Source organism: Nocardia brasiliensis IFM 10847 (assembly GCF_000710915.1).
GTDB classification, from domain to species: domain Bacteria; phylum Actinomycetota; class Actinomycetes; order Mycobacteriales; family Mycobacteriaceae; genus Nocardia; species Nocardia brasiliensis_A.
Genome location: NZ_BAUA01000024.1, coordinates 1 through 56064 on the forward strand (window position 1 = coordinate 1; position 56064 = coordinate 56064).

The 56064-nt window shown below is 68.4% G+C and carries 57 protein-coding genes, 2 pseudogenes and 1 riboswitch (1 of these 60 only partly in view); of the genes and pseudogenes, 39 read left to right on the forward strand and 20 right to left on the reverse strand.

Annotation, left to right across the window (positions count from 1 at the left end; translation table 11 throughout):
* Together NBRGI_RS04595 and NBRGI_RS46150 are read right to left on the reverse strand one after the other, a co-directional pair.
* Positions 1–1340 (reverse strand): short-chain fatty acyl-CoA regulator family protein (locus NBRGI_RS04595; RefSeq protein ID WP_036557517.1); only part of this gene is annotated, 1340 nt, incomplete at its 3' end.
* Between the two features lie 118 nt (positions 1341–1458).
* Positions 1459–1635, reverse strand: a complete 177-nt coding sequence (locus NBRGI_RS46150; RefSeq protein ID WP_014987116.1) for a DUF1737 domain-containing protein — start codon at positions 1633–1635, stop codon at positions 1459–1461.
* A 160-nt stretch (positions 1636–1795) separates the two neighbouring features.
* Between NBRGI_RS46150 and NBRGI_RS04605 the strand changes: the two genes are divergently transcribed.
* Positions 1796–2167: a nuclear transport factor 2 family protein gene (locus NBRGI_RS04605; protein ID WP_029892999.1), complete on the forward strand. Its 372-nt coding sequence runs from the start codon at positions 1796–1798 to the stop codon at positions 2165–2167.
* Positions 2168–2245: 78 nt separating this feature from the next.
* On the opposite strand, the gene metE is transcribed toward NBRGI_RS04605, so the two are convergent.
* A complete protein-coding gene (gene metE, locus NBRGI_RS04610; protein ID WP_081877931.1) occupies positions 2246–4516 on the reverse strand; it encodes a 5-methyltetrahydropteroyltriglutamate--homocysteine S-methyltransferase in 2271 nt (756 codons plus the stop codon).
* Positions 4517–4680: 164 nt separating this feature from the next.
* Positions 4681–4856, reverse strand: a riboswitch (cobalamin riboswitch).
* A gap of 324 nt (positions 4857–5180) precedes the next feature.
* On the opposite strand from metE, the gene NBRGI_RS04620 reads away from it, so the two are divergent.
* The 3 genes from NBRGI_RS04620 (at position 5181) to coaD (ending at position 9681) form a co-directional block, all read left to right on the forward strand.
* Positions 5181–8585: a pyruvate carboxylase gene (locus NBRGI_RS04620; RefSeq protein ID WP_029893001.1), complete on the forward strand. Its 3405-nt coding sequence runs from the start codon at positions 5181–5183 to the stop codon at positions 8583–8585.
* Positions 8582–9133, forward strand: coding sequence for a 16S rRNA (guanine(966)-N(2))-methyltransferase RsmD (gene rsmD / locus NBRGI_RS04625; protein ID WP_029893002.1), 552 nt, complete (start codon positions 8582–8584; stop codon positions 9131–9133). The genes NBRGI_RS04620 and rsmD overlap by 4 nt, the downstream gene beginning before the upstream one ends.
* A 62-nt stretch (positions 9134–9195) precedes the next feature.
* The gene (gene coaD, locus NBRGI_RS04630) at positions 9196–9681 is read left to right on the forward strand and encodes a pantetheine-phosphate adenylyltransferase (protein WP_029893003.1); all 486 of its coding nucleotides are present in this window, start codon (positions 9196–9198) and stop codon (positions 9679–9681) included.
* A gap of 63 nt (positions 9682–9744) precedes the next feature.
* On the opposite strand, the gene NBRGI_RS04635 is transcribed toward coaD, so the two are convergent.
* Positions 9745–10263, reverse strand: a complete 519-nt coding sequence (locus NBRGI_RS04635; protein ID WP_029893004.1) for a GtrA family protein — start codon at positions 10261–10263, stop codon at positions 9745–9747.
* A gap of 364 nt (positions 10264–10627) precedes the next feature.
* On the opposite strand from NBRGI_RS04635, the gene NBRGI_RS04640 reads away from it, so the two are divergent.
* The 8 genes from NBRGI_RS04640 to NBRGI_RS04675 all read left to right on the forward strand — a co-directional run bounded on the left by NBRGI_RS04640 (position 10628) and on the right by NBRGI_RS04675 (position 16256).
* Positions 10628–11374, forward strand: a complete 747-nt coding sequence (locus NBRGI_RS04640; RefSeq protein WP_029893005.1) for a DivIVA domain-containing protein — start codon at positions 10628–10630, stop codon at positions 11372–11374.
* 190 nt (positions 11375–11564) lie between these two features.
* The gene (locus NBRGI_RS04645; RefSeq protein WP_029893006.1) at positions 11565–12233 is read left to right on the forward strand and encodes a YceD family protein; all 669 of its coding nucleotides are present in this window, start codon (positions 11565–11567) and stop codon (positions 12231–12233) included.
* A 2-nt stretch (positions 12234–12235) separates the two neighbouring features.
* Complete coding sequence (gene rpmF, locus NBRGI_RS04650) at positions 12236–12418, forward strand: 50S ribosomal protein L32 (protein ID WP_014987105.1); 183 nt, start codon at positions 12236–12238, stop codon at positions 12416–12418.
* 22 nt (positions 12419–12440) lie between these two features.
* Positions 12441–13154 carry a ribonuclease III gene (gene rnc / locus NBRGI_RS04655; protein ID WP_014987104.1) on the forward strand — a complete coding sequence of 238 codons (714 nt, stop codon included), beginning with the start codon at positions 12441–12443 and terminating at the stop codon, positions 13152–13154.
* 2 nt (positions 13155–13156) lie between these two features.
* A complete protein-coding gene (mutM, locus tag NBRGI_RS04660) occupies positions 13157–14017 on the forward strand; it encodes a bifunctional DNA-formamidopyrimidine glycosylase/DNA-(apurinic or apyrimidinic site) lyase (RefSeq protein ID WP_029893007.1) in 861 nt (286 codons plus the stop codon).
* 60 nt (positions 14018–14077) lie between these two features.
* Complete coding sequence (locus tag NBRGI_RS04665) at positions 14078–14659, forward strand: dihydrofolate reductase family protein (protein WP_014987102.1); 582 nt, start codon at positions 14078–14080, stop codon at positions 14657–14659.
* Between the two features lie 5 nt (positions 14660–14664).
* Complete coding sequence (locus tag NBRGI_RS04670) at positions 14665–15726, forward strand: PHP domain-containing protein (protein ID WP_051727502.1); 1062 nt, start codon at positions 14665–14667, stop codon at positions 15724–15726.
* 98 nt (positions 15727–15824) lie between these two features.
* Positions 15825–16256 (forward strand): carboxymuconolactone decarboxylase family protein, encoded by a 432-nt coding sequence (locus NBRGI_RS04675; protein ID WP_029893009.1) that lies wholly within the window; start codon positions 15825–15827, stop codon positions 16254–16256.
* Between the two features lie 41 nt (positions 16257–16297).
* Here the strand turns inward: NBRGI_RS04675 and NBRGI_RS04680 are convergent, their stop codons facing one another.
* Entirely contained in the window at positions 16298–16585 is a 288-nt protein-coding gene (locus NBRGI_RS04680; protein ID WP_063726232.1) for a hypothetical protein, read from the reverse strand.
* A 74-nt stretch (positions 16586–16659) separates the two neighbouring features.
* Between NBRGI_RS04680 and NBRGI_RS04685 the strand changes: the two genes are divergently transcribed.
* Positions 16660–17748, forward strand: coding sequence for a winged helix DNA-binding domain-containing protein (locus NBRGI_RS04685; RefSeq protein ID WP_036557487.1), 1089 nt, complete (start codon positions 16660–16662; stop codon positions 17746–17748).
* A 26-nt stretch (positions 17749–17774) separates the two neighbouring features.
* Here NBRGI_RS04685 and NBRGI_RS04690 read toward each other — a convergent pair whose 3' ends face one another.
* Complete coding sequence (locus tag NBRGI_RS04690) at positions 17775–18002, reverse strand: hypothetical protein (RefSeq protein WP_029893012.1); 228 nt, start codon at positions 18000–18002, stop codon at positions 17775–17777.
* A gap of 181 nt (positions 18003–18183) precedes the next feature.
* On the opposite strand from NBRGI_RS04690, the gene NBRGI_RS04695 reads away from it, so the two are divergent.
* Complete coding sequence (locus NBRGI_RS04695) at positions 18184–19251, forward strand: NAD-dependent epimerase/dehydratase family protein (protein ID WP_029893013.1); 1068 nt, start codon at positions 18184–18186, stop codon at positions 19249–19251.
* 4 nt (positions 19252–19255) lie between these two features.
* On the opposite strand, the gene NBRGI_RS04700 is transcribed toward NBRGI_RS04695, so the two are convergent.
* Genes NBRGI_RS04700 through NBRGI_RS04710 form a run of 3 tightly spaced genes read right to left on the reverse strand, consistent with a single transcriptional unit; the run spans position 19256 to position 22320 of the window.
* Complete coding sequence (locus tag NBRGI_RS04700; protein ID WP_029893014.1) at positions 19256–20281, reverse strand: sensor histidine kinase; 1026 nt, start codon at positions 20279–20281, stop codon at positions 19256–19258.
* A complete protein-coding gene (locus NBRGI_RS04705; RefSeq protein WP_029893015.1) occupies positions 20274–20972 on the reverse strand; it encodes a response regulator transcription factor in 699 nt (232 codons plus the stop codon). The genes NBRGI_RS04700 and NBRGI_RS04705 overlap by 8 nt, the downstream gene beginning before the upstream one ends.
* Before the next feature lie 4 nt (positions 20973–20976).
* Positions 20977–22320: a hypothetical protein gene (locus NBRGI_RS04710; RefSeq protein ID WP_148310695.1), complete on the reverse strand. Its 1344-nt coding sequence runs from the start codon at positions 22318–22320 to the stop codon at positions 20977–20979.
* A gap of 124 nt (positions 22321–22444) precedes the next feature.
* On the opposite strand from NBRGI_RS04710, the gene NBRGI_RS04715 reads away from it, so the two are divergent.
* Genes NBRGI_RS04715 through NBRGI_RS04745 form a run of 7 tightly spaced genes read left to right on the forward strand, consistent with a single transcriptional unit; the run spans position 22445 to position 27291 of the window.
* On the forward strand, positions 22445–23116 hold the full coding sequence (locus NBRGI_RS04715; RefSeq protein WP_036557490.1) for a glycosyltransferase family 2 protein: 672 nt from the start codon (positions 22445–22447) through the stop codon (positions 23114–23116).
* The gene (locus NBRGI_RS04720) at positions 23113–23793 is read left to right on the forward strand and encodes a TIGR04282 family arsenosugar biosynthesis glycosyltransferase (RefSeq protein ID WP_029893018.1); all 681 of its coding nucleotides are present in this window, start codon (positions 23113–23115) and stop codon (positions 23791–23793) included. Before NBRGI_RS04715 ends, NBRGI_RS04720 begins: the two co-directional genes overlap by 4 nt.
* Positions 23790–24488, forward strand: a complete 699-nt coding sequence (locus tag NBRGI_RS04725; RefSeq protein WP_029893019.1) for a class I SAM-dependent methyltransferase — start codon at positions 23790–23792, stop codon at positions 24486–24488. Before NBRGI_RS04720 ends, NBRGI_RS04725 begins: the two co-directional genes overlap by 4 nt.
* 43 nt (positions 24489–24531) lie before the next feature.
* Positions 24532–25710: a molybdopterin-dependent oxidoreductase gene (locus tag NBRGI_RS04730; RefSeq protein WP_029893020.1), complete on the forward strand. Its 1179-nt coding sequence runs from the start codon at positions 24532–24534 to the stop codon at positions 25708–25710.
* The gene (locus NBRGI_RS04735; RefSeq protein WP_235210852.1) at positions 25707–26147 is read left to right on the forward strand and encodes a hypothetical protein; all 441 of its coding nucleotides are present in this window, start codon (positions 25707–25709) and stop codon (positions 26145–26147) included. Before NBRGI_RS04730 ends, NBRGI_RS04735 begins: the two co-directional genes overlap by 4 nt.
* A complete protein-coding gene (locus NBRGI_RS04740; protein WP_029893022.1) occupies positions 26144–26848 on the forward strand; it encodes a flavodoxin family protein in 705 nt (234 codons plus the stop codon). The genes NBRGI_RS04735 and NBRGI_RS04740 overlap by 4 nt, the downstream gene beginning before the upstream one ends.
* Positions 26849–26898: 50 nt before the next feature.
* Positions 26899–27291, forward strand: coding sequence for a VOC family protein (locus NBRGI_RS04745; RefSeq protein ID WP_235210853.1), 393 nt, complete (start codon positions 26899–26901; stop codon positions 27289–27291).
* Between the two features lie 88 nt (positions 27292–27379).
* Here the strand turns inward: NBRGI_RS04745 and NBRGI_RS04750 are convergent, their stop codons facing one another.
* From NBRGI_RS04750 to NBRGI_RS48940, 5 genes and pseudogenes are all read right to left on the reverse strand, one after another.
* Positions 27380–28270: a potassium-transporting ATPase subunit C gene (locus NBRGI_RS04750; protein WP_029893024.1), complete on the reverse strand. Its 891-nt coding sequence runs from the start codon at positions 28268–28270 to the stop codon at positions 27380–27382.
* Position 28271: 1 nt separating this feature from the next.
* Positions 28272–30331 (reverse strand): annotated as a pseudogene (kdpB, locus tag NBRGI_RS43400) (potassium-transporting ATPase subunit KdpB).
* Between the two features lie 155 nt (positions 30332–30486).
* A complete protein-coding gene (gene kdpA, locus NBRGI_RS04760) occupies positions 30487–32160 on the reverse strand; it encodes a potassium-transporting ATPase subunit KdpA (protein WP_029893025.1) in 1674 nt (557 codons plus the stop codon).
* Complete coding sequence (locus NBRGI_RS49830) at positions 32161–32247, reverse strand: potassium-transporting ATPase subunit F (protein WP_226887541.1); 87 nt, start codon at positions 32245–32247, stop codon at positions 32161–32163.
* A complete protein-coding gene (locus NBRGI_RS48940) occupies positions 32244–32381 on the reverse strand; it encodes a hypothetical protein (protein WP_226887555.1) in 138 nt (45 codons plus the stop codon). Before NBRGI_RS48940 ends, NBRGI_RS49830 begins: the two co-directional genes overlap by 4 nt.
* Positions 32382–32626: 245 nt before the next feature.
* Here NBRGI_RS48940 and NBRGI_RS47985 point away from each other — a divergent pair, with 245 nt between their 5' ends.
* From NBRGI_RS47985 to NBRGI_RS04810, 9 genes are all read left to right on the forward strand, one after another.
* Positions 32627–32782: a hypothetical protein gene (locus NBRGI_RS47985; protein WP_158439777.1), complete on the forward strand. Its 156-nt coding sequence runs from the start codon at positions 32627–32629 to the stop codon at positions 32780–32782.
* Positions 32783–32854: 72 nt separating this feature from the next.
* Positions 32855–35401: a sensor histidine kinase gene (locus NBRGI_RS04775; protein WP_051727503.1), complete on the forward strand. Its 2547-nt coding sequence runs from the start codon at positions 32855–32857 to the stop codon at positions 35399–35401.
* A gap of 35 nt (positions 35402–35436) precedes the next feature.
* On the forward strand, positions 35437–36144 hold the full coding sequence (locus tag NBRGI_RS04780) for a response regulator (protein WP_029893027.1): 708 nt from the start codon (positions 35437–35439) through the stop codon (positions 36142–36144).
* A 164-nt stretch (positions 36145–36308) separates the two neighbouring features.
* Positions 36309–36761 (forward strand): OsmC family protein, encoded by a 453-nt coding sequence (locus NBRGI_RS04785; protein WP_014987079.1) that lies wholly within the window; start codon positions 36309–36311, stop codon positions 36759–36761.
* Positions 36761–37048: an acylphosphatase gene (locus tag NBRGI_RS04790; RefSeq protein WP_029893028.1), complete on the forward strand. Its 288-nt coding sequence runs from the start codon at positions 36761–36763 to the stop codon at positions 37046–37048. The genes NBRGI_RS04785 and NBRGI_RS04790 overlap by 1 nt, the downstream gene beginning before the upstream one ends.
* A 31-nt stretch (positions 37049–37079) precedes the next feature.
* Positions 37080–37868, forward strand: a complete 789-nt coding sequence (locus NBRGI_RS43405) for a hypothetical protein (RefSeq protein ID WP_029893029.1) — start codon at positions 37080–37082, stop codon at positions 37866–37868.
* Positions 37868–39034, forward strand: a complete 1167-nt coding sequence (locus NBRGI_RS04800) for a glutathionylspermidine synthase family protein (RefSeq protein WP_029893030.1) — start codon at positions 37868–37870, stop codon at positions 39032–39034. Before NBRGI_RS43405 ends, NBRGI_RS04800 begins: the two co-directional genes overlap by 1 nt.
* Before the next feature lie 40 nt (positions 39035–39074).
* Positions 39075–39530 carry a DUF350 domain-containing protein gene (locus NBRGI_RS04805; protein ID WP_014987075.1) on the forward strand — a complete coding sequence of 152 codons (456 nt, stop codon included), beginning with the start codon at positions 39075–39077 and terminating at the stop codon, positions 39528–39530.
* Positions 39531–39682: 152 nt separating this feature from the next.
* Positions 39683–39880 (forward strand): hypothetical protein, encoded by a 198-nt coding sequence (locus NBRGI_RS04810; protein ID WP_200882122.1) that lies wholly within the window; start codon positions 39683–39685, stop codon positions 39878–39880.
* Here the strand turns inward: NBRGI_RS04810 and NBRGI_RS04815 are convergent.
* Both NBRGI_RS04815 and NBRGI_RS04820 read right to left on the reverse strand, forming a co-directional pair.
* Positions 39822–41078 carry a Cmx/CmrA family chloramphenicol efflux MFS transporter gene (locus NBRGI_RS04815; protein WP_370627689.1) on the reverse strand — a complete coding sequence of 419 codons (1257 nt, stop codon included), beginning with the start codon at positions 41076–41078 and terminating at the stop codon, positions 39822–39824. The genes NBRGI_RS04810 and NBRGI_RS04815 overlap by 59 nt on opposite strands.
* Before the next feature lie 207 nt (positions 41079–41285).
* On the reverse strand, positions 41286–41612 hold the full coding sequence (locus tag NBRGI_RS04820) for a DUF6247 family protein (protein ID WP_029893033.1): 327 nt from the start codon (positions 41610–41612) through the stop codon (positions 41286–41288).
* Here NBRGI_RS04820 and NBRGI_RS04825 point away from each other — a divergent pair.
* Both NBRGI_RS04825 and NBRGI_RS48625 read left to right on the forward strand, forming a co-directional pair.
* Positions 41611–41961, forward strand: coding sequence for a type II toxin-antitoxin system RelE/ParE family toxin (locus NBRGI_RS04825; protein ID WP_029893034.1), 351 nt, complete (start codon positions 41611–41613; stop codon positions 41959–41961). The two genes, NBRGI_RS04820 and NBRGI_RS04825, sit on opposite strands and share 2 nt — an antisense overlap.
* A gap of 123 nt (positions 41962–42084) precedes the next feature.
* Positions 42085–42279, forward strand: a pseudogene (locus NBRGI_RS48625) (helix-turn-helix domain-containing protein); the annotation flags it as partial.
* A gap of 4 nt (positions 42280–42283) precedes the next feature.
* Here the strand turns inward: NBRGI_RS48625 and NBRGI_RS04835 are convergent.
* Together NBRGI_RS04835 and NBRGI_RS04840 are read right to left on the reverse strand one after the other, a co-directional pair.
* A complete protein-coding gene (locus tag NBRGI_RS04835) occupies positions 42284–42901 on the reverse strand; it encodes an MBL fold metallo-hydrolase (protein ID WP_029893035.1) in 618 nt (205 codons plus the stop codon).
* Positions 42898–43983: an S-(hydroxymethyl)mycothiol dehydrogenase gene (locus NBRGI_RS04840; protein ID WP_029893036.1), complete on the reverse strand. Its 1086-nt coding sequence runs from the start codon at positions 43981–43983 to the stop codon at positions 42898–42900. Before NBRGI_RS04840 ends, NBRGI_RS04835 begins: the two co-directional genes overlap by 4 nt.
* Positions 43984–44163: 180 nt before the next feature.
* On the opposite strand from NBRGI_RS04840, the gene NBRGI_RS04845 reads away from it, so the two are divergent.
* The 5 genes from NBRGI_RS04845 to NBRGI_RS44955 all read left to right on the forward strand — a co-directional run bounded on the left by NBRGI_RS04845 (position 44164) and on the right by NBRGI_RS44955 (position 53095).
* The gene (locus NBRGI_RS04845) at positions 44164–44583 is read left to right on the forward strand and encodes a DUF1707 SHOCT-like domain-containing protein (RefSeq protein WP_029893037.1); all 420 of its coding nucleotides are present in this window, start codon (positions 44164–44166) and stop codon (positions 44581–44583) included.
* A 1397-nt stretch (positions 44584–45980) separates the two neighbouring features.
* On the forward strand, positions 45981–46823 hold the full coding sequence (locus tag NBRGI_RS04850) for a hypothetical protein (RefSeq protein ID WP_029893038.1): 843 nt from the start codon (positions 45981–45983) through the stop codon (positions 46821–46823).
* A 333-nt stretch (positions 46824–47156) separates the two neighbouring features.
* Positions 47157–50771 carry a chromosome segregation protein SMC gene (gene smc / locus NBRGI_RS04855; RefSeq protein WP_029893039.1) on the forward strand — a complete coding sequence of 1205 codons (3615 nt, stop codon included), beginning with the start codon at positions 47157–47159 and terminating at the stop codon, positions 50769–50771.
* A 135-nt stretch (positions 50772–50906) separates the two neighbouring features.
* Entirely contained in the window at positions 50907–52424 is a 1518-nt protein-coding gene (locus NBRGI_RS04860; protein WP_051727504.1) for a hypothetical protein, read from the forward strand.
* 2 nt (positions 52425–52426) lie between these two features.
* Entirely contained in the window at positions 52427–53095 is a 669-nt protein-coding gene (locus tag NBRGI_RS44955; protein ID WP_081877930.1) for a pentapeptide repeat-containing protein, read from the forward strand.
* A gap of 122 nt (positions 53096–53217) precedes the next feature.
* Here NBRGI_RS44955 and NBRGI_RS43415 read toward each other — a convergent pair whose 3' ends face one another.
* Positions 53218–54132 carry an NmrA family NAD(P)-binding protein gene (locus NBRGI_RS43415; RefSeq protein WP_029893042.1) on the reverse strand — a complete coding sequence of 305 codons (915 nt, stop codon included), beginning with the start codon at positions 54130–54132 and terminating at the stop codon, positions 53218–53220.
* Between the two features lie 105 nt (positions 54133–54237).
* Between NBRGI_RS43415 and NBRGI_RS04875 the strand changes: the two genes are divergently transcribed.
* Positions 54238–54993, forward strand: a complete 756-nt coding sequence (locus NBRGI_RS04875; protein ID WP_029893043.1) for a TetR/AcrR family transcriptional regulator — start codon at positions 54238–54240, stop codon at positions 54991–54993.
* Positions 54994–55088: 95 nt separating this feature from the next.
* Here the strand turns inward: NBRGI_RS04875 and NBRGI_RS04880 are convergent, their stop codons facing one another.
* Positions 55089–55478, reverse strand: coding sequence for a DUF2237 family protein (locus NBRGI_RS04880; protein WP_014987060.1), 390 nt, complete (start codon positions 55476–55478; stop codon positions 55089–55091).
* A gap of 111 nt (positions 55479–55589) precedes the next feature.
* On the opposite strand from NBRGI_RS04880, the gene ftsY reads away from it, so the two are divergent.
* A protein-coding gene (gene ftsY / locus NBRGI_RS04885) for a signal recognition particle-docking protein FtsY (RefSeq protein ID WP_436839319.1) crosses the window boundary here: on the forward strand, positions 55590–56064 show its 5' end (the start). It continues 1073 nt past the right edge of the window; 475 of the gene's 1548 nt are visible here — the first part of the coding sequence; its start codon is at positions 55590–55592; its stop codon lies beyond the right edge, outside the window.

Consider the following 56064-nt stretch of genomic DNA (forward strand, 5'->3'; position numbering starts at 1 on the left):
CGCTGGGCGCAGGCGGGGCGTTCGCACACCTTGCAGCCCGCGCCGATCGGCACGGCTGTCGCCGGGTCGTCGAGTTGTAGTCCGGCGGAATACACCAGGCGGTCGGCGTATTCGATGTCGCAGCCCAGCCCGATCGCGAAATTCTTTGTCGCGGTACCGAATCCCTGTGGCGCGGTCATCGCGGTGCGCGCGATCCACAGATAGCGCCTGCCGTCCGGCATCTCGGCGATCTGGGTCAGGATGCGGCCCGGATAGGCGAACGCCTCGTGCACCACCCACAGCGGACAGCTGCCGCCGACCCGGGAGAAGTGAAAGGCGGTGGCGGACTGCCGTTTCGAGATGTTGCCCGCCCGGTCGGTGCGGACGAAGAAGAACGGCACGCCTCGCTGGCCCTGCCGTTGCAGGGTGCTGAGCCGGTGGCAGATGGTCTCGAAGCCGACCTCGAAACGCAGGCCGAGCAGGTCGATGTCGTAGTGCAGCTCCTCGGCCGAGCGCAGGAAGCGGCCGTAGGGCAGCACCAGCGCGCCCGCGAAGTAGTTGGCCAGTCCGATGCGGGCGAGCGTGCGGGATTCGCCGGTGAGCGAAGGGGTTTCGGCGAGCACGCCGTCGAGTTCGGTGCCGTACAGCAGCAGGGCGAGGGTGGTCGCGATCTGAAAGGCGCGCTGGCCGGGCCGCAGGCGCCGAGCCAGCGTCAGCGTGCGGGTCTCGGGATCGTAGTGGCGTTTCGGGATGGTGGGATCGGCACCGTCGCCGCGGACCAGCACCGTGACCCCGGCGCGTTCCTCCGCGACCCTGGCGAGCTGGCGATCGAGCGAGCCGATGGTGAGCCCGGACTGTTCGAAGAGCTGCTCGGCGGCGATGTCCAGCTGCGGGATGTGGTTGTGGTGGTCGTAGAAGAAGTCCCGCACGTCCTCGTAGGGCATGGGCACGCCGGGCGTGCCGGCGGGAGTGTCCACCCGGGCGGAGAGCAGGTCCAGCTGGTCGGTGGCGGCGCGCAGCCTCCGGTGCATCGCGACGACGATGCGCGCGACGTCGGGCTGTCTGGTCGCCAGCTCCTCCACCTCGGTGAGCGGCGCGGTGTGTCCGCCCGCGGCATCGATCAGCACCTCGTGCAGATCCGACACGAGCCGGGCGTCGGAGTCCGCCGCGAAGAACTGCACGTCCAGGTCGAAGGTGGAGTTGAGTTTCAGCAGCACCGGGATGGTGAGCGGGCGCTGGTCGCGTTCGAGCTGGTTGAGATAGCTGGGGGACAGATCCAGCGATTTCGCGAGCGCCGCCTGGGTGAGCCGGCGCTCCTCGCGCAACCGCCGCAGCCGCGCACCCGCGTACATCTTCCGCACGTGCAAGATGGTAGCCCGACACCTTCGCAAACATCGCATATCCACGCTTGTTCGTTGTGAAAATATGTCGCTGCGAGGTGTTTTGTCCGAGATTCCAGCTGCGTAGCGTGCGAAGAGGCTACTGGTCGCTCCCCCAGATCAGGGCCTGGGCCGCGATCACGTCGGTGCCGTTGAAGGTCACCGCGGGTGAGCCGTGCAGTTGATAGCCCTGATCGAGCAGGGCGCTGATCCGTTCGCAGAACGTCGCGTCGTCGACGCCGGTGATCAATCGATAGCGCAGGGGTTGATCGGTCATCCGGTCAGCCTATGTGGTGCCACGGACAGGTCGATATCCGTGTGCGACACCGAGACTGAGGTCCGGCCAGTGGGCGCGGGGGTTCCGAACCGAGCACTTGCTTGGTTGAATCGGAAGGTGCACGACGCGTGCCGTCCTCGAACGAAAGTGAGCAAAGCCGATGCCGAGCCCCGATGAACTCGTCCGTGCCATGTGCCGTAGCTGGTCGGACCCCGATCCGGACCGCATCGCGTCCTTCTTCGCCGAAGACGCCGTCTACCACAACATTCCGATGGAGCCGGTGGTCGGCCGGGCCGCGATCCGCGACTTCCTCGCCGGATTCCTGGCCACCTTCCAGGGCGTCGATTTCGACATCCACCACCAGGTCGCGGCAGGCAACCTGGTCATGAACGAGCGCACCGACACCCTGCGCACCGCCGACCGTGCGATTCCCCTCCCGGTGACCGGCGTCTTCGAGGTGGCCGACGGCGCGATCACCGCTTGGCGCGACTACTTCGACATGGGTGCCATCAACAAGGCTTTCGACCTCTGACCGGCGATCGGCCCAGGCGCAGCGCCTACTCCCGAACGGGGAGGAGGCGCTGCGCTTTTCAGTGCGTGATCGCGGTGCTCAGCGCACAGCGGCCGCGGCGGCGACCATGTTGCGCAATGACGCTGCCACCTCGGCTCGGCCGCGGGTCTTCAGGCCGCAGTCCGGGTTGACCCAGAGCCGTTCGGCGGGAACGGCTTTCAGCGCGGCCCGCAACGAGGTGGTGATCTCCTCGACACTGGGCACCCGCGGCGAGTGGATGTCGTAGACACCCGGGCCCACCCCGAGATCGAAGCCGGCCGCATTGAGATCGTCGAGCACCTCCATCCGGGAGCGCGCCGCCTCGATCGAGGTCACGTCGGCGTCCAGTCCGGCGATCGCGTCGATCACCTCGCCGAACTCCGAATAGCACAGGTGCGTGTGCACCTGGGTGGCGTCGGAGACTCCCGAGGTCGCGAGCCGGAACGACTGGACCGACCAGTCGAGGTAGGCCTGCTGATCCGTTTCGCGCAACGGAAGCAGTTCGCGCAGTGCGGGTTCGTCGACCTGGATGATCCGGATGCCCGCACTCTGCAGGTCCACCGTCTCGTCCCGGATGGCCAGCGCCACCTGACGCGCCGAATCCCCGAGCGGCTGGTCGTCACGGACGAACGACCAGGCCAGGATGGTCACCGGACCCGTGAGCATGCCCTTGACCGGCTTGTCGGTGAGCGATTGCGCGTAGCCGATCCAGTCGACGGTCATCGGCGTGCGGCGCGCCACATCGCCGAACAGGATCGGCGGCCGCACGCAGCGGGTGCCGTAGGACTGCACCCAGCCCAGCTCGGTGGCCGCGAAGCCGTCGAGCTGTTCGGCGAAGTACTGCACCATGTCGTTGCGCTCCGGCTCGCCGTGCACCAGCACGTCCAAGCCCAGCTGTTCTTGCAGCGCAATGACATCCGCGACTTCGGCCCGCATCCGGCGGACATACTCGTCCTGGTCGATCTCGCCCTTGCGCAGCTCGGCCCGGGCCACCCGGATCGCCGAAGTCTGCGGGTAGGAGCCGATCGTGGTCGTCGGCAGCGGCGGCAACTGCAGCCGATCCTGTTGCAGCACACGGCGTTCTTCGGCAGGCGCGCGGGTGACTGCGTCCGGGCCGAGCGCGGCCAGCCTGGCCCGGACCTGTGCGTCGTTCAACCGCGGATCGGCGTGCCGCGAGGCCAGTGCCGCGCGGGTGTCGGCCAGTTCGGCGCTGATCGCCTCCGGGCCCCGGGTCAGACCGGTCGCGAGCAGCCGCACCTCGGCGACCTTCTCGGCGCCGAACGCCAGCCACGACCGCAGCGCGTCGTCCAGACCGGTCTCGACGGCCAGGGTGTAGGGCACGTGCAGCAGCGAACTCGACGTCGAAACCGCCACCGATCCAGCAGAACCCAGCAGGGTGCCCAGGGTGGCCAGCGCCTTGTCGAGGTCCGTGCGCCACACATTGCGTCCGTCGACCACGCCGGCGACCAGCAGCTTGCTCGCGAGCGCGGGTACCGCCGCGACGTCGGAAACATCGGTGCCGGAGGTGAAGTCGAGCGCGATGCCCTCGACGTCGGTGCTCGCGAGCGCGGTCAGCGCGGCGTCGGGGTGCCCGAAGTAGGTCGCCACCAGGATCGCGGGACGCTCCGCGGTGGCGCTGAGTTCGGCGTAAGCGCTACGCACCAGCTCGATTTCGGCCGCGGTGAGATCGGTGACCAGGATCGGCTCGTCGAGTTGCACCCAGCCGAGGCCGGCCGCGGCGAGGCGTGCGAGCAGGTCGCGATAGAGCGGCACCAGCTCGTCGAGCCGGTCCAGCGCCGCGCCGCCGGTGGCCTTGGCCAGCTTCAGGAAGGTGACCGGACCGATCACCACCGGCCTGGCCGCGACACCCAGGTCCAGTGCTTCGCGAACTTCTTCCAGCAGCTTCTCCGGGTGCAGCGAGAACACGGTGTCCGCGCCGATTTCCGGCACCAGGTAGTGGTAGTTGGTGTCGAACCACTTGGTCATCTCCAGCGGCTCGACGGTCTCGTTGCCGCGCGCGGCCGCGAAGTACCGATCCAGCGGGTCGGCGATGTCGGCGACCCGCGGCGGCAGCGCGCCGAGCAGTACGGCCGTGTCGAGCACCTGGTCGTAATACGAGAAGGTGCCTACGGGAATCGAATCCAAGCCTGCCGCTTGGAGTTCGGCGAGCTGGGCGTGCCGCAGCTCGCGCGCGACGGCGTGCAGCTGATCGGCGTCGATCTTGCCAGCCCAGTAGGATTCGGTGGCCCGCTTGAGTTCACGTCGCGGTCCCACCCGTGGTAGCCCGAGAACCGTTGCGGTGAACGGTGTCTGATGTACAACAGTCACGATGTCTCTCCAGTGCTGAGTCGTGGACCATCGCCATACGGGCGGCGCGGCCACCGGCTGACGGGCCGGCGAACCACGAAGGGAGCCCGACACTTCAGCACTGGTGCAACCGCACGCCCAAATCCACGAGGCGGTGGTCGCCGGATACGGCGTACCCGGCACGGCTGGCAGGTCTTCGGACTCACAGGCACCGGCCGTTGCCGGTCGACCTACTGACCGTCGCTTCCCGGGTTGGGGTACCCAGTGCTTGTGACGGCATTCGTTCCTGTTTACCGCTGCGGGACAGTCCCGGATTCCCACCGGGTTCCCTCTCGCCCGGCCGCCCGTTCCCGGGTGGCCGAACTCGGCTCCGTGCGCGTCGGCGGGGCTCCATCTCGCGCGCATCGGTGAACCAGCTGCACGTACCAGCATAGGCGCGGCGTTGGCCGCGGTGGGCGCGGGCGCGTTTGCGGCGGTGCGCGGCGGCCTACCGGAGATCCGGCATCGCGCGGTGTCGCCGCAGATCGTGCCGGTGCCGTTCCCCCTGCGCCGGGGATAGCTCGGCGCGGGCCGGTCTGTGACGGCCCGGTGAACGCAACTTCGCAGCGTTGCCAGGTGCCGTTGTGAAGATCCCTGCGAAGGCCGCATCAGTGTCTGTGAGATGCGCGCAGCCGGGTACCTTAGGCCAATGTTCACGAAAGTCTTGGTCGCCAACCGCGGCGAGATCGCCATCAGGGCCTTCCGTGCGGCCTACGAGCTCGGCGTGGGGACGGTAGCCGTCTTCCCGTACGAGGACCGCAACTCGGTCCATCGTATGAAGGCGGCCGAGTCCTACCAGATCGGTGAGCAAGGGCACCCGGTGCGGGCCTATCTGTCGATCGACGCGATCATCGACGCGGCGAAGTCGGCGGGCGCCGACGCGGTGTACCCCGGCTACGGCTTCCTGTCCGAGAACCCGGACCTCGCGGCGGCCTGCGCCCGCGAGGGCATCACCTTCATCGGCCCCTCCGCCGAGGTGCTCGAGCTCGCGGGCAACAAGGCGCGCGCCATCGCCGCCGCCAAGGCCGCGGGCTTGCCGGTGCTGCGTTCCAGCGCGCCGAGTGCGGACGTGGACGAACTGCTCGCGGCCGCGCAGGAGCTGGAGTACCCGATCTTCGTCAAGGCGGTCGCCGGTGGCGGCGGGCGCGGCATGCGCCGGGTCGGTGAGCCCGCGCAGCTGCGCGAGTCGATCGAGGCCGCCTCGCGCGAGGCGGAATCGGCCTTCGGCGACCCGACGGTGTTCCTCGAGCAGGCGGTGGTGAACCCTCGCCACATCGAGGTGCAGATCCTGGCCGACCAGCACGGCAACGTGATGCACCTGTTCGAGCGCGACTGTTCGGTGCAGCGCAGGCACCAGAAGGTGATCGAGCTCGCGCCGGCCCCGAACCTGGATCCCGCACTGCGCGACCGCATCTGCGCCGACGCGGTGGCTTTCGCCAAGGAGATCGGTTACAGCTGCGCGGGCACCGTCGAGTTCCTGCTCGACGAGCGGGGCAACCACGTCTTCATCGAGATGAACCCGCGCATCCAGGTCGAGCACACGGTGACCGAGGAGATCACCGACGTCGACCTGGTGCAGTCGCAGCTGCGCATCGCGGCGGGCGAGACACTCGCCGATCTGGGGCTGAGCCAGGACAAGGTCACCATCCGCGGCGCGGCGCTGCAGTGCCGGATCACCACCGAGGACCCGGCCAACGGCTTCCGCCCGGACACCGGGCGCATCACCGCGTACCGCACGCCGGGCGGCGCGGGCATCCGGCTCGACGGCGGCGCCAACCTCGGCGCGGAGATCGGCGCCTACTTCGACTCGATGCTGGTGAAGCTCACCTGCCGCGGCCGCGACTTCCCGGCCGCGGTCGCGCGGGCCGGGCGGGCGCTGGCCGAGTTCCGAATCCGCGGCGTCACCACCAACATTCCGTTCCTGCAGGCGGTGCTCGACGATCCGGACTTCAAGGCGGGCCGGGTCACCACCTCGTTCATCGATGAGCGGCCGCAACTGCTGACGCTGCGCGGCTCGGCCGACCGCGGCACCAAGATTCTCAACTATCTGGCCGACATCACCGTGAACAAGCCGCACGGTGAACGGCCGACGACGGTCTACCCGCACGACAAGCTGCCCGCCATCGACCTGTCCGTGCCCCCGCCGGACGGCTCGCGGCAGCGGCTGTTGCGTTTGGGTCCTGAGGGTTTCGCGCGGGATCTGCGCGCGCAGGCGGCCGTCGGCGTCACCGACACGACCTTCCGGGACGCGCATCAGTCGCTGCTCGCCACCCGGGTGCGCACCAACGGTCTGCTCGGCGTCGCCGGGCATGTCGCGCGGTTGACCCCGGAGCTGCTGTCCATCGAGGCGTGGGGTGGCGCGACTTACGATGTGGCGCTGCGGTTTCTGTACGAGGACCCGTGGGAGCGCCTGGCCCTGCTGCGCGAAGCGGTGCCCAATATCTGCCTGCAGATGCTGCTGCGCGGGCGCAACACGGTCGGCTACACGCCCTACCCGGAGCAGGTGACGCGCTCGTTCGTCGCCGAGGCGACCGCGACCGGCATCGACATCTTCCGCATCTTCGACGCGCTCAACAATGTCGACCAGATGCGCCCGGCGATCGACGCGGTGCGCGAAACCGGCACGGCCATCGCCGAAGTCGCGCTGAGCTACACCGGTGATCTGTCCAACCCGGACGAAACCCTGTACACCCTGGACTATTACCTGAAACTGGCCGAGCAGATCGTGGACGCGGGCGCGCACGTGCTCGCGATCAAGGACATGGCCGGACTGCTGCGCGCCCCCGCCGCGGCGACTCTGGTCAAGGCCCTGCGGAGCAACTTCGATCTGCCGGTGCACGTGCACACCCACGACACCCCCGGCGGTCAGCTGGCCACCTACCTCGCCGCCTGGCAGGCCGGCGCCGACGCGGTCGACGGCGCCAGCGCCGCGATGGCCGGAACCACCAGTCAGCCCGCACTTTCCGCGATCGTCGCGGCCGCGGCGCACAGCGAACGCGACACCGGGCTGAACCTGCAGAACGTGTGCGATCTCGAGCCGTACTGGGAGGCGCTGCGAAAGGTGTACGCGCCGTTCGAATCCGGGCTGCCGGCCCCGACCGGCCGGGTGTACACCCACGAGATCCCCGGGGGTCAGCTGTCGAACCTGCGCCAGCAGGCCATCGCGCTCGGCCTCGGTGACCGGTTCGAAGAGGTGGAAGCCAAATACGCGGCGGCCGACCGGCTGCTGGGCCGTTTGGTGAAGGTGACGCCGTCTTCGAAGGTGGTCGGCGACCTGGCCCTGTCCCTGGTCGGCACCGGCGTGGACATCGAAGATTTCGCCGCCGACCCCGGTCGCTTCGACATCCCCGATTCCGTGATCGGTTTCCTGCGTGGCGAACTCGGCACCCCGGCGGGGGGCTGGCCGGAACCGTTCCGTAGCCGCGCGCTGGAAGGCCGCGGCCCGGCCAAGCCCGAGACCCCGCTCACCGCGGCGGACGAGGCGGGCCTGGCGGGCAGCTCCGAGGAGCGCCGGGCCACCCTCAACCGGCTGCTGTTCCCCGCGCCCACCGCCGAATTCCTCGCGCACCGGGAGAAGTACGGCGACACCATGGGCCTGTCGGCGAACCAGTTCTTCTACGGTCTGCGCCACGGTGAGGAACACCGCGTGCAGTTGGAGAAGGGCGTCACGCTGCTGATCGGCCTCGAAGCCATCTCCGAACCCGACGAGCGCGGCATGCGCACGGTCATGTGCATCCTCAACGGGCAGCTGCGGCCGGTCGCGGTCCGGGACCGGTCCATCGCCAGCGAGATCCCGGCCGCGGAGAAGGCGGACAAGGCCAACGCGAGCCATATCGCTGCCCCGTTCGCCGGTGTCGTGACATTGGCTGTGTCCGAAGGCGATTCGATCGCGGCCGGCGACACCATCGGCACCATCGAGGCGATGAAGATGGAGGCGGCGATCACCGCGCCGCGCGCGGGCACCGTCGGCCGGGTCGCGATCGGTCAGGTGCAGCAGGTCGAGGGCGGCGATCTGTTGATCGAGCTGGCGTTGCGCGAGACCGCGTCCGAATGACGCGAATCGTCGCCGGAACGGCGGGTGGGCGGCGCCTGCGGGTGCCGCCCACCGGTACCCGCCCGACCTCAGACCGGGTGCGCGAGGCGCTGTTCAGCGCGCTCGACGCCCGGATCGACTTCGACGGCGCCCGAGTGCTCGACCTCTACGCGGGCTCGGGCGCGCTCGGGTTGGAGGCGCTCTCGCGCGGCGCCGCGCACGCGCTGCTGGTCGAATCCGATCGCAAGGCCGCGGCGATCGTGCGCGGCAACATCGCCGACCTCGGATTGCCCGGGGCGGAGCTGCGTCTCGGTACGGTCTCGTCGGTGCTGGCGCTGGGCGGTGCGGGCGAATTCGACCTGGTGCTCTCCGATCCGCCGTACGCGGTCGAGACCGACGCGGTGCTCGCGGATCTGCGCGCGCTGACCCGCGGCTGGCTGCGCCCGGACGCCTTGGTGGTGGTGGAGCGATCCATCCGGTCACCGGAGATCGTCTGGCCCGCAGGGTATTCCGCGCTGAAGCCGCGCAAATACGGGGAAACGCGGATCGAGCTGGCGACGTTCGAATAGTCCCGGTGTGGCCTGGCGCACCCACTGTGGTGTGGGGCCGGTCGACACGATAGCGTCTGACCATGGCTGGAGCATTGTGCCCCGGGTCCTTCGACCCCGTGACCAACGGACACATCGACGTCTTCACCCGGGCCGCGGCCCAGTTCGACGAGGTCGTTGTCACCGTCATGATCAACAAGAACAAGCAGGGCATGTTCAGCGTCGACGAGCGCATGGAGATGCTGCGCGAGTCCACCGCGCACCTGCCCAACGTCCGGGTGGAGTCCTGGTACGGGCTGCTGGTCGATTTCGCCAAGGAGCAGAACGTCACCGCGATCGTGAAGGGTCTGCGCGACGCGACCGACTTCGGTTACGAGCTGCAAATGGCGCAGATGAACAAGAAACTCTCCGGCGTAGAAACCTTCTTCATAGCCACCAACCCCACCTTCGGCTACCTCTCCAGCTCCCTCGTCAAAGAAGTAGCCGCCTTCGGCGGCGACGTAGTAGACATGCTCCCCCCTTCAGTCCACAAACGCCTCCTGGCCCGCCTCGCCGAACGCAAAAGCTGAGCGAATCAGCCCCGGTGCCGATGTGGTTGGCGCCGGGGCTGATTCGTGGGCTGCGGTGGTGGTTCAGAAGACCAGGCCGCGCAGGGCCAGGAAGCGCATGCCGCCTACGGCGGCGGTGATGGCGAGGATGGCGGTGGCCTCGGCCGGGCCGCCGATGCTGGGGGCCCAGACGTCGAGTGCGGCCAGGCCCGCGGTGGTGATGGCCAGGCCGACCAGCGCCAAGCCGCCACCTTCCCACTGGGCGGTGAACCAGCCGACGCGGCCGCGGGCGTGGAAGGTGAGCTGGCGATGCAGTTCGTTGGCGATGACGGTGCTGACGATCGAGCCGACCACGTTGGCGATCAGCGGGCCGATGCCGTGCATCGCGAAGAACAGCAGGACGTAGGCGATGTTGCTGGAGCCGCCGACCAGTGCGAAGCGGATGAGCTGGGCGAACGCGCGATCGCCGCGCAGGTAGGTGATCAGCTGCTCGAATCGCGCCGCGACGGGTGCTGCGGGTAGCACCGGGTACGGGCCGACCCACGGCAGGAACAAGCTGGTCGCGCTTGCTCCCGTCGGTCGCTCCAGATCCAGAACTGTCATGGTCTTTCCGATCGAACACGAGCCTTCGAGTGGGACAACAGCGACGGTGATCGCTTCCTTCCCGCCGGGCTCTCGGCAGGTTTCGAACAAAACCTGTCGACAACGGGCGGACCGGTGTGGCCCTTGCTCTCTGGCTTCCTCAATCCCGCAGGTCCCGGTGGGGGCTGCGCGCTAAGCCGAAGACCTTGTCGATCTTCCTATCGAAGGTACCACGAAGTGGAGGCTTATCCTCCACTTGATTTATGTGGCGTGCGAGACACTGGCACGACACACCGGAGGGTGACTCGGCACAAGCCGTGACGAGGGGCACACTGGGGCTCGGCGGAGAGTTCGCCGTGAGTCGTAGGAGAGTGGGGTAGTCAGCATGTACCGCGTATTCGAAGCACTCGACGAGCTGGTCGCCATCGTCGAGGAGGCGCGTGGCATCCCGCCGACCCGCAGCTGCATCGTGCCGCGCGGCGACGTGCTCGAACTGCTCGACGACGTGCGCGACGCGTTGCCGGGCGAGCTGGACGACGCCCAGGATGTGCTCGACATCCGAGACAAGATCGTGTCCGACGCGCGCTCGGCCGCCGAAGTGACGGTGACCAGCGCCAACGAGCAGGCCGCGCACACCATCGGCTCGGCCCGGGAAGAAGCCGACCGCATCCTCGCCGACGCGAAGGCGCACGCCGACCGCATGGTGGCCGAGGCCAGTGCGCACGCCGATCATCTGGTCAACACCGCGCAGGCCGAGGCCGATCGCGTGATCGCCGACGGCAACGCCGAATTCGAGGCCGTCACCAACCGGGCCCGGGTGGAGTCCGAGCGAATGATCGAGGCGGGCAAGGCTTCCTACGATCGCTCGGTGGCCGACGGCGAAGCCGAGCGGGACCGGCTCGTCTCGCAGACCGAGGTGGTGCGGGCCGCGCACGCCGAATCCGCGCGGGTGATCGACGCGGCGCATGCCGACGCCGACGCGATGCGCGAGGAATGCGACCACTACGTCGACTCGAAACTCGCCGACTTCGAGGAAACCCTCTCCAATACTCTGCGCACGGTCGGTCGCGGCCGCCATCAGCTGCGCTCCGGCGCGGGCGCCCCCGACTACGCGGGGGAGTATCGCCGCTAGCGCAGGCAGTGCCGGAGACGAACTTCTGCCGCGCACGTCTTGTTGCCCCGCGCGCATGTCGTTCGAACGACACGCGCGCGGGATGCGGAAGAGTGCGCGCGGCAGTCGACCCGCGCCGATTTGGGCGGACGCCACTGCTTGCGTATCGTGGAGTGGTTGCTCATTCCCCCGATTGTGAAGTGAGTTCGTGATGCCCGCCGGTTCCGGTTCTGCCTCGCGTCCGCGCTCGGCCTCGCGCCGGGAGCCGGACGCGGCTTTCGTGCTGGACGTGCGCAGCCTCGGCCGCCGGCCGGGGACCATGCGTGAACTGCAGCGCACCTTCGATACCACGGCGCGGATCGGCCTCGACCTGATCGGCGTCCCGGTGGGCGCGCAGGTGGAGCTCGATCTGCAGTTGCAGGCGGTGTCCGAAGGTGTGCTGGTGACCGGAACGGTGCGCGCGCCCATCGAGGGTGAGTGCTCGCGCTGCCTCGAACCGTTCACCGATCACATCGATCTGCACCTCACCGAGCTGTTCGCCTACCCGGACAGCACCACCGAGCAGACCACCGACGACGACGAGGTCTATCGCATGGTGGACGACACCATCGACCTCGAACCGGTGATCATCGACGCGATCGGGCTGGAACTGCCGCTGCAGCCGCTGTGCACCCCGGACTGCGCCGGACTGTGCGCGGAATGCGGCGTACGGATGGCGATTGCGGGTTCTGCGCACTCGCATGAGATACTTGACCCTCGCTGGGCCGGGCTGGCGAAGTTCGCCCCCGAATCGCCCGGTAACGGCAGCCCCGAACCGGGTGCGGCCACAGCAACAGACCACTCAGCCGATATGGCAAGCAATAGGACAGAGGAGAAGTAGTCGTGGCCGTTCCCAAGCGCCGGATGTCCCGTTCCAACACCAGGTCGCGGCGCAGCCAGTGGAAGGCCACCGCGCCGACCCTGATCACCTGCCCCAACCGCGCCTGCGGTGAGAAGACCCTGCCGCACATCGCGTGCCCGTCCTGCGGCACCTACAAGGGTCGCCAGGTCACCGCTGCTGTCTGACAGTTCGACCTGTCGTATCGACGTGACTGATGAACCAGACTCGTCCGGTGCACACGCGAGCCTGCTCGCGGCGCTCGGCGTCGAGGTGCAGCCGGAGTTGCTGCGCCTGGCGCTGACGCACCGGTCCTACGCATACGAGAACGGCGGGCTGCCGACCAACGAGCGCCTGGAGTTCCTCGGGGATTCCGTCCTCGGACTGAGCATCACCGAGCGGCTGTATCACGAGCACCCGGACAAGTCCGAGGGTGAGCTGGCGAAGCTGCGCGCGAGCGTGGTGAACATGCACGCGCTCGCCGAGGTGGCCCGTCAGCTCGGCGCGGGCGGTCTCGGCGCGCACCTGCTGCTCGGCAAGGGCGAAGAGCTCACCGGCGGCCGGGACAAGCCGAGCATCCTCGCCGACGGGATGGAGTCGCTGCTCGGTGCGGTGCACCTGGAGCACGGCATCGACGTCGCGCGCGCGGTGGTGTTGCGGCTGTTCGCCGATCTGCTCGAGCGCGGCCCCCGGATGGGCGCCGGGCTCGACTGGAAGACGAGCCTGCAGGAGCTCACCGCGGAGCGCGGCCTCGGCGTGCCCAGCTACGAGATCACCTCGACCGGTCCCGATCACGACAAGGAATTCACCGCGACCACGATGATCGGCGGCCAGGCCTACGGCCAGGGCGTCGGCCGATCGAAGAAGGAAGCCGAGCAGAAGGCCGCGGGCACCGCCTACCAGGCGCTGACCGCCGAAGCCTGACCGTGCCCGAACTTCCCGAGGTCGAGGTCGTCCGGCGCGGAATCGCCGAACACGTGGTCGGCCGGGTCATCGACTCGGTCGCGATCACCCATCCCCGCTCGGTGCGCCGTCATCTCGAAGGCGCTGCCGATCTCGTCGCACGGCTGGCCGGACTGAAGGTCCAGTCCGCCGAGCGGCGGGGCAAATTCCTCTGGCTCACCTTCGACGAGCCGGACACGTCCCTGGTCGTGCACCTGGGGATGAGCGGGCAGATGCTGGTGCAGCCCGCCGACGCGCCGCTGGAGAAGCACGCGCACATTCGGGCCACCTTGCACGACGGCACCCAATTGCGTTTCGTCGATCAGCGCACCTTCGGCGGTTGGGCGCTCGCACCGCTGGTCGAGGTGGACGGCACCCTGGTGCCGGAACCGGTCGCGCACATCGCCCGCGACCCGCTGGATCCGCGCTTCGACGCCGAGTCCGTGGTGCGCGCGATCCGTGCCAAACAGACCGAGATCAAACGCGTGCTGCTCGATCAGAGCGTGATCTCCGGTATCGGCAACATCTACGCCGACGAATCCCTGTGGCGCGCAAAGCTGCACGGCACGCGCCTGGCCTCCGGCCTGTCCCGCCCCGTGCTGCGCGGCCTGCTCGCCGATGTCGGCGCGGTGATGGGGGAGGCGCTCGCCGCGGGCGGCACCTCGTTCGACGCGCTGTATGTGAACGTCAACGGCCAGTCCGGCTATTTCGAGCGTTCCCTCGCCGTGTACGGCCGCGAGGACGAGCCGTGCCGCCGCTGCGGGGCCGCGATCCAGCGGGAGAAGTTCATGAATCGTTCCTCCTATTCTTGCCCGCGGTGCCAGGCGAAGCCTCGCCCTCGTTAGGGAGTCCGAGCTACCTTTCTTGTAGGCGGTCCGGGTGTCGGGGCCGTGGAGGAAGGACATATGCGCAAGCTCACGTACTACGTAGCGTCGACCATCGACGGATTCATCGCCACCGATGACGGGTCGGTCGATTTCTTCCCGGTCGGCGGCGACCACGGCCCTGCGATCACCGCGCAGTACCCCGAGACGCTGCCGACCAAGGTGCGCGAGTCGCTCGGCATCGATAAGCGCAACCGCTATTTCGACACCGTGCTGATGGGTCGCAAGACGCACGATTTCGGTGTGCGTACGGGTACATCGAGCCCGTATTCGCATCTGAAGCAGTACGTGGTGTCCACGACGCTGCCGGAGGATCCCGATCCGGATGTCGAGTTGATCGCCGCGGATCCGCTGGCGAAGGTGCGCGAGCTCAAGCGCGAACCCGGACTGGGCATCTGGTTGTGCGGCGGCGGTGAACTCGCCCAGGTGTTGCTGCCGGAGATCGATCAGATCTTCCTCAAGCTGTATCCGGTACTGCTCGGGCACGGCCGGTCGCTGTTCGGCACCGGCCCACGACTGCCCGACGCGGCCAGGTTCCGGGTGATCACCAGCCGTGTCTTCGAGGACGGAGTGGCGTTCATGAAGTACAGCAGGATTCGTTAACCGCGGTGGCGGAAGACGATTCGAGCGCGACCGGCCCGGCGGCGACGCCGGGCCCGGTCGAGGTGCTGCGCGAAATCGGCTTCTGGCTGGAACGCGCGCGAGCCGAGACCTATCGGGTGAAGGCCTACCGCAAGGCCGCCGATATCGTCGCCGGACTGTCGGCGGCCGAACGCGCGGCACACCAGGCAGCGCACAGCTGGCGGGAGATCCCCGGGATCGGCCCGAAAACCGCCGCGGTGATCGAGCAGGCGTCGGCCGGCGTGCTGCCGCAGTACCTGATCGATCAGCGCAACGCCGCGAAGCCGATCGGCGCGCCCGGTAAGGCACTGCGCACCCGCCTGCGCGGCGATCTGCACACCCACTCGGATTGGTCCGACGGCGGCAGCCCGATCGCGGAGATGATGGGCGTCGCCGCCGCGCTCGGGCACGAATACTGTGCGCTGACCGACCATTCGCCCCGGCTGACCGTGGCGAACGGCTTGTCCGCGAGCCGGTTGCGCAAGCAGTTGGATGTCGTCGCCGAACTGAACGAGCGGATGGCGCCGTTCCGCATCCTGACCGGCATCGAGGTGGACATCCTCGACGACGGCACGCTGGATCAGCAGGCCGATCTGCTCGCCGAACTCGATATCGTGGTGGCCAGTGTGCATTCGCATCTGCGCGCGGACAGCGCGACGATGACCAAGCGGATGGTCTACGCGGTCGCCAACCCCAATGTGGACGTGCTCGGGCACTGCACGGGCAGGCTGGTCACCGGCGGTCGCGGCACCCGGCCGGAGTCGAGCTTCGACGCCGAGGTGGTGTTCGAGGCGTGCCGCAAGTTCGGCACCGCCGTCGAGATCAACAGCAGGCCCGAACGACGGGATCCCCCTTCGCGTTTGATGCGCTTGGCCCTCGAGATGGAGTGCCTGTTCGCCATCGACACCGACGCGCACGCGCCCGGTCAGCTGGATTGGCAGGGCTACGGCTGCGAACGCGCGGTGGCCAATGATGTTCCGGCCGAACGCGTGATCAACACTTGGCCGCTGGCCGAGCTGCTGGCCTGGACGGAGACCGCCGAAGCGTGACGGCCGCCGGATCAGCTGTTGCCGCGTCACATTTGCGGCGGCTGTCTCGTCCATCTGTTGTACGAGGACATCGAGGAAAGGACGTCACCGTGGCACGGATGAAGCTCGCAGAGGTCGCCCCCGAGTACTACAAGGCGTGGTTCGAGGCGGAGAAGGCGATTCGGCGCGGTCCGCTGAATCCGGTGGTGCGCGAGCTGGTGAAGATTCGCGCGTCCCAGATCAACGGCTGCGTGTACTGCATCGACCTGCACACCACCGACGCGCGCCTGGCGGGGGAGACCGAGAAGCGGATCTACCAGCTCGATGCCTGGCGCGAGTCCGCGCTCTACGACGAGGCCGAGCGGGCCGCCCTCGCCTACGCGGAGGCGGTCACGAAACTCGGCGAACACGGTGTGAGCGACGAGATCTGGGCCGAGGTCGAGAAGCATTTCGACGAGGGCGCGCGGGCCGGACTGGTCGCGGTCACCGCGATGATCAACCTGTGGAACCGGATCGGGGTCCCGCTGCGGATGCAGCCCGAGGTCGGCTGAGGCACCGCGCGTGGGCACCGTGCCGGTGCTCACGCGCGCTCTCACTCCTTCGGCGGCAGGAACGGCCGGGAGAAGTAGTCCTCGACCGGTAGCGGGCCGGTGTAGCGGCGGCACGGGCACCGCACCCACTCCCACACCGAAGGCGCGACGGAGCGGCGTAGCTCGGTGTGGCATTCACCGTTCGGATCGTGCACGGAGAGGTCGTGGCCGCAGCCGCACTGCGCGGCGCTTTTCGTCTTGCCGAACGCCGCGCGGTGGCCGTAGCGCCCGATCGCCCAGCCGACGCCGGCGATCCCGGCGCCGACGGCCAGGGTGATGGGATCGAACATGAACACATTGTACGTATACGTATGCCCGGCGGAATCGGCCCGATGTGTCGGTGCCATCGGCGAAGATGGCAGGCATGACGGAACTATCGCTGCGTGAGCTGAACCGAACCCTGCTGGTGCGTCAGATGCTGGCACAGCGGGTCGCGATGACACCGTTGGAGCTCGTCCGGCATCTGGTCGCGGTCCAAGGGCAGGAACCCAATTGGCCCTATGTGGGCCTGTGGTCCCGGCTCGCCGATTTCCGGCACGACGATCTGGCCGCCTTACTGCGAGAACGAAAACTGGTGCGGTCCACCATGATCCGCCGCACCGTGCACCTGGCCGACGCGGACGACTTCCGCTGGCTGCGCCCCACGGTGCGTCCGATCGTGCACGCCGCATTGCAGGCGCCGTACTACCGCGACGAGATCGAGGGCATCGATCTCGCCGAACTCGCCGTCGCGGGAAGGGAATTGTTGTCCGGTCAGATCCTGTCGCGCACCGAGCTGGGCCGCTTGCTCGCCGAACGCTTCCCGGATCGGCACGCGCGCAGGCTCGCTGAAGCGGCGGAACTGCTGGTGCCGATGGCGCACAGCCCGGTGACCGGTGCCTGGGGCAAATGGCGCAACCGGTCGGTGACGGTCGCCCTCGCCGACGAATGGATCGGTGTGCCGATGGAGACCGAGCCGCACGCGCAGACCTTGATCCTGCGGTACCTGGCGGCGTTCGGTCCCGCCACGGTGGCCGATATGCAGGCGTGGGCGGGGGTGACCAAGCTCGCCGAGGTGGTGGACGAGATGCGTTCGAGCCTGCGCGTTTTCACCGACGACCAGCACCGCGTGCTGTTCGACCTGCCCGACGCGCCGCTGGCCGATCCGGGCTTGCCGATGCCGGTGCGCTTCCTGCCCGCTTTCGACAACGCGTTGCTCGGGCACAAGGACCGCCGCCGGATCATCAGCGAGGAGGATCGGCAGCGGATCGCCAAGGAGGCCTCCCTCGGGGTGCCGATGTATCTGGTCGATGGTTTCGTGCACGGCCGATGGGCGTTGGAGGACAGCACCATTCGGGTCACGCCCTGGCACCCGCTGTCCACGGCCGACGAATCCGCCCTGCGCGCCGAGGCCGAGCGCCTGCTCGGATTCGTCGCCTCCGGTCAGGACGGAAAGATCATCATCGAGGGCTGACCCGAGGGTGCGGGAGCCGGGTGGGACTACTCGGGCAAAGGTGCGCCCTGGTCGGCGAAGCGCAGGCCGCGCAGGGACAGTTCCTCTTCGAGGATCCGGATCGCCTTCGGGCCGACGCCGTGGATGCGCAGCAGTTCCTTCGCCGTCACCGCGGTGAGCTGGTCGTAGCGGGTGTACCCGTGCGCGGCCAGCTCGCGGTTGGCGACCTTGCCCATTCGGTGCGGAAACTCTGCCGCCGGTACTGGCTCCGCCATCACGACCTCCCGTGCGTTGTGCAGTCCTCGGACAGGGCGCACGGTAGCAACACCCACCGACACGGTGCCGGGCGATCGAGGGGTGACGAAAGTCTGACGGTGCGGCGTGGAACACCCGCCGCGGCGCGTTCACCAGGCACGATCGGTGCATGACACGAATTGCACGGCCGGGAGATCCGGCGTGACCGGCATGCGGGTGTTGTTGACCGGTGCGGCCGGATTCATCGGTTCGCATATACGTCGCGCGCTGGCCGCCGCCGGGCACGAGGTGCTCTCGGTCGACCTGATGATCCCGGCGGCGCACGGACCGGCCGCCACGGCGCCCGACGGCGTCCGGCAGGTGGACGTCCGGGACGGGGAGGCACTCGACGCGCTGCTGCACGGCGTCGACGTCGTCTGCCATCAGGCCGCGGTGGTCGGCGCCGGCGTGAGCGCACAGGATGCGCCCGCCTACGCGAGTCACAACGACTTCGGCACGGCGGTCCTGCTGGCGGCGATGGATCGGGCCGGGTGCCGCAGGCTGGTGCTCGCGTCGTCGATGGTGGTGTACGGCGAGGGGCACTACCGCGGCGAGCGGTGCGGGCCGGTGCAGGTCGGCGTCCGCCGCCCGGCGGATCTCGCGGCGGGGATGTTCGAGCATCGCTGTCCGGCGACCGGCGAGGTCCTCGGGTGGGAAACGGTCCGCGAGGACGCGCCGCTGCGCCCGCGCAGCCTGTACGCGGCAAGCAAACTCGCGCAAGAGAACTACGCCGCCGCGTGGGCGGCGGTGACCGGGTCGACGGTGACCGCGCTGCGTTATCACAATGTGTACGGCGACGATATGCCCAGGGACACACCGTATTCCGGGGTCGCCGCGATCTTCCGGTCGTCGCTCGAGGCGGGGCAGTCGCCGCAGGTCTTCGAGGACGGCCGACAGGCGCGGGATTTCGTGCACGTCACCGATATCGCCGCGGCGAACCTCGCGGCCGTCGAACAGCCGCTGTCCGGTTTCGTCGCGCTCAATGTCTCTTCCGGCCGCCCGATCACCATCGGCGAAGTGGCGCTGACCTTGGCCGCGGCGCGCGGCGGCCCGGACCCGATGGTGACGGGCCGCTATCGGGCCGGCGACGTGCGGCATATCGTCGCCGACCCTGAACGGGCCAGGCGCGTCCTGGGTTTCGTGGCGCAGGTGGATCCAGTGGCCGGTCTCACCGAGTTCGCGTTCGCCCCGCTGCGCGACAGCGCGGGGATGTGCGCACCGACCCTGTGAGCGGTCAGTTGCCCGACAGCGGCAGCCGTACCTCGAAACGGCTGCCGCCGGGTCGGTTTTCGGCGGTGATGCGGCCCTGGTGCGCCTCGACCAGGCCGGCCGCGATCGCCAAACCCATACCGCTGCCGGCGGGTACGCCGTCGGCGGCGACCGGGGAGCGCGCGGCGGTGCCGCGGTAGGCGACCTCGAAGATGCGCGGCAGGTCCGCCTCGGCGATCCCCGGCCCGGTGTCGTCGACCCGTGCCCACGCCTGACCGTCGGCGGTGCCCGCCGAGAGGGCGACCTCGCCACCGGGCGGCGTGTGTGCGATGGCGTTGGACACCAGGTTGGTCAGCACCCGGCCGAGCGCCTGATCGTTCGCGGTGACGACGATGCGCGAATCCGGTTGTTCCGCACGGAGTTCGACTCGAGCGCGGGCGGCGGTCGGCCGGTTCGCGGCGAGCACCTCGTCGATCAGTTCTCGCAGGTCCACCGGCTCCAGCTCGAGGCGCAGCGCGCCCGCGTTGATCTTCGACATCTCGAACAGGTCGTCGACCATGCGGGAGAGCCGATTCGTCTCGACGCCGATCTGCTCGGCGTAGGTCGCCACGTCGGCCTGTCCGCTGACGACACCGTCGGAGAGCGCTTCGGCCATCGCGCGGATGCCCGCCAGTGGCGTCCGCAGGTCGTGGCTCACCCAGGCGACCAGCTCGCGCCGTGCCTGCTCGGCCGCGCGCTCTTGCTCGAGGATCTGCTTCTCCCAGACCATCTTTCGGGCCTGTTCGCGCCCGAGCAGAATCGCGGCGGGGACGGTGACCGCCGCGACGATGCCGAGCACCACCGCGGTGCGCTGCAGCTCCTGGGTGAACATCAGCCCGCTGACCCCGATCACGCCCGCGAGGGTGGCCAGCGTCGGAATCAGCACCAGCACCGCCATACTGGTGGTCACCGACCGATTCCTGGTGGTGCGCAGGATGATCGCGCCGATCAGGACCACCGGCAGCGAGCAGGCCAGCGAATAGATGATGAGCTGGGTGGTGTCCTCAGGCATCGCCGGCTCCGTTCCCGGTGCGCGCCCACGCGTAACCGCGGCCCCACACGGTTTCGATGCGATGGTTGTCGCCGAGCTTGGCGCGCAACCGCTTGATGTGCACGGTGACCGTGGAGAGGTCGCCGAAATCCCAGCCCCACACCTTGGCGAGCAAAGCTTCCCGGCTGAACACCTGCTGCGGATGCTGCAGCAGGAAGACGAGCAGGTCGAATTCGCGCGGCGTCAGGTCCACCGGCGCCCCCGCGACGAGGACGAGCCGGACCGCCGGGCGGATCTCCACCGCGCCGTCGCGCAGCACCGGATGGTTGCTGTCGCGCACCACCTGCGAGCGCCGCAGCACCGAGGCGACCCGCAGCGCGAGTTCCCGTGGGCTGAACGGTTTGGTGACGTAGTCGTCGGCGCCCGCCTCCAGACCGAGCACCCGGTCGTCCTCGTCGCCGAGGGCGGTGAGCAGGATGACCGGCATGTCCGGCCGCGGGCCCGAGCGGATGCTGCGGCAGATAGCGATGCCGTCCGGTGCGGGCATCATCACGTCGAGCACGGCCAGCTCGATCGCGTCGTCCGGATTCGCCAGCGCCGCCAAAGTGGTTGTGCCGTCCGCAGTTTCGCGTACCTTGTGGCCGTCGCGCTCGAGATAGCGGCGGACCACGTCCCGGACGACGGGATCGTCGTCGGCGATCAGAATCGTCATGCTCTCACCAGTTCGTCAGGATCGTGTGGACCAGCAGCAGGGTCGCGGCGGCTTGCAGCGCGAGCCAGGGCCGGGCGGCGGCGCGCGGCAGAAAAGCGGTCGCGGCGAGCAACCAGATATCGAACGGCAGCCAGATCCGCTCGGTTTCCGCTTTGCTCAGTCCACTGAGGTCTGCCGCGAGTATCGCGCACAGCGCCGCGGCGACCAGCAGCGCCGTCGGATCGAGGGCACGCAGCGTGCGCGGCGACAGCGCGCGGGACAGGCCCGCGGCGGTAGCGAGGCCCACCGCGCACACCGTCGCGGCCAGGTTGCCCCACCACCAGTACGCGTAGGACCGCTCACTGGCTATGCCCTGGTAGTAGCGCTGCACCACCAGGTGGTAGCCGTCCAGCCACCAGAAACCGGCCAGGGTGAACGCGGCCACGACCAGCAGCGCACCGGCCAGTGCGGGCAGCAGCGGGCGCGCGGTCCGGGCCGCGATCAGCACGGCCACGGCCGGAAACGCCATCAGTACCAAGCCGTAGCTGAGATAGATGCCGAGCGCGAAGAGAACGCCCGCGGCGATCGCGGCGCCGGTCTTGCCGCCGGGCCGCGCCGCGATCGCCAGTAATGCGACGGCCCAGGCCGTGACACCGGCGAACATCGCGTCCGCGGAGACCGCGATCCACAGCGCGGCGGGCGCGAGCACCAGGAACGGCAGCGCGGCCCGCGCTCGATCCTCGGCTCCGAGCGCCCGCAGCGCGACCGCGACGGCGAGCACCGCGCTGGTGCCGATCAGCAGGCAGGCCACGCCCGCCCACGCGCCGCCGCCGAGGCCGATGCGGTCGAGCAAGACGAAGAAGAGCAGCGCACCCGGTGGATGCCCCGACACGTGCGTGGTCCACGAGTCCGGCTCGAAATCGAGGATGCGGTCGGCGAATCCGCGCAGCATCGCGCCGATGTCGGTGACGCCGCCTACCTCGTGCAGGTACTCGTTGGGATCGGTGAGCCGACCGGCGAAACCACGTTGCCAGCCGTCGACCATGGCGAGCGCGAAGGCCCAGCCCAGCGCGGCGGCCCACGAGACGGCCAGCAACGGACGCCAGGACAACCGGCGCGCGAGCGTCGGGCCCTGTGCGACAACGGCAATCGCGAGCGCGATGGCCGGCACGGTGCCCCAGCCCGCGTGCGGTAGCCAGTTGCCGAAGAGCGGTGCGGCACCGGCGTACAGCTTGCTGCGCCATGATTCGCTGGCGATTCGCGGTACGACGAAGGCCGCCGTCACGAGCACGGCGGCGCTGCCCGCGCCCACCAGGTCGCCACGGAGCCGGGCCCGCCGCGGGGGATCGAGGACAGAGGTGTCGGGCACGGTTATCACGATAGGGCGGTAATCGAGCCGTCTATGCAGATCCCGGCCGTTTTTCTGACGATGTCACTGTTTCGTCACAGGTTTTCGGGCCGTTTCGCGGCCGCGACGGCCTAGCGTCGGCAGCGTGACTCGAACCCAGGTTGATCCTGCCGGAGTGACCGTCGTGATTCCGTGCCGGGACGAAGCTGATGCGTTGCCCGATGTGCTCGGCGCGCTACCCGCCGGATACCACGCCCTCGTGGTGGACAACGGCTCCACCGACGGCACCGGCGCCGTCGCGCGCAGCCGCGGCGCCACGGTGGTGCACGAGGCCAGACCGGGCTACGGCGCGGCCGTGCAGGCGGGCATCGCGGCGGCCCGCACCGAGCTGGTCGCGGTACTCGACGGCGACGGCTCGATGGATCCGGCCGAACTGCCCGGCCTCGTCGAATTGGTGCGTGGCGGAGCTGATCTCGCGGTCGGCCGGCGGCGGCCGACACACGCCGGGGTCTGGCCCTGGCACGCCCGGCTCGGCAATCTGCTCGTCGCGCGCCGGCTGCGGCGCAAATACGGTCTGCCCGTGCACGATATCGCCGCGATGCGGGTGGCACGGCGGGCCGGAATGCTGTCGCTCGGACCCTTGCACCAGCGGTCCGGTTACCCCCTCGAACTGCTGGTCGGCGCGGCGAGCGCCGGTTGGCGGGTGGAGGAGCGGGATATCGCCTACCGGCCGCGCGCGGGCGGGGTGTCGAAGGTGTCGGGCTCGTGGCTCGGAACCCTGCGTGCCACCAAGGATTTCCTGGCGGTGCTGCGATGAGCTGCTGTCCGGCGACGCTGCTGGTGATCGCGAAGGCGCCGATCGCGGGTTTCGCCAAAACCCGGCTCTCGCCGCCGTTGACCCCGCGCGAAGCGGCCACGGTGGCCGCCGCCGCACTGCTGGACACCCTCGACGCGGTGCTGCGCAGCGAGGTCGCGCATCGCGTCGTCGCGTTCACCGGCGATCTGTCGGCGGCCGAGTGCGGTGGCGAATTGGCAAGAGCGTTCGAGCTATTCGAGGTTGTCCCGCAACGTGGCGAGGGTTTCGGTGCGCGCCTGGCGAACGCGCACGCCGATGCCGCGCGTTTCGGCGCGCCGGTATTCCAGATCGGGATGGACACGCCGCAGATCGGCCCGGAGATCTTGACCGCCGCAGCGCGTGCGCTCGTCGCGGGTGACGGCGCGCTGCTCGGTCCGGCCGAGGACGGTGGCTGGTGGGGACTCGGATTACCGTCGCCACAGCCTGCTCGAGTGCTCGAGCACGTTCCGATGTCCACCGATCGCACCGGTGAGCTGACCCGAAAGGCGTTGCAGCAGTGTGGGTATGCGGTGACCTCGCTGCAGCAGTTCAGCGATGTCGATACCTTCGCCGATGCGCAACGGGTCGCCGCGGCTTCGCGCGGCCGATTCGCCGGAGAGATCCACCGGCTGTGTGAACGCGGGTTGGTGCGATCGTGAGCGGGATCGAGTTGGACGTGTTCGACCGCGCGTTGGCGGGTGAGAAATGTTGGATCCGTGATGCGGACGGTGTGCGGCATCGCCTGCCGATGCAGCGGTGGCTGGGGCTGTCCGGCACCGACCGCCGTGCGGACCTGGCGCTGACCGAATGCTGTGATGGGCCGACGGTGGATCTCGGCTGCGGGCCCGGCCGGTTGGTGGCGGCGCTACTTCGGCGCGGCGTGCTCGCGCTGGGGGTGGACATCTCCCCGACCGCGGTGGCCATCACCAGGTTTCGCGGTGCGCCCGCGCTGCGGCGTGACCTCTTCGGTCCGCTGCCCGGCGCGGGGCGCTGGGCCTACGCGCTGCTCGCCGACGGCAATATCGGGATCGGCGGCGACCCGGAGCGCATCCTGCGGCGTACCGCGTCCCTGCTCATGCCCAGCGGTGTCGCAGTCGTAGAGTTCGGCCGTCCGGGTACAGGTTCGGTCACCCGGCAGCTCCGCGTCGAGTCGCGCACGCATGTGGGGTGCTGGTTCCCGTGGGCCACGGTGAGCATCGACCATGCGGCGGATCTCGCGCACAACACCGGGTTTCGGGTGGTCGACACAGTGGAAGTGGGCGGCAGGCACATCGCATGGTTGCGCAGCCGCCGGGCTTCTAGCGCCGTGGTGCGCGCACGACCGGCTCGCTCCGGGGCATCGGAGGTCGCGTGATGAGTTGGGTGCGGACCGAGTCGGCCTGCCGAGGCGGTGTCCGATGACTGTGCGCGAACCCGCCGAGCGCACCGGCGGATCGGACGATCGGTGGTACCGGGTGTCCGGTGCCCGCGGCCCGGAGGTGGCCAGCCGGGTGGGCATCGCGCTCGGTGCGGCGATCCTGGTCTGTTTCGTGACCGGCCTGCTGAGCCACTGGATTCAGCATCCGCCGAGCTGGTTCTGGTGGCCCGCCCACCCGGTGTGGTTGTACCGGTTGACGCAAGGCCTGCACGTCGTTACGGGTGTCGCCGCGATTCCGCTACTGCTGGTGAAACTTTGGGCCGTGTACCCGAAACTGTTCGAGCGTCCGGTGCTCGGCTCGCCGCTGCGCATGCTGGAGCGCGGATCGATCGCGCTGCTGGTCGGCGCGATGGTGTTCGAGCTGTCGACCGGATTGTTGAACATCGCGCAGTACTACCCGTGGAAGTTCTTCTTTCCCACCGCGCATTACGCGATGGCCTTCGTCGCGGTGGGTGCGCTGGCGGTGCATCTCGCGGTGAAGCTGCCGGTGATCCGGGAGGCTTTGAGCCGTCCGATCGATACGGAGCCCACGGTCCGCGAGTCTGCGGATGGCGCAGGCGTGCGCCATGTTTCGCGACGGACGGTGTTGACCGCGGCTTGGGTTTCCGCGGGCGCGGCCACCTTGGCGATGGCCGGTCAGACTGTTCCGTTCCTGCGCTGGGCCGCTGTGCTCGCACCGCGTAGCGGCGAAGGGCCGCAGGGACTTCCGGTCAACAGGACCGCCGCGGCCGCCGGTGTCGGCGAGCTGGCGCGGGCAGCGGACTATCGCTTGATTGTCCAGGTCGGGGACCGGCAACGCGGCTTCACCAGGGACGAACTGCTGGCCATGCCGCAGACACAGGCCAGGCTGCCGATCGCCTGTGTCGAAGGCTGGAGTGCCACCGCCGACTGGTCCGGTGTGCGCCTGCGTGATCTGCTCGCCGCGGTGGGCACCTACCCCGGTGGTGACGTAATTTTCCGATCGCTGGAGACCAATGGCATCTATGCGAGTTCGACACTGCCGCAACGACATGCCGTCGACGCGGACACGCTGGTGGCGCTGGCGTTGAACGGTGCGACGCTCGACCTCGACCACGGCTACCCGTGCCGCCTCATCGCGCCCAGCCGGCCCGGAGTGCTGCAGACGAAATGGCTTTCGACGATCGAGGCCCGATCATGACCGCGGTTCGGCTGTTGTTGCTGGTGGCGGGCGGCTGGCTCGGTTGGTACGGGATCACGTTGCTGCTCGACTTCCCGCAAGCGGACCTGATCTCGATCGCCCTGTGGTTCGCGGGTGGAATCCTGCTGCACGACGCGGTTTTCGCGCCGCTGTGCGCCGCGGCCGGGATCACCGCTCGCCGGTTCCTGCCGGGCGTCTGGTGGGGCCCGGCCGCGTGCGGTGCGGTCTGTACGGTGGCGCTGCTGGCGATCGCCGCGCCCGTGCTCGACCGCGGTCACGCCATGCCGGACAACCCCACGGTGCTGGACCGGAACTATCCCCTCGGCCTCATGGCCGCGGTGGTACTGGTCTGGGTGCTGGTGGGCGCCGCCGGGGCGGCGAAACTCGTAGATCGGCGCCGTCGGCGCGACACCACGACACAAAGGAGCACTCCGTGACCACTTACGACGACCTGCGCGCCTTGTTCATCAACTGCACTCTGAAACGATCGCCGGAGGTGAGCAACACCCAGGGCCTGATCGATGTCAGTGCCCGCATCATGGCGAAGAACGGCGTGCAGGTCTCCCAGATCCGGGCGGTCGATCACGACATCGCCTTCGGCGTCTGGCCCGACATGACCGAGCACGGCTGGCCCACCGACGAATGGCCCGCGCTGCAGCAGCAGGTGATGGACGCCGACATCCTGGTGCTGGCGGGCCCGATCTGGTTGGGCGACAACAGTTCCGTCACCAAACAGGTCATCGAACGGCTCTACGCCAATTCGTCGATCCTCAACCAGCACGGCCAGTACGCGTACTACGGCCGCGTGGGCGGTTGCCTCATCACCGGCAACGAGGACGGGGTCAAGCACTGCGCGATGAACATCCTCTACAGCCTGCAGCATCTCGGTTACACCATCCCGCCGCAGGCCGACGCGGGCTGGATCGGCGAAGCGGGTCCCGGCCCGTCCTATCTCGATCCCGGCTCCGGCGGCCCCGACAACGATTTCACCAACCGCAACACCACCTTCATGACCTGGAATCTGCTGCACCTCGCCCGAATGCTCAAGGACGCCAACGGCATCCCCGCCCACGGCAACCAGCGTTCGGAGTGGGACGCCGGCTGCCGCTTCGATTTCGAGAACCCCGAATACCGCTGATCACCATCGGCATGCCCGAAATCATGCTCGGCCGCGCCTACGATGGCACGGTGCCTATCGCTCAGTTGAGTTTGATCACTATGCACTGTGCCGACAAGGAGGCGCTGGCCGAGTTCTGGGCGGCGCTGCTCGGCGGCGAGATTGTTTATCGGGCAGATGATCTGGCGGTGGTGCACACCGAGCGCGGGTCCCTGTGCGCGCTGCGGGTGCCCGGCTACCGGCCGCCGACCTGGCCGGACGGGGACACACCCATGCACATCCACCTCGATCTGCGGGTGGACGATCTGGACGACGCGCAGGCGGGGGCGATCCGGTTGGGCGCGCGGCTCGCTGAGGTCCAGCCCGGCCCCGACCTGTGGCGGGTCCTGCTCGACCCGGCCGGTCACCCGTTCTGTCTGACCGCTCGCGCCCCGCTGCTGCCGCTCGGTCCCGAACAGGCCTGAAGCGGGCAGCGGTGCAGGGCCACGGGAGTGGCCGGACACGACAAGGGCCGGTGACGTGATTGCCACCGGCCCTCGTACTTTCGTGCCGCTAGCCGCGGAACGGGTACCGCTGGTCGAGGTCGAGGTTCAATTCGACCACATTGACCCGTGGTTCGCCGAGGAAGCCCAGCGTGCGACCGTCGGTGTGCGCGTGCACCACCTGACGAAGCTGATCCTCGGAGATATTGCGCGCCTTGGCGACTCGGGCGATCTGGAGGTCGGCGTACCGCGGCGAGATATGCGGGTCCAGGCCGCTGCCGCTCGCGGTGACCGCGTCGGAGGGCACCGGGGTGTCGACCGAGGCGTCGCCGAAGATCGGCACGATCCGGCCCGCCGCATAGTCCTCGCCGGGCTGGGCGCACTCGACCTGAACGCCCTTGTAGGCGGACAGGAACGGCGTCGCCGGGCACGCCTCGTTGACGCTCACGACCCGAGCGGGATGGGTCACCTCGCCGCGGCCGTCGCGCGGCCCGATCACCGAGAGCACCGCGCCTACACCGGTCTTCGTGCAGAACGGCCGGGCGCCGTCGACCCCCTCACGGTCGGCGATCGCCTTGCTGCGGGCGCAGACGGTGGACAGCAGGCTCAGCTTGGTCTCGGCCGGATCGGCGGCGAGGGTGTCCACGATGCTTTCCGGGCCGAGGTTGGACGCGGCGGTGGCCATCGGGTCGTACCCGTTGGTCCCGGCCGCGGACGGCCTGCTCTGGAAGTACTGCACCAGCGCGTTGCCGTCGCTGTCGGTGAACGACTGGCCGATCAGGCTGGAGCCCACCACGGTGTCGCCGGACTGCACCAGCGACCCGTCCGCCTTGTCGTGCAGGCCCGGTAGTTGAGCCACGGCGAAAACCACCAGGGGATAGGCGATTCCGGTGATCGCGGTGAGCACCAGCAGCGCGCGCAGTGCGGCCACGTGCTGCCGGATCCAAGTCGAAGTACGCATGTCAGGACATCCCGGGGAGGAGTTGGACGACGAGGTCGATGAGTTTGATGCCGATGAACGGCGCGATGATGCCGCCGAGGCCGTAGATCGTCAGATTGCGGCTCAACAACTTCGACGCGTTGCTCGGCGTGTAGTTCACCCCGCGCAGCGAGAGCGGGATCAGCGCCACGATGACGATCGCGTTGAAGATCACCGCGGACAGGATCGCCGACTGCGGGCTGGCCAGTCGCATGATGTTGAGCTTGTCCAGGCCGGGGAACAGCGCGATGAACAGCGCGGGCAGGATCGCGAAGTACTTGGCGATGTCGTTGGCGATCGAGAAGGTGGTCAGCGCCCCGCGGGTGATGAGCAGCTGTTTGCCGATCTCGACGATCTCGATGAGCTTGGTCGGGTCGGAGTCCAGATCGACCATGTTGCCCGCTTCTTTGGCGGCCGAGGTACCGGTGTTCATCGCGACGCCGACGTCGGCCTGGGCGAGCGCGGGCGCGTCGTTGGTGCCGTCGCCGGTCATCGCGACCAGCCGGCCGCCGTCCTGTTCCTTCTTGATCAACGCCAGCTTGTCCTCCGGCGTCGCCTCGGCGAGGAAGTCGTCGACCCCCGCTTCGTCGGCGATCGCCTTGGCGGTCAACGGATTGTCGCCGGTGATCATGACGGTGCGAATGCCCATCCGGCGCATTTCGTCGAACCGCTCGCGCATGCCCTGCTTGACGACGTCCTTGAGATGGATCACGCCGAGCAGCCGGGCGGTGCCGTCCTTCAGCTCGCCGACCACCAGCGGGGTCCCGCCGGAGGCGGAGACGCCGTCCACGGTCACGCCGACATCGGTGGGCACGACGCCGCCCTGGGCGCGCACCCATTCGATCACCGCGCTCGCGGCGCCCTTGCGCAACTGGTGCCCGCCGGTGAGGTCGACGCCCGACATCCGGGTCTGCGCGGTGAATTCCACCCAGGCGGCGCCTTTCAGCTCACCCGGTGTGCGCTCGCGCTTGCCGAACGCCTGCTTCGCGTACACGACGATGGAACGGCCTTCGGGGTTTCGTCGGCGAGGCTGGACAGCTGCGCCGCGTCGGCCAGTTCGTCGGGCGAAATACCGGGCATCGGAACGAAATCCGAGGCTTGGCGATTGCCGAGGGTGATGGTGCCGGTCTTGTCCAGCAGCAGCGTGTTCACATCGCCCGCGGCCTCGACCGCGCGGCCGGACATGGCCAGCACGTTGCGCTGGACGAGCCGGTCCATGCCCGCGATGCCGATGGCGGACAGCAGCGCGCCGATGGTGGTCGGAATGAGGCACACCAGCAGCGACACCAGCACGATGCCGGTGATTCCGTTGACGTCCAGCGCCGTCGTGTCCGGCACGCCGGGGTTGTTCGCCTTCGAGAAGATCGCCAGCGGCTGCAACGTGACCACCGCGAACACGAAGATGACGGTGAGCGAGGCGAGCAGGATGTTCAGCGCGATCTCGTTCGGCGTCTTCTGCCTGCTCGCACCCTCGACCAGAGCGATCATCTTGTCGATGAAGCTCTTGCCGGGCTCCTGGGTGATCTTGACGACGATCCGGTCGGACAGCACCGTGGTGCCGCCGGTGACCGCCGAGCGGTCGCCGCCGGATTCCCGGATGACCGGCGCGGATTCGCCGGTGATCGCCGATTCGTCCACCGAGGCGATGCCTTCCACGACATCGCCGTCGCCGGGGACGACCTGACCGGCCTCGACCACGACGTGGTCGCCGCGCTGCAACTGCGGCGCCGCGACGCCTTCCTCGACGACCGGGCCGCCCGGCGTCCAGTCGACCAGTCGCCGGGCCACGGTGTCGGTCTTGGCTTTTCGCAACGTGTCGGCCTGGGCCTTGCCGCGCCCTTCGGCGACCGCTTCGGCCAGATTCGCGAAAATCACGGTGAGCCAGAGCCATACGACGATCGTCCAGGCAAAGAAGCTGGGGTCGGCGATCGCCAGCACGGTGGACCAGACGGCGCCGAGCTCGACGATGAACATCACCGGATTGCGCCACATGGTGCGCGGATCGAGTTTGCGCACCGCGTCCGGCAGCGAGGTCAGCAGCATCTTCGGATCGAGCGCGCCGCGCGGCACCCGGCCGGCGTTGTGTTCGAGTCGCTTCTTCGACTCGTTGAATTCGTCCGGTACTTCGGCGACTTCAGTAGCAGGAGTGGACCCACCCGCCGCCCGGCCGCCCGCGGAATCGCGTTGCGATGCTGTTGTCATTGGTGAATCCCTTCAGCGAGCGGCCCGAGCGCGAGGGCGGGCAGGAAGGTGAGCGCGACCAGGATCACGGTCACGCCGACGACCATGCCGACGAATTGCGGCCGGTGCGTCGGCAGCGTGCCGATCGACTCGGGTGTGCTGCCCTGCTGGGCCAGCGAACCGGCCAGCGCGAGCACGAAGATGATGGGCAGGAACCGGCCGAATACCATTGCCAGGCCCAGCGCGGTGTTGTACCACTCGGTGTTGCCGGACAGGCCGGCGAAGGCCGAGCCGTTGTTGTTGGCCGCGGAAGTGAAGGCGTACAGCACTTCCGAGAGTCCGTGTGGTCCGGAATTCAGCATGCTCGCGCGTTGTCCGGGCATGGCCATCGCAAGCGCGGTGCCCACCAGCACGATCAACGGGCTCACCAGGAAATACGAAGCGGCGAGCTTGATCTCGCGTGGCGTGATCTTCTTGCCGAGGTACTCCGGTGTCCGCCCGACCATCAGGCCCGCGACGAAAACGGTGATCACCGCGAGGATCAGCATGCCGTAGAGCCCGGAACCCGTTCCGCCCGGCGCTACTTCGCCGAGCTGCATGTTGAACATCGTCATCATGCCGCCGAGGCTGGTGTAGGAGTCGTGGAACGAGTCGACCGCGCCGGTCGAGGTGAGCGTCGTCGCGGACGCGAAGGTCGCGGAATCGGCCACGCCGAAACGGGTTTCGACGCCCTCCAGGGACGCGCCGATCGCGGTCGGCACCGTGCCGTGGTGCGCGAGCTGGAAGACGTTCTGCAACACCGTGCTGACCAGCGCGATGGCGCCCATCACGGCGACGATGGCGTAGCCCTGCTTCTTGCTGCCGACCATGCGCCCGAAGGTGCGCGGCAGCGAGAAGCTGATCATCAGGATCAGGAAGATCTCCACCCAGTTGGTCCAGGTGGTCGGGTTCTCGAACGGGTGCGAGGAGTTGGCGTTGTAGAAGCCGCCGCCGTTGGTGCCGAGTTCCTTGATCACCTCCTGGCTGGCCACCGGGCCGCCGGGAATGGTCTGCGCGGTGCCGTTCAGCGTCTGCGCGACCTGATCGTGCAGGTGGAAGTTCTGGATCGCGCCGCCGGCGACCAGCACGATGGCGAACACGAACGCGATCGGCAGCAGGATGCGCAGGGTGCCGCGGACGAGATCGACCCAGAAGTTGCCCAGGTCGCCGGTGTGCCTGCGGGCGAAGCCGCGCACCAGCGCGACCGCGACGGCCATGCCGACGGCGGCGGAGACGAAGTTCTGCACCGCGAGCCCGGCCATCTGCACCAGGTGTCCCTGGGTCGACTCACCGGAGTAGTTCTGCCAGTTCGTGTTCGTCACGAAACTGACCGCGGTGTTCCAGGCCAACGCCGGCGTCATCTCGGTGGCCGGGTCGTTCAGGTGCAGCGGCAGTTTGCCCTGCAACAACTGGAAGAAGAAAAGGAAGAGGATGCCGACCGCGGAGAAGGCCAGCACGCTACGGGCGTAGACGCCCCAGGTCTGCTCCACCTCGGGTTGCGCGCCGATGGCCTTGTAGATCACCCGTTCCGCACGGGAATGTTTGCGGCCGTTGTAGACCCGGAACATGTAGTCGCCGAGCGGCACATGCACCAGGGCGAGCGCGATGATCAGGGAGGCGACGAACGCGATCCCCGCTGTTGTCGTGTTCACCTAGAACCTCTCGGGGAAAAGCAGCGCGGCGATCATGTAGATGGCCACCGCGATGGCGAGAACCAAACCGATCAGGTTCGCGATCACAGCTTTTCCACCCCCCGCTGGATCAGGCCCAGCAGCGCGAAGATCGCCACGGTCAGCACCGTGAACACCACGACAGACATGTCTAACCAACCTCCATCAGCGCTCGTGTTGTCGAGCGCACCAGGGCGAGTCAAGTCTTCGTTCCGGGTCCTGCCGAGGTTCCTTACGACTCTTTTGCGGGTGGAACCATTGCCTTTGCGCTTCGTTTACACCCCGGCCCAGGATCCTTGAAAGGATGCCGTCAAAAGCCGCGGCGATACCGTCAACACGCCGTAAAGATCGCTCTCATCCGCGCAGGTGCGGGTAGTAATGGAAGGCCCGGCCAGGCGGATCTCTCCAGCGCAACCGGTTGTCTCGATCGGTCGGAGAAAGGATCGTCATGTCGGCTGTCACCGTGGCCCTGCTCGTCGGGTTCGTGTGCTGCGCGCTGCTCATTCGCGCGCTCCGGAGCCAGGGCGAGGAAATGGACGTATCCGGGGACGGCGAGCGGGTCAGGAGCCTGCACGGCGCGGAGCCGGGGCCGCTGGATGCGTGAGGATCGGGCGCAGCACGCCGATTCGTCCGAGGGGTACTCGGTTCCGGGATCGCGGCACGCGATGATGGACAGGTGAAACGCGGCCAACTGCGCATCTACCTCGGCGCCGCGCCGGGAGTCGGTAAGACCTACGCCATGCTCGGCGAGGCCCACCGGCGGCTCGAGCGCGGCCGCGACGTGGTGGCGGCGGTGGTCGAGACGCACGGCCGGGCCAAGACCGCGGCGTTGCTGGAGGGCATCGAACGGATTCCGACGCGGACGGTGCGCTATCGCGGCGCCGAACTGCCGGAACTCGATGTCGAGGCGGTGCTGCGGCGGCGGCCCACGGTGGCGCTGGTCGACGAGCTCGCGCACACCAACGCGCCGGGCAGCAAACACGAAAAGCGTTGGCAGGACGTCGAAGAACTGCTGGACGCGGGCATCGACGTGATCTCGACGGTCAATGTGCAGCACCTGGAGAGCCTCAACGACGTGGTCGAGCAGATCACCGGGATCCAGCAGAAGGAGACCGTGCCGGACGCGGTGGTGCGCGGCGCCGATCAGGTCGAACTGGTCGATCTCACGCCGGAAGCGCTGCGGCGCAGGCTCTCCCACGGCAACGTGTACGCCGCCGACAAGGTGGACGCCGCGCTGCGCAACTACTTCCGCCCCGGAAACCTCACCGCGCTAAGGGAATTGGCGCTGCTATGGCTGGCCGATCAGGTCGACGCCGCGCTGGCCAAATACCGGGCGGACCACAAGATCACCGAACTCTGGGAGGCCCGCGAGCGCGTGGTCGTCGCGGTGACCGGCGGCCCCGAATCGGAGACCGTGGTGCGCCGGGCCAGCCGCATCGCGAGCAAGGCCAGCGCGGAACTCGTTCTGGTGCACGTGGTTCGGGGCGACGGGCTGGCGGGGGTGTCCACCGCGCGGCTGGCGCGGCTGCGGGAACTGGCCGCGAGTCTGGACGCCTCGCTGCACACCGTCACCGGTGACGACGTGCCGGGCGCACTGCTGGAGTTCGCGCGCGAGGTGAACGCGACGCAGCTGGTGCTCGGCACCTCGCGCCGTTCCCGGTGGGCGCGGATGCTCGACGAAGGCATCGGCTCCACGGTGGTGCAGCAGTCGGGAAAGATCGACGTGCACATGGTCACCCACGAGGAGGCGCACCGCGGACTGCGCCGGTCCTCGTTCATGCCGCGCCAGCCGATCCGGGCCTGGCTGGCGGCGGTGCTCGTGCCGATGGCGGTGTGCGGGATCGGCATCGTGTTCCTCGACGGCTTCCTGCAACTCGGCGGGCTCAGCGCGGTGTTCTTCATCGGCGTCGTCGCGGTCGCGCTGCTGGGTGGTGTTGTGCCCGCGGCGTTTTCGGCGCTGCTGTCCGGCCTGCTGCTGAACTGGTTCTTCGCCGACCCGCGCTACAGCCTGACCATCTCCGAGCCGGACAACTTCGTCACCGTGGTGGTGCTGCTGTTCGTCGCGGTGGCGGTGGCGGCGCTGGTCGACGTAGCCGCCAAACAGACGTTGCAGGCGCGACGCGCCTCGCAGGAAGCCGAGCTGCTCACGATGTTCGCCGGTGCCGTGCTGCACGGCGCGGACCTGCCCAACCTGCTGGAGCAGGTGCGCGAGACCTACGGGCAGCGGGCGGTGAGCATGCTGTGCGGCGAACAGGTGGTCGCCGCAGTGGGGGCGGACCCGCCGCAGCGTGCGACGGACGCCGACACCACCATCCAGGCGGGCGACGCGACGAGCCTGCTCTTGCTCGCCGGTCGGCCGCTGGCCGCGGGTGACCGCCCGGTGCTCAACGCCGTCGCCAATCAGGCGGCCGGGCTGGTGCGCCAGTCCCGGCTCGCGGAGGAGGCGAGCGCCGCGGCGGCCCTGCTCGAGGCGGACCGCCTGCGCCGCGCGCTGCTGTCCGCGGTGAGCCACGATCTGCGCACGCCGCTGGCCGGGGCGAAGGCGGCCGTGTCCAGCCTGCGCAGCGACGATATCGAGTTCTCCGCGGAGGACACCAGCGAACTACTGGAGACCATCGAGGAATCGGTGGACCAGCTGACCGCGCTGGTCGGCAATCTGCTCGACTCCTCCAGGCTCGCCGTGGGCGTGGTGAAACCGCAACTGCGGCAGGTGTACATGGACGAGGTGGTGCACCGGGCGCTGGTGAGTGTCGGGATGGGCGCGCGCGGCTTGCGGCGCGCGGCGATGGACCGGGTGAAGGTGGAGGTCGGCGACGTGTCCGTGTGTGCCGACAGCGGGTTGCTCGAACGTGTGGTGGCCAACCTGATCGACAACGCACTGCGCCACGCCACCCGCGACATGGCCTTCACCCAACCGGCCGGTTCCGGCGACTACCATCCCCCGCCGGTACGCGTCACCGCGGAACGCGAGGGCGACCGGGTGTCCATCGCGGTGGTGGACACCGGCCCCGGCGTCCCGCCGGGTGCCGAAGAGCAACTGTTCGAACCGTTCCAACGGCTCGGCGACCGGGACAACACCACCGGGGTCGGCCTCGGCCTGTCGGTGGTGCGCGGTTTCGTCGAGGCGATGGGCGGCACCGTGCACGCCGAACCGACACCGGGCGGAGGATTGACCATGATCGTCGATCTGCCCGCCGCAGCGAACGGAGCGAGCAGCTCATGACGACAGTGGAGTCCACGACCACACAGGAAGTCGCGATGACCGAGAAGAAGCAGGACGCCCCGGCGGTCAAGGTGCTGGTGGTCGACGACGAACCGCAGATCGTGCGTGCGTTGCGGATCAACCTGTCGGTCCGCGGCTACGAGGTGATCACCGCCGGCACCGGCGGCGCGGCGTTGCGCGCGGCCGCCGACAAACATCCCGATGTGGTGATCCTCGATCTCGGGCTGCCCGATATCGACGGCATCGAGGTGCTCGCCGGGTTGCGCGGCTGGACCTCGGCGCCGGTGATCGTGCTCTCGGCGCGCACCGACTCGGCGGACAAGGTCGAGGCGCTCGACGCGGGCGCCGACGACTACGTCACCAAGCCGTTCGGGATGGACGAGCTGCTCGCCCGGCTGCGCGCCGCGGTCCGGCGCGGCGCCACCGATACCGACGCGTCCGATCCGGTGGTGGTGACCTCGTCGTTCACCGTCGACCTCGCGGCCAAGAAGGTCACCAAGAACGACGAGACGGTGCATCTGACCCCGACCGAGTGGGGCATGCTCGAGATGCTGGTCCGCAACCGCGGCAAGCTGGTCGGGCGCAAAGAGCTGCTGCGCGAAGTGTGGGGTCCGTCGTACGCGACGGAGACCCACTACCTGCGGGTGTATCTGGCCCAGCTGCGGCGCAAGCTCGAGGACGACCCCTCGCATCCCAAACACCTGCTCACCGAAGCGGGCATGGGCTACCGCTTCCAAGAGTGACGGTTGCGCGCACCTGCTGATCCGCCGCGTAAGGATTTCGCCGGCGGTTCGACGCGCGAATTCGGGTGCGGCGGAGAGCTTGCGCACGGCGCGGAATGGGCGACCGACCAGTCGGCGTTGCCAGGCGTGAGTTGATTCCGACAAAGAATGGCAGGATCGGACCCATGGCTGAACCAACCGCTACCTCCGCGAGCACCGCAGCACAACCGACCGAACTCTGGGTCGAGCGCACGGGGACGCGGGCGTACACCGGCCGCAGCTCGCGCGGCGCCGAAGTGCTGATCGCCTCGCAGGGCGTGCCCGGCGCCTTCACCCCCGGTGAGTTGCTGAAGATCGCGCTGGCCGGCTGCTCCGGGCTCAGCGCCGACTTCTCTCTGGCGCGCAAGCTCGGCGATTCCTTCGACGCGACCATTCGCGTCTCGGGCGACGCGGACCGGGAGAACGAGGTGTATCCGCAGCTGGACGAGTCCTTCGAACTCGATCTCAGTGAACTGGACGAGCAGGCGCGCGAGCGGTTGCTGGTGACGGTGCAGCGCGCCATCGACAAGGCCTGCACGGTGGGCCGCACCCTGCAGGCCGGGACGAAGGTGACCCTGTCCTTCGACATCGAGGCCTGATGGCGGAGGCGCTCGAATCCGTCCGGCTGAGCGCGTGGGTGCACGGCCGCGTCCAGGGCGTGGGATTTCGCTGGTGGACGCGGTCGCGGGCGTTGGAACTCGGCCTGCGCGGGCACGCGACCAACGCGCGCGACGGCCGGGTGCACGTGGTGGCGGAGGGCCCGCGCGCGGACTGCGCGCAGTTGCTCGAACTGTTACGGTCCGGCGATACTCCTGGTCGGGTGACGTTGGTTGTGGAAAGCTGGGAGCCCGCGCGGGGTGATTTGACCGGATTCGAGGAGCGTTAGTGGTGGCTCGGGCTAGGACGGGGACTCGACAGTGAGCACACAGAATCCGGGTGAAGACCGTTCCGCGTCCGGGCCGAACGAGGGCACCCCGCAGCCACCGTCCAATCCTGTGCAGCCGCCGTCGAATGCCGGCCAGTCGTGGCACTCCGAGCCGCCGACGCAGCCCGAGCCGTCGAGTGCCGGGCAGCAGTGGAGCGCCGAGCCACCCGCGGGCGCGATCCCCGGGCAAGTCGGTTCGGCGCCGGAGCCCGGCGCCGAGCCGCCGCAACCGCCGCGCCAAGGCAGTGTGCAACGGCAGGAGCCGGGCATCACGCAGCCGCGACCGCCGACCGTCGCCGAGGCGCGCGCCAGGGACAAGGCGCGCAAGCGGGCCGAAGCGGCGCAGCGCGCCGCGGCCGCCGCGGAAGAAGCCAAGAAGCGCGGCCGCAAACGGGTGATGATCGGCGGCGCCGCGATCGTCGGCGTCGCCGCGCTGGTCGGCGGCGGCTACCTCGCCTACCGGGCGATCACCGCCCCGGACAAAGTCACCGCGTCCTGTGTGAAGACCGAGAACGGCCAGGAAATCGTGGTCGAGGACAGCTACTGCGGCGAGGGGCGTCCCGGCTTCGTCGGCGACGGCGGACCGCACGTCAGCCCCGGCCTGATCATCCTCGGCGGCGGTCCGCAATACCGGTACTACTACGGCGGCACCCCGACGATCGGCAAGCCGCCGACCGGCGGCACCACGGTGAAACCCAAGAGCGCCGAGATAAAGACCAAGAGCGGCACCACCGTGCAGCGCGGCGGGCTCGGCAGCAAGAGCACAGGCAGCGGGTCCTGATGCGGCGCGTGCGCAGTACACCCCGCGCGGGGTGGCAGCAGATCACCGAAAGCCAAGGGCTGGTCTACGGTTCGCCGGGCCGCGACGCCAGCGGTCAGCCGCGGCCGTACTGGGACGAATCGGTGCACTACGAGTTCGAGATGCCGGAGATCCTCGCGCTGGAAGCCGATGTCGAACTGCTGCACTCGATGTGCCTGAACGCGGTGGAGCACATCGTGCTCACCGAACGGTTCAAGGATTTCGGCCTGCCCGAATGGACCTGGGGACCGATCGCCGAATCCTGGCGGCGCAGTGACCCGCACGTGTACGGCCGCTTCGATCTGCGCTACGACGCGCGCCGCCCCGCGAAACTGCTCGAATACAACGCGGATACGCCGACCTCGCTACTGGAGGCGGCGATCGTGCAGTGGCACTGGCTGACCGCGCTGTACCCCGACGGCGATCAGTGGAATTCGTTGCACGAGAAGCTCGTCGAACGCTGGACCGAGCTGCGGGATACGCTGCCGACCGCGCAGCTGCACTTCAGCTGGTCGGGCGCCGACGCCACCGGCGAGGACAACGTCACCACCGCCTACATGCAGGAGACGGCGGCCGAGGCCGGGTTCGACACCATCGCGCTGCCCATCGAAGAGGTCGGATTCGACACGGAGCTGGAACGTTTCGTCGATCTGGCCGAGGCGCCGATCGAAGCGATCTTCAAGCTGTACCCGTGGGAGTGGGCGCTCGACGACGATTTCGGCAAGCGTGTGGTCGCGAGCCTGCCGCAGACGATGTGGATCGAGCCGCTCTGGAAGACGTTGCTGAGCAACAAGGCGATCCTCGCGGTGCTGTGGGAGATGTACCCGGGTCACCCGAACCTGTTGCCCGCCTACCTCGATCAGCCCAACGAGCTCACCGAGTACATCCGCAAGCCGAAGCTCGGCCGCGAGGGCGCCAACATGACCATCGTCGGCGCCGGGCTGGAGACCGCCACCGGCGGTGTCTACGGCGAAGAAGGTTACGTCTACCAACTACTCGATCCGCTACCGGAATTCGACGACATGCGCCCCGTGCTCGGCGCCTGGATCGTCGGCGACACCGCGGCGGGCCTCGGCATCCGGGAGACCGCCGGCTTGATCACCGACGACGGCTCCGCCTTCGTCCCGCACCGCATCGTCAACTCGTAGCCAATTCACCTGGTAGTCAATACACCTCGGAAGGATCATGATGACCGCAGTCGCCCTCGAATCGGGGTACTGGAGCTCGCTCGGCGAGGGTGTCGGAGCGATCATCCTCTACGCCCTCATCGGTCTGGTGCTGATGCTCGTCGGCTTCTACGCCATCGACCTGACCACGCCGGGCAAGCTGCGCGCGCTGGTCGTCGAGGGCAAGCCCAACGCGATCATCGTCACCGCCGCGGGCATGATCAGCATGGCGTTCATCGTGGTGCTCGCCATCCTGGCCGTCGGCAGCGGCGGCAAGCTGTCCGAGGGGCTCATCGCCGCGTTGGTGTTCGGCCTCGTCGGCATTGTCGCGCAGGTCATTTCGGTGCGAGTGATCGAGAAGGCGCTGGGCATCGACATCGGCGCCGCCCTGCACTCCGAGACCTACACCACCGAGGTCCTCGTCGTGGCCGCCGCCCACTTCGCGCTCGGCCTGGTCGTCGCCTTCGCCATCCTCTGATCCGGCCGCGCGCTCTTTACGCGGTCGGCCGGTCGGCAGGCGCCAGGCCGAGGACGCGGCTGAGGTCGCGCAGGCATTCTTCGTAGACCGGCTCGAGGTGATTCGCCCTACGGCCAGGTCCGGATGCGCGCCGCGGGACACGGTGTGCCGCAGTGGTGGTGGCCATTCCGTGGCTCGGAATGGCCGGGGCGCTGCTGTTTCCCGATACCGCTGCCTATGACCCCGAGTTCGCCGGGCGAACAGTTTTCGTGCTCGGCATGCACGGGCAGATCTTCTTGGCGCTGATCCTGCTCACCGCCCTGTTCGGCGCGACCGCGGCGGTGTGGCGGAACGCGGATTCGGCGCACTGACCCTGCGTCGCGGGTGGGTGCCGATCAGTGCGACCGCCGTTGCGGCGCAGGAGATCACCGCGCTGGTCCAGACCGCGGCGCTCGGTGTGCCGGTCCAGGTGATCGCGATGCCCGCGACCGCGGGTCCGGCGGCCGCGCCGATGTTGAGGGCGGCGGTGGCGAAAGCGCCGCTCATCCGGGGAGCCGTCGGCGTCGCGGCGCTGACGATGCGGCCGATCAGGGTGGAGCCGACCGCGAAGGACACCGCGCCGCAGACCGTGGTCATGATCAACAGGACGGCCAGGTGCCTCGCCGTCAAAGCGGTTGTTGCCCAAGCGAATATCAGCGCCGCGGAGCCGATCGTGACGACGGGATCGGCGTAACGGTCGGCGTAGCGGCCACCGACGCTGACACCGAGGAAGGAGCCGATCCCGAACAGTGCCAAAATCACCGGCACCCAAGCTTTTCCGGCACCGCCGACCTCGGTGGTCAGCACGGCCAGATAGGTGAACGAGGCGAACGTCGCGGCGTTGACCAGTGCTCCCGCGACCAGTGCCACCAGTACTGGTCGTTCGGCGGTCGCTTGCCATTCCCGCCGGATCGTCCCGCCTTCGGTGGTAGTGACTCGGCTGATCGGCACGCGTACGAGCACCCAAAGCGCCACCAGCGCAGGAATACTGGCGGCGACCACCGCCCAGAAGGCGGACCGCCACCCCCACGTCTGGCCGAGGAACGCACCCGCCGGGACGCCGACGATGCACGCCAGTGTCACCCCGGACAGGATGATCGCCGTCGCCCGGCCGACCCGCGCCGCGCCGACCAGGGCGGGCAGCGACGCGAGCGCCACGGACAGAAATCCCGCGTAAGCCACCGCTGCTACCAATCGAGTAGCAAGCAGCACAAAGAAATTCGCGGTCAGCGCGCCGACCGCATGAGCGCCGAGGAACAACGCCAAGAACCCGGTCAGCGCAGAACGCGCCGGCCACCGTCCCGCCGTCATCGCCATCAGCGGCGCACCTACGATCATCCCGACTGCGAACAGCGACGTCAGCGCCCCCGCCGCCCCGAGCGACACCCCGACATCCTGCGACAAAGGCTCCAGCAAGCCCGACAACATGAACTCCGATGTCCCCTGCGCGAACACAGCGACACCCATAACCCACACCAGAATTGGCACTACAAGACTCCCGGACTCGTTCGACACCGAGCCGCCCACCACTGAAAGTTCAGGCGGCAGAGCAGATCTCACCCACAAATGGGCAGCACTCAACGCCGCACAACCAGGTCCCGATCAACGCACCCGATCACACGACAGGCGCCTAACGTCTGGAAGCCTCCGGAGAAGTCACCCCCGCACATTAACAACGGCCCCACCCCGCCAGCCAACGGTTTTCCTACCTGCGGGCGACTGCGGTGTCGGATCGGCTCAGGCTGCCTGCAAACGGCGGGTGATCAGGGACCGGACGTCCTCTAGCGATACGCCCGTGGTTCGACCCCCGTCGGCTTCGATTCGGACTGCCTTCTCCACCATTCGCTGGTAGGAGCCGGGCTCACGCTTCTCCATGACCGCTGTGTGCTGCCATTTGTTCAGCAGTCCATGAATCTCTTCGAGGGTGTTCGACTTCTTGGCCTGCTCTAGGACCAGGTCCCATTCGCGATCGAACTCGGCCCGCAGTTCGGGGCTGAGGGCGGCCCGCAGCGCTTTCGGCTCCGCAGTCGGTGCGGAAGACCCGGGGAGAGCGGGAGTGACCATGGGTTTCACCATAGGTGGCGCGGCTGTTGTGGAAAGAGATCGCCAAACGCACCGATTGGTGAACCAGGCGATTCTGCTGCTGGAGCGAGCGGGGCCCGCGCAGGGGCGTCCGCTTGTCGACTGCATCGCTGGGTCGCGGATCGCCAACATGAAAGAGCGGCGACCTGGGTCCGCGGGGAGTAGTGAGATTCGAATACTGTTCGTCTTCGATCCGTGGCGGTCGGCCATCCTGCCGGTCGCCGGAGACAAGGCGGGAGCATGGCAGCGGTGGTATCGGGACGCGATACCGCGCGCCGAAAAGCTGTACGACGCTTACTTGATCGAGCGACGCGAGGAGTTGCACCGATGACCCACCCATCGACGCTGGCGCGACACCGGCCATCTCGAACGTGCGGTCGAGACGGCCGGCGGACCCGAGGAATTCGAGGCCGGTGTCGAACATCTGCAGGACTAGGCGCGCGGCTGGCGGCCGGCCGAGCTGCGCAAGCATCGAGGGCTCAGCCAGAAGCAAGTGGCGGAGCAGATGCGCGTGTCCGTGGCACGCGTCTCGCAGATCGAGAAGGGTGAGGTGGCCACGCGAGAGGTGTTGGACCGCTACGTATCCGCGTTGGGCGGGGTGTTGAAGCTCGTCGCCGATTTCGGCGACGAGCAGCTGCGGGTGGGCTGAGGATTCAGTGGCCGCGGGCTATCCAGTCGGCGAGGGCGGGCTTTTCGGTGCCGATGGTGGTGGAGTCGCCGTGGCCGGTGTGCACGGTGGTTTCTTCGGGGAGGGTGAGTAGGCGGTCGCGGATGGAATCGATGATGGTGTCGAAGTCGGAGTAGGAGCGGCCGGTGGCGCCGGGGCCGCCGGAGAAGAGGGTGTCGCCGGTGAAGAGGGCGGTCGCCGCCGGAACGTGCAGCGAGACCGAGCCGGGGGAGTGGCCGGGGGTGTGCAGGATGTCGATGTCGATGTCCGCCACCGTGATTCGCGGGGTCTCGGCCAGCGAACGGTAGTCGACGTCGGGGTGGGTCATCCGCCACAGCGGGTCGTCGCCGGGATGCAGCAGGATCGGCGCGTCCAGGCGGGCGCTCAATTCCGGTGCGACAGTGACGTGGTCGTTGTGCCCGTGGGTGCAGAGGATGGCGACGACGTTGCGGGTACCGACGGCCGCGGCGATCGCGTTCGCGTCGTGCGCGGCATCGACGACCAGCACGTCCCGGTCGTCGCCGATGAGCCAGACGTTGTTGTCGACGTCCCAGGTGCCGCCGTCGAGGGAGAAGGTGCCGGAGGTGACGACGCGCTCGATCATCGGACCACCACCGAACGCAGCACGTCGCCCGCATGCATCGCGGTGAACGCCTCTTCTACCTGATCGAGGGAGATCCGTTCGGTGACAAAGCGTTCCAGCGGCAGCCGGCCCTGCAGGTGCAGGTCGATCAGGGTCGGGAAATCGCGCTCGGGCAGGCAGTCGCCGTACCAGGAGGATTTCAGCGCGCCGCCGCGGGAGAACAGATCGATCAGGGGCATCTCGATGGTCATGTCGGGGGTGGGGACGCCGACGAGCACCACGGTGCCCGCCAGGTCGCGCGCATAGAACGCCTGCTTCCAGGTTTCCGGCCGGCCCACCGCCTCGATGACGACGTCGGCACCGAACTCGTCGGTGTACTCCTGGATCTTCGCGACCACATCCTCGCTGCTCGCATCGATGGTGTGGGTGGCGCCGAAGTCCTTGGCCCAGGTGAGCTTTCGCGGATCGCGATCGACCGCGATGATCGTCTTCGCGCCGGCCAGCCGGGCGCCCGCGATGGCCGCGTCGCCGACACCGCCGCAGCCGAGCACCGCGACGGTATCGCCGCGCGAGACGTTGCCGGTGTTCATCGCCGCGCCGATGCCCGCCATCACGCCGCAGCCGAGCAGTCCGGCCACCGCCGGGTCGGCGGCGGGATCGACCTTCGTGCACTGTCCTTCGTGCACGAGCGTCTTGTCGACGAACGCGCCGATGCCCAGGGCCGGGCTCAACTCGGTGCCGTCGGTGAGCGTCATCTTCTTGCTGGCGTTGTTGCTGGCGAAGCAGTACCAGGGACGGCCGCGGCGACAGGCCCGGCATTCGCCGCAGACGGCGCGCCAGTTGAGAACCACGAAGTCGCCGGGCTGCACGTGGGTGACCGCGTCGCCGACCGTTTCCACGATGCCCGCGGCCTCGTGTCCGAGCAGGAACGGGAACTCGTCGTTGATGCCGCCCTCGCGGTAGTGCAGGTCGGTGTGGCAGACGCCGCAGGCCTGGACGCGCACGACCACATCGTGCGGTCCGGGATCCGGAATCACCACGTCCACGACCTCGACCGGTGCGCCTTTGCTACGGGCGATGACACCGCGCACGGTTTCCGACACCTATGCCTCCTGGGAGTTTTCGTGGACGCGGACCGTCCGGCCGCGATCTTTCGTCCATACTGCCGCGCCCGCGATTCGGACACCAGCGGCGGACCGGCCCGGGTTGACATTCCACTATGGAAGGAGCATGATCGAGTCATATTCCACTATGGAGGGTGGAATCGCCGACAAGGACTGCTCATGGACATCTCGACCGGAACGCGCGCCTCGAACGCCGAACGCGACAAGGTGGTCCGGCTGCTCGCCAGGCACCTCGACGACGGGCGTATCGACCTCGCCGAATACGACCAGCGCACCGCCCAGGTGTACGCGACGACGACCACCGACGACCTGCAACTCGTGCTGTCGGACCTGCCCGAACTCGCGAAAGAGACTGCCGGGCAAGCGGGCTCACGCATTCCGATCTGGCAGAAGATCGAAGGCACCAGCTGGCTCGGGGTGAGCGTGCTCGTCCTGTTCATCTGGGCCGCGATCTCGCTCAGCGTCGGCGAATTCACCTACCCCTGGCCGATCTGGGTGATCGTGCCGTGGGGCGCGGTCCTCGTCTTCCGCATGCTCACCGGTTTCGAATCCGGCAAATACCCCCGCCGCACCCACTAGTCGAACGAAGTCGCAGGATCTGCCCGGCCAGCCGTCTGATTGTCGGCCAACGGAACGCCCGGCGGTGACGCTGGGAAGGACCTGCCCAAGGCGCGACGGTATGTGCGCGCGGCGTCCCGCGCGGGTGAAAGGGCCGCGGGTGATAGGGCTCAGGGCCGAGGGGGTGTCGCACCGTATGAGGTGGTGCGGCGCGGGGCTTCGGTCGAATTCGGTGGCGCGACGTACCGGCGTCGACGGGAGGGCGCCCGGTATTCCTCCGACTCCTGCTCGGGCCACGGCCCGGAGGCCTCGTTGCGCTGCCTGCCGGGGCGTTCGCTCCACACCGGCGCGGGTCCCCGCCCCAGCGCTTCCGCGCCCGGCGGCGGTCGCCGGGTCGAAAGTGGTTCACGCCGTGGAACTTCGGGACGATTTGGGGCGTGCCGCGGTTCCTCGTATCGAATTGCGGCGTCTTGCTGATAGTCCGGCTCCTCGTACGAAGGCCGAGCACCGGCGGCCTGCACGTGCCCCCGCGGATCCTCGTACGGCGCACCGACATCCTGCGCGTCCCGCCGAGCCCAATCCCGATCGGGCTCCTGTGGCCGACCACGCGCCCGCCACCGCGGCTCCTCGTACACAACGCTTTCCGGCTCTACCTCCCACACCGACCGAGCCGCCGCAGGCTCGTCCCCGCGACCACGCGACCGATGCGCCGATGCCTCGCCTTCCCAAGCTGATCTGGCCGACCTGGGTTCATACCTTCCGTCCCGTGCCGCCCACGCGGCCGGTTCGGCTTCCCACGCTGCGCGACTCGGAAGCGACTCCGCCGCGTGGTCAGGTGACCGCCGCGCACTCCAGGCCGATGCTGTGGCGGCCGATTGCTCGGCGCGGTTGCGCGCCTGTCGCGCCGAGGCTTCTGGCTCCCATGCCGATTGAGTCGACGGAGGTGATTGGCTTCGATCCCGCGCTGTCCAGGCGGATGGTTCACTCGCCCTCGTCGATGGCGCCGAAACCGGTTCGTCAGCATGGTCGTGCGACCGTCGCGCAGAAACTTCACTCTCCCATACCGATTGGGCAGACGTAGGTTCATAGCCTCGGTCGCGCGGCGTCCGCGCCGGTGATTCCCCCTCCCGCGCTGCTCGGGCGGGTTCCGTGACGCTCCTGCGGGACCGCCGCGTAGGTGGTTCCGATGGCGCCTCGACCTCGTCGGTGCGGTTGCGCGACTTGCGGGGTGGGGGTTCGGGGCCGCGTTGCGGCCAGTGGGGGGCGGGGTCGTGCGGTCGTTCAGGCGGGACGAGCCTGGGGAGGCCGGGGACGAGCAGGGGAATCTCCCTGGTGTCCTGGGTGGAGCTGACGCCCTTTTCCCGGTAGGTCGCCGGGATGTCGTGGGCCCGCAACCAGGCGCCGGGGTCGTGTCGGCCGTGCCGATCCAGCTGGGGCACAACATCTTCGAGCAGGTCGAGGATATCGCCTTCGGGATCGCCGAGGGCGTCGCGGATCGCGGGGAAGGTGTCGGGGTGGAAGATCCACATCCACTCGTACGCGGGATAGGTGCCACCGCGGTCGTGTCCGTGGAAGAGAAGATCGCCGGAGCGCCCGAGCTTGGCGCGCATCGACCATCCCTCGGATTCGACCAGGAACTCGTGAGTTTCGCTGCGCTCGTCCCGCGCCTCCTCTCGATCGGCACCGGATCTGCCCGGTTTCCACCAACTCTCGGACCCGAGGCCGGACGCTTTGCGCCCCGCGGCGCGAATCCGGGCGGCGACCGATGCACCGGTGGGCACCCGATCGTCGCGCCGAGTTTCCCGGTGCCCCATGCGAGTTGCCGCCCGCTCCGCCCGGTCCTCCGCATACTCCGAGCGAATCCCGCTGGCGCCCCGGCGAACCGAAGCATGCGGGCTTCGTGCCGCGACCGGTTCAGCCGGAATGTCCGCCTCGTCGTCGACGTACTCGCGGAAATCCGTCAGCTTGACCTCGAACCACGCCAGCCCGATTCCGACGGCCAAAAGCAGCCCCGCGCCCGCGACCTCGAGCCACCGATCGGCGAGCACCGCGCTCTTGCTGTACTCGCACGCATAGAGAAACAGCAGGCTGCCGAGCACCAGAGCCGCGATTCGGGCAAGCCGGAACGCCGTTCTGGTCCCGGTTCGAGCTGGCATCGGCGTGGCGCTCCAAATATTCCCGCTGGCGGATCGACTGGATCGTATGCGGCGTCGTCGCCGCGCGGCAGAGCGTCCGGCAAGTCGGTCCGTCTTTTGGTGTAAAGGTCGCGTCGAGGTCGACCAACAGCCCCGTATTCGTCACCTATCGTCGATACCTCGCGTCGAGACCGACGGCTCGTGCCGCGAACGCACCGGCCGGGCGCACCGGCCGCCGAAACGCGACACTCGGCTAACTCCGAGCGCATCGAAATACGCGATATCGTGGGCCGACTCGATAACCTACGGGTACCGCCGAACCGCCCTGCGGCGACGTGGCCTGTCCCACGTCGGGGCCACTCGGTCCGCGACGGATACCATGACTGGTCGCCTGCATCGATGAGCAGGCCGAACATGGCGGCGTGCACACCGGCAACGAATAACGAAAGGTCGTCGGACTTGCATCTGAAGAGCCTGACGCTGAAGGGCTTCAAGTCCTTCGCGTCCGCGACGACGCTGCGCCTGGAACCCGGCATCACGTGTGTGGTCGGTCCGAACGGATCCGGCAAGTCCAACGTGGTCGACGCGCTCACCTGGGTGATGGGTGAGCAGGGCGCCAAGGCGTTGCGCGGCGGCAAGATGCAGGACGTGATCTTCGCGGGCACCGCGGGCCGGGCCCCGCTGGGGCGCGCCGAGGTGACCTTGACCATCGACAACTCCGACGGCGCGCTGCCGATCGACTACGCCGAGGTGTCCATCACCCGGCGCATGTTCCGTGACGGCGCGGGCGAATACGAGATCAACGGCAGCACCTGCCGGCTGATGGACGTGCAGGAACTGCTCAGTGACTCCGGTATCGGCCGAGAGATGCACGTCATCGTCGGACAGGGGCAGCTCTCGGCGATTCTGGAATCGCGCCCGGAGGACCGGCGCGCGTTCATCGAAGAGGCCGCGGGCGTGCTCAAGCACCGCAAACGGAAAGAGAAGGCGGTCCGCAAGCTCGAGGCGATGCAGGCCAACCTGGCCCGGCTCACCGACCTCACCACCGAGTTGCGCCGTCAGCTCAAACCACTCGGCCGGCAGGCCGAGGTGGCGCGTCGCGCGCAGACCGTGCAGGCCGACCTGCGCGACGCCCGGATGCGTCTGGCCGCGGACGATCTGGTGACCCGCCGCGGCGAGTTGGAGAGTCAGCAGAGCAAGGAAGCCTACGCCCGCGAGCAGCACATCACCGTGCAGAGCGAACTCGACGCCGCCAACGCCGCGCTCGCCCAGCAGGAATTCCAGCTGTCCCGGCTGACGCCGAGCGCCGAAGCCGCCGCGCAGATCTGGTTCCAGTTGTCGGCGCTGGCCGAGCGGGTCAACGCGACCATCCGGATCGCGCAGGATCGGGCCCGCCATCTCGACACCGAAGCGCCGGTCGGCACGGGACGCGACCCGGAACAGTTGGAAGCCGAAGCCGAACGGGTGGAAGCCGAGGAAGCCGAACTGCGCGAGGCCGTCGAGATCGCGACCGAGACGCTCGAAGCGGCCCGGGACGCACTGGCCGAACGCGAACACTCCGCCAAAGCCGCCGAGCAGGCGCACCTCGCCGCCGTGCGCGCGATCGCGGACCGGCGCGAAGGCGTGGCGCGGCTCGCGGGCAAGGTCGACACGTTGCGCACCAGAGCGCAGTCGGTGGACGCCGAGATCTCCCGGCTCACCACCGCGATCGCCGACGCCCGGCAGCGCGGCGAGGCGGCGCAGGCCGAATTCGACACGGTGCAGGCCGAACTCACCGAGTTGGACGCCGGCGAGGCCGGTCTGGACGCCCAGCACGAGCACGCGGTGCAGGCGCTCGCCCTGGCCGACCAGCGGGTGACCGAACTGCGCGAACAGGATCGCGAGGCGAGCAAGCGGGTCGCGTCGCTCTCGGCGCGGATCGAGGCGCTCGGCATGAACCTGGCCCGCCGCGACGGCGCCGCCTGGCTGGTCGAGCACCGATCCCAGGGGCTGCTCGGCCCGCTGTCGGGGCTGCTGCGGGTGCACGGCGGTTTCGAAGCCGCGGTCGCCACCGCGCTCGGCCCGCTCGCCGACGCGGTCGCCGCCGACACCGGGGAATCCGCGCACGCCGCCATTCGCGCGCTGAAGGAAGCCGACGGCGGCCGCGCCGCACTGGTATTCGGCGCAGACGACGGCCACCGCCCGCATCCCGGACCGCTGCCCGGCGCGGCCCGCTGGCTGTCCGATGTGGTCGAGTGCCCGGACAGCGTGCGCGCGGCGATCATGGCGCTCACTGCCGGTATCGCCGTCGCCGATGATCTGGCCGCGGCCCGTGCGGTGATCGCCGCCCGCCCGGACGTGCGGGTGGTCACCCGCGACGGCGACCTCACCGGAACGGGGTGGCTGCTCGGCGGCTCCGATCGCGCGCCCAGCCAACTGGAGATCCAGGCCGATATCGACACCGCCAAGGCCGATCTGGTCGCGGCGCAACGCCGGGCCGAGGAACTGGAAGCCGCCCTCTCGGGTGCGCTGGCCGAACAGGCCGACCGCAAGGACGCCGTCGATCAGGCGCTGCTTGCGTTGCACGAATCCGATCAGTCCCTGGTCGCCATCTATGACCGGCTCGGCCGGCTCGGGCACGCGGCCCGCACCGCTCAGGCCGACAACGACCGGCTGCTCGCCCAGCGCGCGGAAACCGAAGCGAGCCGGGAAGAATCGCTCACCTCGCTCGCCGAACTCGAAGACCGGCTGCGCAACGCCGAACTGGAACAGACCGAGATCGACTCCGACGGCAGCGCGGCGGGCACCGAGACCGCGGGCCGGGAACGCGAAGAAGCCGCCGCCGCGCTGGCCGAGGCCAGGTCGATGGAGGTCGAGGCGCGCCTTGCGGTGCGCACCGCCGAGGAACGCGCGGAATCGGTACGCGGCAAGGCGGATTCGTTGCGCCGCGCCGCCCGCGCCGAACGGGAGACGCGGGCCAGGGCCGAACGGGCCCAGGCCTCGCGCAAGAAAGCCGCCGAAGTCGCCGCCGCGGTCGCCGAATCCGGGGCCAAGGTCGCCGCCGAACTGGAAAAGGTGGTGGCGGAGGCGGGCGCCCGCCGCGACGATCTGGTCCGCCGCCGCGGCGAAGCCGCCGCTCAGGTCGAGCAGGTCAAGGAGCGGGTGCGCGCGCTGTCCACCCAGCTCGCCCAGCTCACCGACGCGGTGCACCGCGACGAGGTCGCGAAAGCCCAAGCGGCCCTGCGCATCGAGCAGCTCGAGGCGACGATCTCCGAACAGTTCGGTATCGCGCTCAGCGATTTGATCGCCGAATACGGTCCCGACGTCCCGCTGCCGCCGACCGACCTGGAATGGCAGGAGTACGAGCAGGCCAAGGAACGCGGCGAACAGGTCACCGCGCCCGCGCCGATGCCCTACGACCGCCAGACCCAGGAACGGCGCGCCAAACGCGCGGAAAAGGATCTCACCACCCTCGGCAAGGTGAATCCCCTTGCGCTGGAGGAGTTCGCCGCGCTCGAAGAGCGCTACAACTTCCTCGCGACCCAGCTCGAGGATGTGAAGAGCGCGCGTAAGGACCTGCTCGATGTGGTCGCCGAGGTGGACGCGCGCATCCTGCAGGTGTTCACCGAGGCGTGGGAGGACGTGGAACGCGAATTCGTCGGTGTGTTCGCGAAACTGTTCCCAGGCGGTGAGGGCAGGCTGCTGCTCACCGACCCGTCCGACATGCTCACCACCGGTATCGAGGTGGAGGCGCGTCCGCCCGGCAAGAAGGTGAAGCGGCTCTCGCTGCTGTCCGGCGGCGAGAAGTCCCTCACCGCCGTCGCCCTGCTGGTCGCCATCTTCCGTGCCCGCCCCTCACCGTTCTATGTGATGGACGAGGTCGAGGCCGCCCTGGACGACACCAATCTGCGCCGCCTCATCGGCCTCTTCGAGCAGCTCCGCGAAAAGAGCCAGCTCATCGTCATCACCCACCAGAAACCCACCATGGAAATCGCCGACGCCCTCTACGGCGTCAGCATGCGCGGCGACGGCATCACCCAGGTCATCTCCCAACGCCTCCGCGGCGAAAACCTCACCCCCGCAGGCGCGGCGTAGACCGACAGAGTCGCCGATCGACAGTTGCTCGGGGCGTAGTTAAGCTGCCACGCATGGCCGAAGGTGGGGGAGCGCCGCGCACCTACATCCATGCGATAGATCTGAACTACTGGATGGTTGTCCGGGGGTGAGGCAGTGGGCGACGACCTGAAGTTGGATTGGCAGGTTTACTACGACGCCGCCGCGAAATGCCATGAGGTCGCGACCAATCTACGTGCTGCGGACAAGCCGCTGCACGATGCCGTCAAGAACGACTGTGCGGGCATGGCTGGGGACGCCAACGGCTGCAAACAGTGGGGCACCAAATACGACCAGGTAGCTCAGCAGACGATGCAAACCTGCACCAATCTTGCCGACGCGCTTACCAATTACGGTTACGTCCTCTCCGCGATGGGCTACAACTACGCAGTCGCGAACAACAGCAAACCGTTGCCGCAGCGTCCGGTCGTCGCTCCGCTACCGGAGTACAAGGTCACCATCGCGTCGTCGGTCGGTGACAACGGTCCCGGCGTGCACGATAAAGACGGCGCCGGCATAAAGGAGTTCTACGACAAGCTGGTCGACAAGATCGGGGAGGAGTTCGGCAAACTCCCCAACGGTGACGTCGACAAGTTGAGCAAGGCATCCACCGCATGGCGCACGTTCGCCGAGCACGCCACGATCACCGGTTCGGCAGAGCAACTCACCAGTGTCATCGGTTTGTTCGATGGTGTCGCGGACAAGAAGAACCTCGAGCTGGTCCTCGAGAACCTGACCACACTTCGAGACAGCGCCGGCCAGGTCGCTCTGGCCGCACAGAACTTGGTAACGCCGGTGGCCGAATTCCACACCGGCACCGTGGATGCTCGCAAGACGTTCGAGTCCGAGATCAATACTCTCGTCATCGGTGCCGGAATCGCCGTCGCGCTGGGAGTCGTCGCAGCCGCCTTCAGCTTTGGGGGCAGTTTGGCAGTCAGCGGCGGCGCCGTTGTCGGGCTCGTCGCCAACACCGTCAACGCCATCCGCACGGCCTATACCGCCAGCAGGCTGTATCGAATCGTCGGTCTGACCGCTGCCACCGCAACGGCTGCCGTCGTTCTGACTCATTTCGACAAAGTGCCCAGTGAAGCACTCCTGGACCTGAGTGCAAAACTCACCGCGATTATCGGTATGCGTGTGCTAATCGACGGTGCAGACGAGGTGCAGCCCGGTTCATCGAACGCCTCCAACACGCCCGGAACGACCGAGTACCAGAAGCGCGTCGAAGAACTTGCGCAAGACCCGGCGAAGAACGGGAAGGTGAGCCCCCAGTCGAAACGGGAGGCAGAGGTGGGTTTGGGTTTGGAGAACTCCGGCGCGGTCGAAGGACCGATCACCCGAGCTCCGTTGGGCGCCAACGGCGAGGACCAAGGCGAGTTCATCGATGCCTCAGGCAAACGGTGGGACGTGAAAAGCTCACCAGATGTCATTCCGGATTACAGACCGGCCCAGGTTGCGGGCAATCCGATACCCAATCCGCAAACCGATCAGGAATTCACCGAAATGATCGAGGATTCGATCGCAGACGGTGAGGGTGTCATGATCGACCAGAGCGGGATGACGCCCGCCCGGATAGCACGCCTGAAGCAACTGGTCGAGAGTCACCCCGAGTGGCAAGGAAAGGTGCTTTGGTAGAGATGACCACGGCTGATGGTCCTAGTTCGAGCAGTGTCGCCAGGTGGCCTTCGGATGCGGCGGCACATCGAGCGTTGGCCGAGTATCTGCAGGTGCTGCCAGCCGATCCCGCTGCTGAGCGGACGGCGGCTACGGTTCTCAACGGGTGGGGAGTGGATTTCACGGGTGCTGATCTGTCGGGGCTGGACCTGCTCGGTGCGGAGTTGGGCTGCGCGAACATGAGTCGGGTGGTGCTCATCGGCGCCGACCTGTACACCGCTTCGCTCGGCGAGACTCGACTGGACGGCGCCGACCTCAGCGGTGCGGATCTGCGCAAGGTCCAAGGTCGCGGTTGTAAAGCGCAGTACGCCAACCTTTCCGGCGCCAATCTACAGCGAGCGGATTTCGCTCAGTCGAACTTTCGCGGCGCGGTTCTTCGAGGCGCACAGCTCCAGCGAGTTACATTCTCAGGGGCGGACCTTCGCGAGGCAGACCTTCGAGATGGTGTTTTCGAGCGGACCAGACTGTCACGTGCGCGCATGGGGGGCTGCCGGGTCGCCGGGGCATCCGGACAGGTCATCGGGCCTGTCGACGTCGGCGTCGACACGTCGAAGCTGCTGGACGGCCCAGAGTTGCGCGAGTGGTTCAGCGCCAACGGCGCGCCGTCGGTCGAGGTTCGCCCATCCGCTTAGCTCCTAGTCAGGATTCGATGCTGATGTATCAGCCGTGCGGTGTCGAAGTGTGCTCGGCATTTGCGGCCCGACTGGTGAAATCCCGCGGAGACGTCGCCTGCGCGGGATTTCGCGGCTCGGGCCTAGGCGGTGGGGAGTCGGTCGGAGTCGAGTAGGGATTTGATTTGGGCGGCACCGGTTTCGGTGAGCCAGGTGTCGAAGGTGCGCAGGGTGGGGTGGATTGCGCGGACGGTGTCGATGTCGGCGCGCCAGCCGCCGGTTTCGCGCATCAGACGCCAGGTGTAGGCGATCGATTCGCCTAGGGAGGCGGCGTAGGCCTCGTCCAGTTCCTGGTAGCGGACGGGGTGGCCGGTGGCGGCGGCGATCGCGGCGGCGGCATCGGGTGGGGTGAGGGCGTCGCCGGCCAGCTCCAGGGTCTGGCCGTGGAAGCGATCGGGGTCGGCGAAGGCCAGGGCGGCGATCTCGGCGATGTCGCCGACCGCGATGACCTTCATCGGGCGGTCGGCGGGGAACATGTGCCGGTGGACGCCGTCGACGATGCCGTCGATCGGCAGGCCGCGCAGCAGATAGTTCTCCATGAACCGGACCGGGCGCAGCAGGGTGTAGCGCGCCCCGCTGGCCGCGACAGCGGTTTCGATGCGATGTTTGCCGCTCGCGCCCCACGAGGTGTCCTCGTTGAACGAGGCGATACCGGTGAACACGATCTGTGCCACCCCGGCCCGGCGGGCCGCGTCGACGAGCGCTTCGCCGCGTCGCGCTTCCCGCTCGACATCCCAGCCGTCCGGGTCGTAGGCGGCGGGCGGCACCGCGAAAAGGGCTGTGGCGCCGGCCAGCACGGCGGGCAGGGTGGTGGGGTCGTCGAAATCGCCGACCGCGAGTTCGGCGCCCGCGGCGGCGAGCGCTCGCGCGGCCGGCGCGTGCGGGTCGCGCACCAGCGCGCGGACCGCGTGGCCGTCCGCGAGCAGTTTGCGGGCGGTCGCGCCGCCCTGCCGACCGGTAGCGCCGGTGACCAGGATGAGGTGCTGTGAAGAAGACATGCTCGCCTTGTCTGTCGATAGAATCGGGTCGGACAACCCGTATTTCGAGACGGTACGGGTGGCTTGGCCCGCTTGCCCAGGTAGAAAACGGAAGGCCGTAACGAATTGACTGCCCCACCCACCGCCCGCAGCGACGCTGCCCGCAACCGCGCCGCGGTGCTGTCCGCCGCGCAACGCGCGTTCGCCGAGCAGGGGCCGTCGGTGTCGCTGGCGGAGGTGGCCCGGCGTGCGGGGGTCGGCGCGGGCACCGTCTACCGGCACTTCCCGACGAAAGTCGATCTGCTGGAAGCGGTGATGCAGCAGCGCGTGGACCGGCTCGCGCAACTGGCCACCGACCATCTGGGCGCGAGAGATCCGGGTGTCGCCTTCTTCGATTTCTGCACGCAGGTGGTCGTTTCGACGCCGGGCAATCAGGCGATGTGCGATCTGGTGCAGTCCGATGACGGTTGGCCGCGCGCGTTATTGATGAGTGCGGGCGCACGATTCCATCAGGCGCTGGGAGCGCTGTTGGCGGCCGCGCAGCGGCAAGGCGCGGTCCGCCCGGATCTCGAGGTCTCGGATGTGCTGGCGATTTTCACCGGTTGCGTTGCCATCCAACGACTTCGACCGACCGACGGTGTACTGGACCGGACGACCGCGTTGGTCATCGATGCGATGCGTGCCTCGGGCGTAACGAATCGCTCCGCCTCGGAGGGCGAAAGTCGTAACGAAACAGTGGACAGTAACGAAACGTGGTGTCCGGTGTGCACCCGTGCCGTCCGGCATTCGGGCACCGGCCGTCGTCCGCGATATTGCTCACCCGCCTGCCGGCAGAAGGCGCACCGCCGCCGCACGGCGACGAAGCGAACACGTGGCGCATAAGCGACACATGTCGAGCCCCGGTCACGGTCGAACGGTACGGGTGCGGGCCCGACGGCAGCCGGATCGGGCTCGGGCTGCCGTGCGCGGCATGCGGATTACAGCAGGTCGCTGACGTCGTCGGGCACGTCGACGGCGTATTTGCGCAGGATGTCCATCGAGATCACTTCCAGGGCGTTCTCGTGCGTGGCGGCCAGCACCACGGGTGCGGCGACACCGTCCTCGTGCGCGTGTAGCCATCGCACGGCGACCACACACCACCGGTCGCCCGGCTGTAATCCCGGGAAGTTGTTCTCCGGCCGCGGCGTACTCAGATCGTTGCCGATGGACGCCTGGTGCTCCAGGAATTCGGCCGTGACGACGGTGCACACGGTGTGGCTACCGAGATCCTCCGGCCCGGTGCTGCAGCAGCCGTCCCGGTAGAAGCCGGTGAGAGGATCGGCGCCGCACTCTTCCAGCGGCCCCCCAAGCACGTTTCGATCGGTCACGTCGCCGATCCTATTGGCACGTCGCGAGAAGTTCCGCAGGACAAGAAATCTCGGGGGTTGTGTGTCGGCACCGGGGCGGCGTGGTAAAGCGGGCCGGTTCGTTCTGCAAGGATGGGGCGCGTGAGTTCCGAAGCCTGGATCATTGTCGCCGTTGCCGCTGCTCTGCTGCTGGTGGTGCTTGTCGTCGGTTTTGTCCGGTACAAGCGCTCTCGGGTGTCATTGACGCAGCCCGCGGAACAGCAGCTGACCGACCGATCCGGCGGTTACACCGCCTCGGGCGGATTCAGTTTCAGTCAAGGCGGCACGGCGACCGCACCCGAACCGCAACTGGTGGAGCGCACCGATACGGACGGGCAGCCGCACATCGGCGACGACGCGGCCATCCCTCGGGACGCACCCAAGCGCGGCATCACCAACGTGCAACTGCCCGAGGGCGATGTCGCCGAAGCGCGCGCGGGTGAATCCGCTGCGCCCGAGGTCGCGCCGACCGACGTCGCGGCGAATGCACCATCGACCGACGTCGCCGGGAATGCACCGGAGATCACCGAGGCACCGGCGACCGCCGACGCGCCGACCACCGCCGACG

What these genes read in the sequence shown, in the direction of transcription:
- NBRGI_RS46150 (WP_014987116.1), bottom strand. Translation starts at nt 1,635, where the DNA reads ATGACCGATCAACCCCTGCGCTATCGATTGATCACCGGCGTCGACGAC.
- NBRGI_RS04605 (WP_029892999.1), top strand. Translation starts at nt 1,796, where the DNA reads ATGCCGAGCCCCGATGAACTCGTCCGTGCCATGTGCCGTAGCTGGTCG.
- NBRGI_RS04620 (WP_029893001.1), top strand. Translation starts at nt 5,181, where the DNA reads ATGTTCACGAAAGTCTTGGTCGCCAACCGCGGCGAGATCGCCATCAGG.
- rsmD (WP_029893002.1), top strand. Translation starts at nt 8,582, where the DNA reads ATGACGCGAATCGTCGCCGGAACGGCGGGTGGGCGGCGCCTGCGGGTG.
- coaD (WP_029893003.1), top strand. Translation starts at nt 9,196, where the DNA reads ATGGCTGGAGCATTGTGCCCCGGGTCCTTCGACCCCGTGACCAACGGA.
- NBRGI_RS04635 (WP_029893004.1), bottom strand. Translation starts at nt 10,263, where the DNA reads ATGACAGTTCTGGATCTGGAGCGACCGACGGGAGCAAGCGCGACCAGC.
- NBRGI_RS04640 (WP_029893005.1), top strand. Translation starts at nt 10,628, where the DNA reads ATGTACCGCGTATTCGAAGCACTCGACGAGCTGGTCGCCATCGTCGAG.
- NBRGI_RS04645 (WP_029893006.1), top strand. Translation starts at nt 11,565, where the DNA reads ATGCCCGCCGGTTCCGGTTCTGCCTCGCGTCCGCGCTCGGCCTCGCGC.
- NBRGI_RS04665 (WP_014987102.1), top strand. Translation starts at nt 14,078, where the DNA reads ATGCGCAAGCTCACGTACTACGTAGCGTCGACCATCGACGGATTCATC.
- NBRGI_RS04675 (WP_029893009.1), top strand. Translation starts at nt 15,825, where the DNA reads ATGAAGCTCGCAGAGGTCGCCCCCGAGTACTACAAGGCGTGGTTCGAG.
- NBRGI_RS04680 (WP_063726232.1), bottom strand. Translation starts at nt 16,585, where the DNA reads ATGTTCGATCCCATCACCCTGGCCGTCGGCGCCGGGATCGCCGGCGTC.
- NBRGI_RS04685 (WP_036557487.1), top strand. Translation starts at nt 16,660, where the DNA reads ATGACGGAACTATCGCTGCGTGAGCTGAACCGAACCCTGCTGGTGCGT.
- NBRGI_RS04690 (WP_029893012.1), bottom strand. Translation starts at nt 18,002, where the DNA reads ATGGCGGAGCCAGTACCGGCGGCAGAGTTTCCGCACCGAATGGGCAAG.
- NBRGI_RS04700 (WP_029893014.1), bottom strand. Translation starts at nt 20,281, where the DNA reads ATGCCTGAGGACACCACCCAGCTCATCATCTATTCGCTGGCCTGCTCG.
- NBRGI_RS04705 (WP_029893015.1), bottom strand. Translation starts at nt 20,972, where the DNA reads ATGACGATTCTGATCGCCGACGACGATCCCGTCGTCCGGGACGTGGTC.
- NBRGI_RS04720 (WP_029893018.1), top strand. Translation starts at nt 23,113, where the DNA reads ATGAGCTGCTGTCCGGCGACGCTGCTGGTGATCGCGAAGGCGCCGATC.
- NBRGI_RS04730 (WP_029893020.1), top strand. Translation starts at nt 24,532, where the DNA reads ATGACTGTGCGCGAACCCGCCGAGCGCACCGGCGGATCGGACGATCGG.
- NBRGI_RS04735 (WP_235210852.1), top strand. Translation starts at nt 25,707, where the DNA reads ATGACCGCGGTTCGGCTGTTGTTGCTGGTGGCGGGCGGCTGGCTCGGT.
- NBRGI_RS04750 (WP_029893024.1), bottom strand. Translation starts at nt 28,270, where the DNA reads ATGCGTACTTCGACTTGGATCCGGCAGCACGTGGCCGCACTGCGCGCG.
- NBRGI_RS47985 (WP_158439777.1), top strand. Translation starts at nt 32,627, where the DNA reads ATGTCGGCTGTCACCGTGGCCCTGCTCGTCGGGTTCGTGTGCTGCGCG.
- NBRGI_RS04780 (WP_029893027.1), top strand. Translation starts at nt 35,437, where the DNA reads ATGACCGAGAAGAAGCAGGACGCCCCGGCGGTCAAGGTGCTGGTGGTC.
- NBRGI_RS04785 (WP_014987079.1), top strand. Translation starts at nt 36,309, where the DNA reads ATGGCTGAACCAACCGCTACCTCCGCGAGCACCGCAGCACAACCGACC.
- NBRGI_RS04790 (WP_029893028.1), top strand. Translation starts at nt 36,761, where the DNA reads ATGGCGGAGGCGCTCGAATCCGTCCGGCTGAGCGCGTGGGTGCACGGC.
- NBRGI_RS04800 (WP_029893030.1), top strand. Translation starts at nt 37,868, where the DNA reads ATGCGGCGCGTGCGCAGTACACCCCGCGCGGGGTGGCAGCAGATCACC.
- NBRGI_RS04805 (WP_014987075.1), top strand. Translation starts at nt 39,075, where the DNA reads ATGACCGCAGTCGCCCTCGAATCGGGGTACTGGAGCTCGCTCGGCGAG.
- NBRGI_RS04825 (WP_029893034.1), top strand. Translation starts at nt 41,611, where the DNA reads ATGGGTTTCACCATAGGTGGCGCGGCTGTTGTGGAAAGAGATCGCCAA.
- NBRGI_RS04820 (WP_029893033.1), bottom strand. Translation starts at nt 41,612, where the DNA reads ATGGTCACTCCCGCTCTCCCCGGGTCTTCCGCACCGACTGCGGAGCCG.
- NBRGI_RS04835 (WP_029893035.1), bottom strand. Translation starts at nt 42,901, where the DNA reads ATGATCGAGCGCGTCGTCACCTCCGGCACCTTCTCCCTCGACGGCGGC.
- NBRGI_RS04845 (WP_029893037.1), top strand. Translation starts at nt 44,164, where the DNA reads ATGGACATCTCGACCGGAACGCGCGCCTCGAACGCCGAACGCGACAAG.
- NBRGI_RS44955 (WP_081877930.1), top strand. Translation starts at nt 52,427, where the DNA reads ATGACCACGGCTGATGGTCCTAGTTCGAGCAGTGTCGCCAGGTGGCCT.
- NBRGI_RS43415 (WP_029893042.1), bottom strand. Translation starts at nt 54,132, where the DNA reads ATGTCTTCTTCACAGCACCTCATCCTGGTCACCGGCGCTACCGGTCGG.